This is a genomic window from Microbacterium sp. CFBP 13617 (genome assembly GCF_014839445.1).
GTDB lineage: Bacteria > Actinomycetota > Actinomycetes > Actinomycetales > Microbacteriaceae > Microbacterium.
On record NZ_JACYNW010000002.1, the window covers coordinates 504243 to 560512 of the forward strand.

A 56270-nucleotide genomic window follows, 5' to 3' on the forward strand; every position below is an offset into this window, starting at 1 on the left:
GCGGGCGTCGACGTCGCCGTCATGCGCGAGATGGGCGCTCAGCTCTTCGACCGCGCCCGAGGCGAGAAGAAGCGCCCCGGCAGCGACAAAGACGTGCTGTACGACGCCGCGCGGGCACTCCGCGACCCCGACACGCACGACGACGTCGCCCTCGACATCGTCCGCGACCCCGCGATCGCCGCGCTGTTCCACGCCCGGCCTCTGATGGGCCTGGTCTCGGTCGGGCGCGACGCCGAACTGCTCGTCGAACGCACCCGCGCCGGTGTCGGCTCGTGGTACGAGTTCTTCCCCCGCTCCGAGGGCGCCACGCGCGCCGTGGACGGCAGCGTCGTCAGCGGAACCTTCCGCACCGCCGCCGAACGCCTCCCCGCCGTCGCCGCGATGGGCTTCGATGTGCTGTACCTGCCGCCGATCCATCCGATCGGTCAGACCAACCGCAAGGGCCCCAACAACACCCTCGTCACCCAGCCGGGCGACCCCGGTTCGCCGTGGGCCATCGGCGGGGCCGCGGGCGGGCACGACACCGTGCACCCCGACCTCGGCACCCTCGACGACTTCCGCGCCTTCGTCGCCGCGGCGCGCGAGAACGACATCGAGGTCGCCCTCGACCTCGCCCTCCAGGCCTCCCCCGACCACCCGTGGGTCACCGAGCACCCCGAGTGGTTCACCACGCTCCCCGACGGCTCCATCGCCTTCGCCGAGAACCCGCCGAAGAAGTACCAGGACATCTACCCGGTCAACTTCGACAACGACCCCGACGGCATCCGCGCCGAGGTACTGCGGATCGTGCGCCACTGGATCGCCCAGGGCGTGAAGATCTTCCGCGTCGACAACCCGCACACCAAGCCGTTGCAGTTCTGGGAGTGGCTCATCGCCACCGTCAGCGCCGAAGAGCCCGACGCGGTCTTCCTCGCCGAGGCGTTCACGCGCCCCGCTCCCCTGCAGGGCCTGGCGATGGCCGGGTTCCAGCAGAGCTACACCTACTTCACCTGGCGGAACACGAAGGAAGAACTCGAGGAGTTCCTCTCGGGCCTCGCGCACGAGACCGACGACTTCCTCCGTCCCAACCTCTTCGTGAACACTCCCGATATCCTCACCGAGTACCTGCAGTTCGGCGGTCGACCGGCGTACAAGATCCGCGCCGCGATCGCCGCTACGGCGGCCCCCACGTATGGCGTGTACGCCGGGTACGAGCTGTACGAGAACGTTGCGCGTCCCGGTGCCGAAGAGAACATCGACAACGAGAAGTTCGAGTACAAGTTCCGCGACTGGGCCGGTGCCGAGGCGGCGGGCGACTCGCTGGCCCCGTACCTGCGCATGCTCAACGAGGCCCGACGCGCGCACCCCGCCCTCGGCCAGCTGCGCAACCTCAGCGTGCACTGGAGCGACGACGACGCGATCCTGGTCTACTCCAAGCACCTCGACGCCGCCCTGTCACCCACCGGCGAGAGCGACACGATCATCGTGATCGCCAACGTCGATCCGCACTCGACCCGCGAGAGCACCGTCCATCTCGACACCACCGTCTGGGGTGTCGAACCGGGAACGTCGTACGACGTCGAAGATCTCGTGACGGGACAGGTCTGGACCTGGGCCGACCACAACTTCGTGCGTCTCGACGCCTTCACCGAGCCCGTGCACATCCTGCACGTCAAGGAGAACCGATGACCACTCTTCCTCCCGAGATCCTGGATGCCGTGGCGAACGGCGCGCACCACGACCCGCACAGCGTGCTCGGCGTGCACGAGAGCGCCGACGGCTGGGTCCTGCGCGCGCGGCGCCCTCTCGCGCGAGAGGTGGCTGCCGATCTCGCCACCGGTGACAGCGTCACCCTCGAGCACGTGCACGGCGGCGTGTGGGAAGTCGCTCTCGCCGAGAACCCCGGCCGGTACATGCTGCGCACGACCTACGACGACGGGGTCGAGAACGCCACCGACGACGGCTATCGGCACGCTCCCTCGATCGGCGAGCTCGACCTGCACCTCATCTCCGAGGGGCGTCACGAAGAACTCTGGCGGGTCCTGGGCGCCCACGTCCGCGAGATGGACGGCTCCGCCGGTACGGCCTTCACGGTGTGGGCGCCCGACGCCCGCGCCCTGCGCGTGATCGGCGACTTCAACGGCTGGGACGGCACGGGCAGCGCGATGCGCTCGATGGGCGGCAGCGGCGTCTGGGAGCTCTTCGTGCCCGGCATCGGCGCGGGCACCCGCTACAAGTTCGAGATCCTCACCCGCGGCGGCGCCTGGATCCAGAAGGCCGACCCGATGGCCCGCCTGGCCGAGGTCCCCCCGGCCACGGCCTCGGTCGTCACCGACTCCGAGTACGCCTGGTCGGATGACGCGTGGATCGAAGAACGCTCGACGACCGCTCCGCTGGACCGCCCGATGTCGATCTACGAGCTGCACCTCGCGTCGTGGAAGCCCGGGCTGTCGTACCGTGACGCCGCCGACGAGATCATCGACTACGTCGGGGCCCAGGGCTTCACGCACGTCGAGTTCCTCCCGCTCGCCGAGCACCCGTTCGGCGGTTCCTGGGGCTACCAGGTCTCGGGCTACTACGCGCCGACCAGCCGCTTCGGAGACCCCGACGACCTGCGCTACCTCATCGACCGGCTGCACCAGGCCGGCATCGGCGTGATCATGGATTGGGTCCCCGGCCACTTCCCCAAAGACGAGTTCGCGCTCGCGCGCTTCGACGGCGAGCCCCTGTACGAGCACCCCGACCCCCGGCGCGGCGAGCACAAGGACTGGGGCACGCTCATCTTCGACTACGGCCGCAACGAGGTGCGCAACTTCCTCGTCGCGAACGCGCTGTACTGGTTCGAGGAGTTCCACGTCGACGGTCTGCGCGTGGATGCCGTGGCATCCATGCTCTACCTCGATTACTCGCGCAACGACGGCGAGTGGGCCCCCAACCAGTTCGGCGGGCGCGAGAACCTGGAGGCCATCCGGTTCCTGCAGGAGGTCAACGCGACCTCGTACAAGCGTTATCCGGGCATCGCGATCATCGCCGAGGAGTCGACCAGCTTCCCCGGGGTGACCGCCCCCACCTCGCACGCCGGACTCGGTTTCGGGTTCAAGTGGAACATGGGCTGGATGAACGACTCGCTGCAGTACATCGGGCGCGATCCCATGTACCGCTCACACCACGAGGGCGAGCTGTCGTTCTCGTTCGTCTACTCGTTCAGCGAGAACTTCGTGCTCCCCATCAGCCACGACGAGGTCGTGCACGGCAAGGGCAGCCTCTTCGGCCGCATGCCGGGCGACCACTGGCAGAAACTCGCCAACATGCGCGCGTTCCTCGCCTACATGTGGGGCCACCCGGGCAAGCAGCTGCTCTTCATGGGCCAGGAGTTCGGCCAGATGTCGGAGTGGTCGGAGTCGCGCGGCCTCGACTGGTGGATGCTCGACCAGCCCTCGCACGCGCAGTTGCACGCCTTCGTCGCCGAGCTCAACCGCGTGTACCGCGACCAGGCCGCCCTGTGGTCGCGCGACCACGACGGCGCCGCGTTCTCGCGTCTGGGCGCTCCCGCGTGGAACCCCAACGTGCTGGCGTTCGCGCGCCGCGACCACCACGGCAACACCATCGCCGTGCTGTGCAACTTCTCGGGCGTCCCGCTCGGGGACTTCCCCATCGACCTGCCCGAAGCGGGAACGTGGACCGAGATCCTCAACAGCGATGCCGAGGCGTTCGGCGGCTCGGGTCAGGGCAACTTCGGTGCGGTGACGACCGATTCCCGCGGCAGCGCCGTCGTCACGCTCCCGCTCCTGGGCGTGCTGTGGCTGCACCACCGCGCCGGGAGCTGACCTCGGCGAACGACGAAGGCCCCACCCTCGATCGGGTGGGGCCTTCGTCGTCGGCTCAGAAGAGCAGGGATGCCAGACGGGTACGCGCACGGATGACGCGGGCGTCGTCGTCGCCGACGAGACCGAACAGCTCGAGGATGCGTTCGCGAACGGGCGCCCGATCGTCGGCCGGGAGCTCGGCAAATAGATCGAGAAGACGCGCGAAGGCGTCGTCGACGTGGCCGCCCACGAGGTCGAGGTCCGCGACCAGGAACTGCGCGTCGAAATCGGTCGGAGCTGCGGCCGCGGCCGCACGGGCGGCCTGGAGGTCGGCATCCTGCACACGGGCGAGCAGGCGCACCTGTCCGAGTCCGGCGCGGGCGTCGGCGTCACGGGGGTCTTCGACGAGCGCCTGCTCGTAGGCGGTGATCGCCCGGGCGTAGTCGCCCTCTTCGATCGCGGCGAACGCCTCGGCGTGCAGCGGGGGCAGAACCGGCTCTTCGGGCTCGGCGACCGCGTCGGCGGCTCCGTCGACGGGGATCGTGCCCGTGACGCCGTGCTGAGCCGCGAGCTGCAGCAGCTGCGCGAACACCTCCCGCACCTGCTCCTCGGGGACGGCGCCCGTGAACAACGGCACGGGCTGGCCGGCGACGAGCGCCAGCACCATCGGGATCGACTGCGCGCGGAAGCCCTGGGCGAGCTGGGGGTTGGCGTCGACGTCGACCTTGGCGAGCACGAGACGCCCCGCGAGCTCGGTCACGACCTTCTCGAGCACGGGACTCAGCTGCTTGCAGGGACCGCACCACTCCGCCCACAGGTCGATGACGACCGGAACGGTCCGCGACAGCTCGAGCACCTCGCCGAAGCTGGCGTCGGTGACGTCGAAGACGAGGGGCAGCGCTCCCGACGGCGGGGCCGCCGGGGCGGCCTCACCGGCGGCGGGCGGCTGCGGGCGGTTGCGCAGCGACGAGAGGTCGACGGCACCGCGCATGACGGAACCGGGGGCGGGAGTGCTCACGGGGACACCTTCGCTTCGAGGAGGCTGGATCGATAGCCGAGCAGGCGGATCTGGTCGTCCGACCCCTGGCTGGGGACGTAGAAGAAGACCTGGTCGGAGTAGGTGGTGGTGAAGCCCGTCGCCGACTGGTCGACGCCGGTCAGCGCCTTCACCGCCGGGTTGTTGTCGAGCTTGATCACGGCGTCGGCGTTCGTGGGCTTGGCCGTGTCGCTCTCGTACACGTTGACCGCGACGATCGCGCCGGTGTCGAGGGTGGCCAGAGCGATCGGCGAGGCGGGACCGGCCGAGGCGGCGAAGCTGATCTCGGCCGTGCCTTGACCCGTCTGATTCAGCTCGTCGGTGCGCTTGGTCTTGTTGTCCTGGATGGCGGTCAGCAGCAGGTCGTTCGCCGTGTCGAAGAGGCCGTACGAGGCGCTGTTCTGCCCGTTGTTGATGATGTCGGAGTAGGCCTCCGCGACCTTCTGCGGCTCCATGACCAGGAACGACGAGTCCGGGGGAACCTGCGTGGCGCCCACGTACGGGGCGGCCAGCTCGGGCAGGTTGGTCGAGGCCTCGAGGTTTCCGACGTACGCGGCCTTGTACTCGGCCCAGGGCGTCTCTTGCGTCATCATCATGATCGTCGTGGTCGGAGTCGCCGCGTCAGCGGACTCCACGACCGTCATGAGCGTGCGCGGCCACGCGCCGGTGGTCTGCGGCAGGATGATCTGCACCGGTTCGGCCGGGATGGCGGGGAGGGCCGGACGGTCGGTGATCGCCGCACGCAGCGTGTAGTTGGTCTCGCGCTCCGCGAGCGCCGGTCCCGTCAGGCGGGTGGCGGCGGCGGTCTTGTCGAGGGACGCGTCGGCCTGCGTCACCGCCGTCGACACGCGCGAGACGATGCGCGTCGCCTGCGCCTCGGTGACGGCCGGCGGGAACTGGCCCTCGGGCACGATGACGGTCGGGGACGCACTCGGCGTCTCGGTGGCGGCCAGCTGCGGCCACGCATCGGCGGAGCAGCCGGCGAGCAGGGTGAGCGAGACACCCAGCGCGGGGACCGCGATGAGGGCACGTCGTCCGCCACCCAGGGCTCCGCGTACCCGACCCCGACGGGCCGGCGACTCGCTCACGACACCCGTGCCCGCGGTCCGGGACTCGCCGATCGAGATGGGCTCGGTCACGGGCAGCGGGAGGCCCTTGCGGCGGGGGCGGCGCGAACGACGCACGTGCCGGATGCCGAGGAGGTACAGCACGAGACCGGCGAGAAGCGCGATGCCGCCGCCCACGATCAGCGGGCCCGCCCAGGGCGTGCTGTCGTCGATCGGCCACGTCACGCTGATGTCGGAGGGGGCGGGAGCGGTGCCGTCCGAAGCCACCAGGACGCTCATGTCGGCGGGCAGCTGCAGAGTGGTCGACAGCGAACCGGTCTGCTCGAACTCGTCGAGCCACAGGTCGGAATCGACTGGGCTGCGCCCGGCCACCTGGCCCGTCGCGGTCGCGGTGGGCTCGACGACCGAGGTCTGGAGGCTGCCCTCGCCGCCGGGGACCACCGAGGTGTACCGCGTGTCCGATAGCCACGCCTGCATGTCGGAGGTGCGCCCGTACGAGACGAACACGGCTCCGTCACCCGCGACGCGCAGCGTCTGCGCACCCGGCGTGCTGGTGAGAACCGACCCGTCGATGAGCGTGTAGGGCGTGGTGCCCTCGGTCTGCACGGCCGCGGTGGTCTCGGACGGACCCTGGAATACGGTCCGCTGAGCGATGCCCGCACCGATCATGGCGGCGGCGATGACGAACGCCACCACGGCCCAGACAAATCTCACTCTTCACACCATCCCCACCGGCGGCCCTGGCACCACCGAAGAATCGACGTTTCAGACTAGCCGAGGACGCCTGAAAGTTCGCGGCGAGGCCCGTCGCGCACGTTCGAGGGCGCGGCGTCAGTATCCTGACGACAACGGGCGCCGTCGCACCCGTCCGAGGCGGGAGTCGTCGTCATGAAGATCCACAATCCTTTCCAGGTGGCGCTGCTGGCGACGCTCGGCGTCGGCGTCGGGCTGCTGCTGATCGGCAGCGTCGAGAACCTGTCCACGATCCTGCTGTACGTGGGAACGGCCCTCTTCCTCTCGCTGGGCCTCGACCCCGTCGTCTCGTTCCTCGAGAAGCGCGGTCTCCCCCGGTGGGCGGCGGTCCTCGTGACGATCCTCGGGGTGCTGGGGATCTTCGCCGGCATCATCGTGATGGTCGTGCCGATCATCGTCGGGCAGATCACCCAGCTCGTGGTGCAGATCGAGCAGCTCCTGCAGCCGACCCGGTGGAACGAGATCGTCACGCAGGTGCAGACCTGGGTCGAGCAGACCCTCCCCTGGTTGCGCCTCGACGAAGTGTGGGCCGGTGTGCAGCAGTGGGTCACCACGCTCGACGTGGGTTCCATCTCGACGATGGTGGGCAACAGCCTCCTCACGATCGGCGGTGCGGTGGCGGCCGGCGTCGGCGGCGCGTTCATCGTGCTCATCCTCACGATCTACTTCACGGCATCCACCCCGTCACTCAAGTCGGCGGTCTACCAGTTGGTCCCCGCGTCGAAGCGCGCGCGGTTCATCGAGCTGGCCGAGAAGATCACCGACTCCGTCGGCTACTACGTCATGGGTCAGGTGAGCCTGGGCGTGATCAACGGCGTGCTGAGCGCGATCTTCCTGTCGATCATCAACGCGCCGTTCCCGGCCGTGCTCGCCGTGATCGCCTTCTTCTTCTCGTTGATCCCGCTCGTGGGCACGCTCACCGGGTCGACGATCATCGTGCTGACGTGCCTCCTGCCCGGGCTCGGATCTCCCACGACGGCGCTCATCGCGCTGGTCTACTACCTCGTCTACATGCAGATCGAGGCGTACGTCATCTCGCCGCGCATCATGAACCGCGCCGTCTCGGTACCCGGTGCCGTCGTCGTGATCTCGGCCCTCGCCGGCGGTGCGCTGCTCAACCTGCTCGGCGCCCTCATCGCCATCCCCGTGGCCGCGAGCATCCTCATCATCTACCGCGAGGTGATCATCCCGCGGCAGAACGAGCGGTGATCGAGAGTCGGCGCTCCGTCACCCCGCGAGACCGGCCGAGCCGTTCGCCTCGCGTGGGAGACCGTCGTCAGCCGTCGAGGTCGCCGTCCCACTCCACGGGGAGCGGCAGCGCGTCGGGGTTCACGGCGGCGACGATCTCGGTGAGCACCCGACGGGTCTGGGTCTCGCCCACCCACAGGTGCTTCCCGCCCTCGACGGCGATCAGGGTGGCATCCGGAACGGACGCGAATCGCTCCCGCGCCGCATCAGGTCGCAGGTAGTCGTCGAATTCGGGAACCAGCACGACCATACGACGCGCGTCGCCGGCCCACGCGGCGACCTCGTCGGCCGTCGCACGGTGCAACGGCGGCGAGAGCAGGATGACGCCCTCGACGTCGTGATCGCGACCGTACTTCAGCGCCAGCTCGGTGCCGAACGACCAGCCGACCAACCACGGTCGGGGAAGACCCCGCTCGCGCGCGAAGTCCACGGCTGCGGCGACGTCGAAGACCTCGCTCGCTCCGCCGTCGAAGGTGCCCTCGCTCGTCCCGCGGGGTGACGTGGTGCCGCGGGTGTTGAAGCGCAGCACCGCGAGGTCGGCCAGGGCCGGCAGTCGCCCCGCGGCCTTGCGCAGGATGTGCGAGTCCATGAATCCGCCCGCCGTCGGCAGCGGATGCAGGGTCACCAGCGTCGCGACGGGTTCCCGCTCCAGCGGAAGAGCGAGTTCGCCGACGAGGGTGAGTTCGTCGACCGTCCGCAGCTCGATGTCTTCGCGACGGGCGGGGAGCAGAACGGGTCCGCGTATCTCCATCAGGCGATCCTCCAACAGTGCGTGTGCCAATGGCGTCGGGCGGCGAGGTCGGCGGCGTCGCCGAGCACGCCGTCGGCCCGCCAGACGACGAGGTGGGCGGTTCCGGCCACGACCGGGCGACCGCAGCCGGGGCAGACGTAGTCCTTCAGCGCTTGCGGTGCCGAGATGGGCTGCACGGTCCAGTCGATCCCGCGTTTGACCTCGGTGCGCTTCCACCCGGCGATCAGGCGATCGAGGGAATCCTCGCCGCGGCCGGGTTCCGGGCGACGTTTACGGGAGCGGGGCATGACCGCCGCTCACCACCAGTGGTTGCTGGTCCAGAACGCGTAGGCGCCCGCCCAGCTGCCGTACCGGCCCGTGGCGTACCCGGTGGCCCAGCGCAGGTTGTCGACCGGGTCGTAGCCGTTTCCGGGCACCTTGCTGCACGGCAGCGCCTGCACGAGACCGCACGCGCCCGAGGAGCGGTTGGTCGCGTTCGGGTTCCAGCCGCTCTCACGGCTGACGATGTAGTCGACGTAGCCCATGTCCGCGTCGGAGATGCCCGCCGCCGCCATCCACTCGCCCGGGGCACCGCCGCCGGAGTAGAACAGCGGTCCGGCGTCGCCCGCCGACGATCCCGACCCGCTCGACGGCGTGGGGGTCGGTGTCGGGGTCGGCTTCGGCTTGACGTAGACGTTGTAGCTCGAGCGATCGAGCACGGGGACCTGCTTCTCGCCCGAGGTCGACACGGCCTGCGTGTCGGCGAGGCCCTCGGCGTAGAGCGTGACCGTGCGGGGTTCGTCAGCCTGGGCCGGCATCAGCGCCGCACCCATCGGGCCGACGTACGCGGCGGCGAAGAGCACCGCGGCGCACGAGGCGAAGACACCGACCACCCCGCGTCGGCGAGACCAGCGCGGCGCCGAACGACCCGGAAGCGCGGGCGGCACGACGTCGACGGACACCACGCCCCGGCGGGCGGCGCGGGACGAGGAGGCACGCGAGAGGTCTGAACCGGCAGTCACAGTGTGCTCGAGTCTACCGACGCCCGCGGGCGCGTGCCACGTGAACGGGTCATCCGACGGCGAGCATGACCTCGACGACGGCATCGAGCACGGCGTCGACCTGCGCCTCGCGGTATCCGCCGCGCTGCATGCGGAAGGCGACGGCGCGCACCTGCTCGGGCGTGACGGGGTGGCCCGCCGCCAGATACCCCGCGACACGGTCGGCGACGACGTCGACCTCGTCGACCCGGTAGCCGTAACGGAGCAGGCCGACGCGATCGAAGCGTTCGCCGCGCGGGCGGCCCAGACGATCGAGCACGACCTGGGCCGTGTCGCGCGTCTCGGCGACCCACGCCCGGGCGCCCAGGCGCGACAGGGCGAACTCCCGCTCGCGGGCGGCGAAGGCGTCCTCGACGCGTCCGAGCGCCGCGTCGACGGCGGCGACCGCGTAGCCGCCGCGCACGAGAGGGAAGGCGGCAGCGCGGATCTCCGACGAGCGCAGCGCTCCCTCGGCATCCGCTTCGAACGCCTCGCGCGCTTGCGCGAGGAAGGCGTCGACGGCCCGCTTCTCGTAGCCCTTGGAGCGCCCGGAGGCCTCGGGGAACGGCGTCGCGCTCACTCGATCGTGGATCGGGGTCTCGGTCATGACACTCCCAGCGGGGCGAGCAGGTAGAACATCACCAGTGCGGCGGTGGCCGACGGCAGGATCGAGTCGAGGCGGTCGAGCACTCCCCCGTGGCCGGGGATCCAGGAGCTCATGTCCTTGATGCCGAGGTCGCGCTTGAGCATCGACTCACCCAGGTCGCCGACCGTCGCCGTCGCCAGCACGACGGCGCCGAAGATGAGACCCGCCCACCACGGCACCTGCAGCATGAAGACGGCCAGCAGCGCCCCGGCGACGAGGGCGGCGACGCAGGCCCCGGCGAAGCCCTCCCAGGTCTTCTTCGGGCTGATGCGGGGGGCCATCGGATGCCGCCCGCCCCGCCCGAACGTCAAGCCCGACACGTACGCGCCGGTGTCGGCGGCGACGGCCAGGATGAGGAACGCCAGCACCCACCATTCGCCGCGCGGCTGCGCGAGCAGGATCAGCGCGACGCTGGTGAGGAAGGGGACGTAGAGCTGCACGAAGCCGCCGACCAGAACGTCGCCGATCACCTCGATGGGCGCGCGACCGTCGTCCGAGAACAGCTGCGCGGTGAGGCGCCACACGATGACCACGACGACCGCGACCAGGGTGGCGACCCAGTGCACCCACGCGCCGAGGAAGAACCCGCTGAGCACGAGCAGGAAGCCCATGACGAGCTGGGGCACCACATCGACGCGCCGCCCGGCCACCTGGAGCGCGCGCGAGAACTCGAGCACGCCCAGCACCATGGCCGCCGCGGCGAACAGCACGAAGAGCCACTTGACGAAGACCAGCGACGCGATCACGATCACGCCGATGCCGACACCGATCAGGGTGGCGACGATGAGGTCGCGGCCCGTGCGCTGCTTGAGACGCTCGTTGGCCTGGTCGAACTCCGCGCGGGCATGCGCGATGTGCTGCTCGGCGTCGGTGCGCATCGCCCGCAACTGTGACTCGATGGCGGTCACGCCCTCGCCCGTGATCGGCGAACGGCGCACCGGATCGGCCCGGCGAGCACCGGTCGGATCGACCGGATCGGTGTCGCCGGTCTCGGGCAGGTCGGTCATGACTCAGACCTCGAGGAGTTCGGCCTCTTTGCGCTTGAGAGCCTCGTCGATCTTGTCGACGTGCGTGCGCGTGAGGCCATCGAGGTCCTTCTCGGCGCGGACGAGCTCGTCTTCGCCGACATCGCTCTTCAGCGCGTCGAGGTCGTCCTTGGCCTTGCGGCGGAGGTTGCGCACCTGCACCTTGGCGTCTTCGCCCTTGCCGCGCACGATCTTGACGTACTCCTTGCGGCGATCCTGGGTGAGCTCCGGCATGGTGATGCGCACGATCGTGCCGTCGTTCGTCGGGTTGACCCCGAGGTTCGGCATGTCGCGGATCGCCTGCTCGATCGCCTTGAGCGCCGACTTGTCGTAGGGGTTCACCACGAGCGTGCGGGCCTCGGGGTTGTTCAGCGAGGCGAGCTGGCCGAGAGGGGTGGGCGAACCGTAGTAGTCGACCAGCACCTTCTGGAACATCTGGGGGTTCGCGCGTCCGGTACGGACGGTCGCGAAGTCCTCCTTGGCGGCCTCCACGGCACGATCCATGCGCGCTCCGGCATCGGCGAGGACATCGGCGATCACGGTGACTCCATTCGTTGGGACTGACTTCTCAGTCTAGCCGCGTGCGGACCCGGCTCCCCGGGCCCGCACGGCGCGTCATGTGGTGACCAGGGTGCCCATCGTCTCGCCGAGCAGCGCACGGGTGACGTTGCCGGCCGGCTCCATGCCGAACACGCGCATGTCGATCCCGTTGTCCATGCACAGGCTGAACGCCGTCGAGTCGACGACCTTGAGGCCCTTCTGCAGGGCGTCGCGGTAGGTGAGGTGATCGAGTTTGACGGCGTCGGCGTCGGTGCGCGGGTCGGCGGTGTAGACGCCGTCGACGCCGTTCTTGGCGACCAGCACCTCGATGGCGCCGATCTCGAGCGCGCGCTGGGCGGCGACGGTGTCGGTGGAGAAGTACGGCAGCCCCGCTCCCGCGCCGAAGATGACCACGCGGCCCTTCTCGAGGTGGCGCACGGCGCGACGCGGAATGTAGGGCTCGGCGACCTGCGTCATCGAGATGGCGGACTGCACGCGGGTGGCCGCTCCCGCCTGCTCGAGGAAGTCCTGCAGGGCGAGTGCGTTCATCACGGTGCCCAGCATGCCCATGTAGTCGGCGCGCCCGCGGTCCATGCCGCGCTGGCTCAGCTCGGCTCCGCGGAAGAAGTTGCCACCGCCGACCACGATCGCGATCTCGACCCGGTCGACCGCCTCGGCGATCTCGCGGGCGATCTGGCTCACGACGTCGGGATTCACGCCCAGTTGGCCCCCGCCGAATGCCTCCCCCGACAGCTTCAGCAGTACACGGCGGCGCTTGGTGGCTTCATCGATCACGTGTGGTGTCCTCTCGTCTTGAACAAACTAGCTCCCCGCCCGCGTCGACCGAAACGACCCCCGGGCAGGGAAAAGGCCCGGGATGCCATGGCATCCCGGGCCTCGTCATGCGTGGATTACGCGCCGACCTTGAAGCGGGCGAAGTCGGTCAGGGTGAGACCGGCGTCGGACGCGACCTTGGCGACGGACAGCTTGTTGTCCTTCGCGTAGTCCTGGTCGAGCAGCGAGACCTGCTTGAAGAACGCGTTGACACGGCCCTCGACGATCTTCGGAAGGGCCGCCTCGGGCTTGCCCTCGTTGCGGGAGATCTCGGTGACGATCTCGCGCTCCTTCTCGACGTCGGCCTCGGGCACGGCGTCGCGCGTGAGGTACGAGGGGTTCGCGAACGAGATGTGCTGCGCGATGGAGCGAGCGGTCTCGGCGTCGTCACCCGTGTAGGCCAGGACCACGCCGACCTGCGGGGGCAGGTCCTTGCTGGTCTTGTGCAGGTAGACCTCGAACTTGTCGCCCGAGATGGTGCGCACGCGACGGAGCTCGACCTTCTCGCCGATGATCGCGGCCTCGTCCGAGATGAGCTGCTCGACGGTCTTGCCGTCGGCGTCGGCGGCCAGGGCAGCCTCGACCGAGTCGGCGCCGGCGGCGGATGCCGCGTCGACGACCTTGTCGGCCAGAGCGATGAAGCGCTCGTTCTTGGCGACGAAGTCGGTCTCGCAGGCGAGCTCGAGCAGCGTGACGGTGCCGTTGACCTCGCGCGCGGCGACGAGGCCCTCGCTGGTCGAACGGTCGGCGCGCTTGGCGTTGCCCTTGGCGCCCTTGAGGCGCAGGATCTCGACGGCCTTCTCGACGTCGCCGTCAGCCTCTTCGAGCGCCTTCTTGGTGTCGACCATGCCCGTGCCGAGCTGCTCGCGCAGCGCCTTGATGTCGGCGATCGTGAAGTTTGCCATGGTGTGGCGGTCTCCTTGTCGTTTGCGTTCTAGATGTGAGCCCGGCGGGGCCGTGTCACCACCCTCGCGAAGAGGGGGCGGTCACGACCCCGCCGGATCGTAGCCTGTGCGGGTGACGCCCCGGCCACCCGAGGGTGATCGGGGGTCGCGCGGCTTACTTGCTGTCGGTGGCCTCGGCGTCGGCGACCTCGGTCGCGGTCTCGCCCGACGCGTCGGCGACGGCCTCGTCGTGAGCCTCGGCGCCCGCGGCGTCGTCAGCCGACTCGGTGGCGGCCTCGGTCGTCTCGGCGTCGGTCTCGGCCGCAGCCTCGTCGGAGGTGCCCGAGGTGAGCAGCTCGCGCTCCCACTCGGCGAGCGGCTCGGCGGCCTCGGCCTCGGCCTCTCCGGCGGGCTGGTGGCGCTGGATCAGGCCCTCGGCGGCGGCGTCGGCGATGATGCGCGTGAGCAGGCTCACCGAGCGGATCGCGTCGTCGTTACCGGGGATCGGGTACTGGAACTCGTCGGGGTCGGCGTTCGTGTCGAGGATGCCGATGACGGGGATGCCGAGCTTCTTGGCCTCGTCGACCGCGAGGTGCTCGCGCTTGGCGTCGACCACCCAGATGGCCGAGGGGGTCTTCTGCAGGTTGCGGATACCACCGAGCGACTTGTGCAGCTTGTCGAGCTCGCGCTTCTTGAGCAGGAGCTCCTTCTTGGTGAAGCCGCTTTCGGCCGGGTTCTCGTAGTCGAGCTCTTCGAGCTCCTTCATACGGGCGAGACGCTTCGAGACCGTCTGGAAGTTGGTGAGGAGGCCACCGAGCCAGCGCTGGTTGACGTAGGGCTGGCCCACGCGCGTCGCCTGCTCGGCGAGGACTTCCTGCGCCTGCTTCTTGGTGCCGACGAAGAGGATGGTGCCGCCGTGCGCGACGGTCTCTTTGACGAACTCGTACGCCTTGTCGATGTACCCGAGCGACTGCTGCAGGTCGATGATGTGGATGCCGGAGCGCTCGGTCAGGATGAAGCGCTTGACCTTCGGGTTCCACCGGCGGGTCTGGTGTCCGAAGTGAACGCCGCTGTCGAGCAGCTGGCGGATGGTGACGACGGCCATGGTCGTACTCCTGTTTCTGGGCGCTTTCGCGCCGTGGTTGTGGTTGTTCGCGTCGGACGATGCGTTCGACGAGCCTGGTGCCCGGCGCACACCCGCCATCCGCCGGAGCGGAGGACCATGGGGTGTGGATGCCGCGCGATGCGCTGCCCCGAGGGGCGGCGCGCTGCGCTGAGGGCACGCGGAGTCATCCCGACAAGCGAGATGCGTCCTCCAGCATACAGGACGCCTCCTCCCCACCGCGTGCAGGAGCGGGACCGTCACCGTTGCACCCGATTCGCCCGCGAGGCCGCGGAACGGAGCGGGAGACTTCGGCCATGCGATCCCGGTTCCTCGTCCTGCGCGCGCTCCGGTTCGCGATGATCCTCGCCCTGCTGCTCGCGGTGAACCCGACGGCCGACGGCGATCCGCTCGCCGATCGGGGGTGGGTGTGGCCGGTACAGACGGTGCAGCTCCTCCGCCCCTTCGAGGCCCCCGCCCACCGCTACGCTCCGGGCCACCGCGGGATCGACCTCGCGGCAGCCGAGTCGGTGCGCTCCCCCGCCGACGGTCGCATCGCCTTCGCCGGGGCGGTGGCCGGACGCCTCGTCGTCACCATCGACCACGGAGACGGTCTGGTCACGACCCTCGAGCCCGTGGCGACCGGCCTGGTCGCCGGCGACCGCGTCGCCCGCGGAGCCGTCGTGGGCACCGTCACCCCCGAAGGTCACACCCGCCCGCACACGCTGCACTTCGGCGTGCGGCTGGACGGCGAGTACATCAACCCGCTGCGGCTGCTGGGCGGCGTTCCCCGGGCGGTTCTGCTGCCCTGCTGCTGACGAAGGCGCCGGGCGGCGCGCTTCCGCGACCTCACCTACTCGCGGGCGGCCGGGCATCAGCCGATCTGGTTGCCGCGCCCCTCGATGGTGCTCTGGCCGACTCCCCCGCCGGCGCGGACGATGTTGTCCTGCCCGCGCACCGTGACCGACGAGACGGCACCACCGGCGTCGACGGTCGTGCGGTCGCCGCTGAGGTCGATGCTGCCGATGGCGCCGCCCGACGAGACCGCCGCGTCGTTGCCCTGCACGACGAGCGCATCGATCGCCGACGCCGACACCCGGACGCGATCGCCCGAGACGCGCAGGGATCGGATCGTCGCGCCCGCGGCATCCACCGTCAGCGCGGACCCCGAGACGGTGAGCTCGGCGCAGGTGCCGACGACGCGGACCGTCTGTTCGGCGCCGGAGACGTTCTGCGAGCCTCCGTCGCCGCACGAGAGGGCGTCGGGGTCCGACGCCGGCGTCGAGGGATCGGGCACGGGTGCGACCGTCGGTGCCGTGGTCGGGGGCAGGGTGACGACCGTCGGCGAGGGCGCGGCAGCCGTCGGAGGCGCGGAGGTGACGACCGCTCCCGGGGGAAGGCGCGTCTCGACGGGCGTCGGCTGCAGCGCGCACCCGGCGAGCGAGAGGACGAGCACGACGGCACCCGCCGCGGCGGAGACGGATCGGCGATTCACCCGGCTCACGCTACGTCCGCCGACGGGGCGAGCGCCAGCGGCTGGCCGCGCAGGACGTGCATCGGGGCGAGGTCTCGGGCCGTGACGCGGGGTCGGGCATGCTCGGGCCCACGCCGGATTGAGCCCGTGCACGCTCGAGCTCGCGCGGACCGCGCCTCCTCGGCCCCGTACCTGCTCGGGTGCGCTGATGCTTAGGCGATGGGATGCCCGGCGCGCGGAGGTCAGACGCCCCGACTCCAAGCCCTCGGCGGCTCAGGCCCGCGAATGCTCAAGCCCGCCAGTGCTCAGGCCCGCGGATACTCAGGCCCGCGGATGCGCGAGCTTGTACGCCTCCCGCAGCCGTTCGCCCGAGACGTGGGTGTAGATCTGCGTGGTTCCGAGGCTGGCGTGTCCGAGGATCTCCTGCACCGCGCGCAGGTCGGCGCCCCCGTCGAGCATGTGCGTCGCTGCGGAGTGGCGCAGCGCGTGGGGTCCCAGGGTCTCAGCGCCGACGACGTGGGCCACGGTGCGCGAGACGACGGAGTGCACGGCCCGTGGGCCCAGGCGCCGGCCTCGCGCGCCGAGGAACACCGCGCGTCCCGCGCCCCCCTCACCACGCGCCGAGAGGATCGGGCGCGCGCGGACCAGGTAGGCGTCGAGGGAGCGGCCGGCGGGAACGCCGTAGGGCACGACGCGCTCCTTGTCGCCCTTCCCGCGCAGACGCAGGGTGCGACGCTCGGGGTCGATGTCGTCGAGGTCGAGACCGCAGATCTCCGACACGCGGGCGCCCGAGCCGTAGAGCATCTCGAGCAGGGCGTGGTCGCGTAGCGCCAGCGGGTCACCCTCGCGCGAGTTCTCGGCCGCCGTCGAGAGGACGCCCTCGAGTGCCTGGGCAGTGGCGACGGCCGGCAGCGTGCGACCGCGTTTGGGGGCGACGAGGCGCTGCGCCGGGTCGCCGTCGATCAGCCCCGCATCCTTCGCCCAGGCGAGGAACCCCCGCACCGCCGACGTCCGTCGCGCAGCAGTGGCTTTCGACAGCCCGGATCTGGACGCCTCCCACTGCCACTCGCGGAGGTCCTCGACGCCGAGCGCCGCGACCTCCGGATCGCCGGTCGCTCCCGTGAGGTCGGCCAGGTCGGCCCGATACGCGCGCACCGTCGCCGACGAGAGCCGGCGCACGTCGGCGAGGTGGGTGAGATACCCCTCGACGGCTTCGGAAACACGCACGGCTCCACCCTGCCCGCCACGCACGACGAAGCCCGACACGACGCGCAGTCCGACCGCGATCGCATCGAACGGACGACCGAAGGCGCTCACGCGGCCACGCGCCGAGCATCGGGCACCCCGCCGCCCTCCCTCTCATCGCGCGCCGTGCCCCAGGAGCCAGTCCCCCTCGCTGTCGCGCATCGCCCGCCCCTCGAGCTCGGCGAAGCCCAGGAGCGCGACGGCGTGCGAGGGCGCCAGCCCACTCCGCCGCGCGACCTCGTCGGTCGGTCGCGCCGACCGCGCGGAGAGGGCATCCATGATCCGGGTGCTCTCGTCGGTACGCCCGTCGTCGACCGACGTGCCCGCTCCCGCGCCGCCGAGCATCTCGCGCACGTCGGCAGCCGAGGTCACGCACACCCCGTCGTACTCGCGCAGGATGCGGTGGCAGCCGGCCGAGGCCGCACTCGTCACCGGCCCGGGCACCGCCCCCAAGGCGCGACCGAGCGTTGCCGCGTGTGCAGCCGTGTTGAGCGAGCCGCTGCGCCACCCGGCCTCGACGATGACCACGGCATCGGCGAACCCCGCGATCAGCCTGTTCCTCGCGAGAAACCTCCATTTCGTCGGTGCGGCTCCGCACGGTGTCTCGCTCCACACCCCACCCGAGGCGGCGATCGTCGTCAGCAGGGCTTCGTGCCCGCGCGGATACGAACGGTCGACGCCTCCGGCGAGGAAGGCGCTCGTCGTTCCCGCGGTGCTCAACGCGGCGCGGTGGGCCGCGCCGTCGATGCCGTACGCCGCTCCCGACACCACCGTGACACCGTCCGCAGCGAGCTCGGCGGCGAGGTCGGCGGCGATCCCCTCGCCGTAGGCCGTCGATGCGCGCGCCCCGACGAGGGCGACCACGGGCCCGGCGGGTACCGCGGATCGGCCCCGCCGCCACAGGGCCACCGGGGCATGGGCACCGAGGTCGTCGAGCTTCACCGGCCAGTCTTCGTCGCCCGGCACGACGAGGTCGACCGCCGCCCGACGGGCCGACTCCAGCACGGCGGTGATCGACCCGGGCTGCAAGCGCGGCAGCCACCGTGCGCGCGCTTCCGCGAGTTCCGCCCGCTCTCCGCGCGAGACGAGACGGAGCGCGTCGACCGGCCCGTGCGCCGCGATCAGGGTCCCGGCCACCCCGTCGCCGGGCTCGAGCAGAACGCTCCAGATCGCGCGGGCGTAGGCCGAGCCCTCGTCGCCCTCGGTGCGCCGGAGCCCGCGGAGGGCGCGGCGCGCGGCCGGTGCCTCGAGATCGGGGAGGTTCACGCGCTCATCCCCCGTCGCAGATACAGCGCCCGGCCCACGTCGTCGGGCTGCAACAGCTCGTGACCGGCGATGTCGGCGACGGTCCACGCCACCCGCAGCAGCCGGTCGTAGCCGCGCAGGGTCAGCGCCCCACGCCGCAGTGCCGCGTCGAGCGGACTCAGCACGGCGGGTGACGGGGCCGCGGGGCCGCGCAACCAGGTCCCCGGCACGTCGGCGTTTCGACGCCACGGGGTCGCGGCCCACCGGACCGCCGCATGTTCTCGCGCCCGCGCGACGGTCTCGCGCGCCTGCGCGGTGGTCACCGTCCGCGTGTCGCTCTCGCGTCGCGCGGCCGATACGCGCTGGAGGCGCAGGTCGATGTCGATCCGGTCGAGGAGGGGACCCGACAGTCGACGCGTGTACCGCCGGATCGCCTGCGGGGCGCACTCGCACCTTCCCCCGGCCACCCCGTACTGACCGCACGGGCAGGGGTTCGTCGCGACCACGAGTTGGAAACGCGCGGGATACGTGGCGGCCAACCCCGATCGGTGCACCTGGATGACGCCGCTCTCGAGCGGTTGGCGCAGGGCGTCGAGGACCGCCGCCGGGAACTCACCACCCTCGTCGAGGAACAGCACCCCGTCGCTGGCGCGGGCGATGGCGCCCGGGCGGACCACGCCCGACCCTCCCCCGATCAGGGCGGCGGCCGTCGCGCCGTGGTGAGGGCTCTCGAACGGCGGTGTCCGCGACAACCGGGTCACCGTCTCGCCCGACAGGGAGCGCACCGACGCCACCGACAGGGCGGCGTCGTCGTCGAGCGGGGGCAGGATGCCGGGGAGCCGACGCGCCAGCATGGTCTTGCCCGCGCCCGGGGGCCCGCTCATCAGCATGTGGTGGCCGCCGGCCGCCGCCACGACGAGCGCGTCGACGGCATCGGCCTGCCCGACGACGTCGGCGAGTTCGTGGCTCTCATCGGAGGAGTCGTCGACCGTCGGAGCCGTGACGGGGTCCAGCTCCACGGCGTCGGTCGCCCCTCCGTGCCAGCGCACGACCTCGGCGAGGCAGGTGGCGGCGAACACCTCGACCCCCTCGACGAGGGCGGCTTCGGCCGCATTCGCCGCGGGGACCACGACCCGTGCGTGACCCGCCCGGCGGGCCGCGACCACCGCGGGCAGAATGCCCGGCACCGGGCGCAGCCGGCCGTCGAGTCCCAGCTCGCCGATGTGCACGGTGGCGGCGACGCGGGCGGCATCCATGCGCGTGGTCGTCGCCAGTGCGGCCACGGCGATGGCCACGTCGAACCCCGACCCGCGTTTGGGAAGACTCGCCGGGGAGAGGTTCACGGTGATCCGCCGCTTCGGCAGGTCGAGACCACGATTGGCGCAGGCGTTGCGCACCCGGCGTCCTGCTTCGCCGAGGGACTTGTCGGGGAGTCCGATGATGGCGAACTCCGGCGTCTGCGACGACACGTCGGCCTCGACCTCGACGGGGTCTCCGCGCAAGCCCGTCAGTGCCACCGCCCACGTGCGTGCCACGCTCACAGGGCGTCCTCGAGGTGCTCGAGGCGGGCCGTCGCCGGATCGTCCCCCACGAGGGCGATCGCGTCGATGCGCAGATGGCGGCCGCGTGCCGCGTCGGGGTGAGCGGCGATCCACGCCATGGCCAACCGCCACAGGCGAGCCGCCTTGCGCGCGTCGATCGCCTCGAACGGGTGACCGAAGTCCTCGCTCCGGCGGGTCTTCACCTCGACCACGACGAGAGTGCGCCCGTGCTCGGCGACGATGTCGAGCTCGCCCTGTGCGCACCGCCAGTTCCGCGCCAGTATCCGGTAACCGTCGCCCGTCAAGAAGGCGACGGCGCGTTCTTCCCCGGCTCGGCCGAGGTCGTCTTTCGCTGCCATGCCCGAGAGCGTGGCATCCGGCTCACCGCGTCCGCGGCGTCGAAACCGTCATCGGTGGAGAACCCGAGAGATCAGGCCGCTGTGGAGGAGCCTCAGTTGTCGAGCGACAGCTCGTCGGGCAGCTGGAAGTCGTGGCGAGAGAGCTCTTCGACGTTGACGTCCTTGAAGGTCAGCACCCGCACCGACTTCACGAAGCGGTCGGCGCGGTAGATGTCCCACACCCACACATCGGTCATCGAGATCTCGAAGTAGAAGTCGTGCTCGGTGTCGCGGCGCACGACGTTGACGTCGTTGGCCAGGTAGAACCGTCGCTCGGTCTCGATCACGTAGGTGAACTGGCGCACGACATCGCGGTACTCGCGGTAAAGGGCCAGTTCGAGTTCGCGGTCGTAGTCCTCGAAGACGTCGTCATCCATGGTTCTCCCATCCTAGGCGGGCGTCGGGCGCCGAGCCGCACGCGGGTGCGCTCCCGGGCGCGTCCCTCGGCGTCGTCGGATCGGCGTCGTCAGAACAGCGTGGGCGCCGCGGCGATCGCCCACGAATGCCGGTGGTGCTCGCTCATGCCGTGCGCGGCGATGGCGTCGCGGTGATCCAGGCTCGCGTAGCCCTTGTTGCGCGCCCATCCGTAGGCGGGCAGGTCGTCGTGCAGACCGACCATCAGGGTGTCACGGGCGACCTTGGCGATGACGGATGCCGCGGCCGCACTCGCGCAGTCGCGGTCGGCCTTGATGATCGGGCGCACCGTCAGTCCGGACTCGCCCGCCGGGGTGATGTAGTCGTGGTTGCCGTCGAGGATCACGAGCGCTTCCTCGGGCACGACGCCGTGGGCGCGCAGGTCGGCGATCGCCCGGACCGCCGCGAGTCCGAGGGCACGGATGATGCCGATCTCGTCGACCTCGACGGAGCTCGCCCATCCGACGGCGCTGTGCTGCACGAACGCCGCCGCCCGCGCGGCGACCTCGGGGCGACGGGCCTCGGGTACAAGCTTGGAGTCGCGCAGCCCCATCGGCACGCGCTTGCGTGAGCGGGCCGGGTCGACCACCGCCGCGCCGACCGCCACCGGTCCCGCCAGCGCCCCGCGACCCACTTCGTCGCAGGCGATGACGATCGCGTGCTCCTTGAGCAGGCGACGCTCCAGCGTGAGGGTGGGCTCGATCACGGCGATCCCGGCGCGGGAACCCCCGCGAACACCTCGTGGTGGAAGTCGACGAGGCCGAACCGGTCGAGCGGCCACGTCTTGAGGAAGGCGCGCCCCACGACGTTGTCGACGGGAACGAAGCCCAGCCCCGGCTGATCCTGGTTGAACCGCGAATCGCGCGAGCTGTTGCGGTTGTCGCCGAGCACCCAGAGCGAGCCGTCGGGCACCGTGATGTCGTAGGGAACCGGCTCGGGAGCCGTGGCGCCGGGCGCGAGGCGCACGTAGCTCTCGTCGAGCGGCACGCCGTTCACGGTGGTCTGCCCGAGCGCGTTGCAGCAGACGACGTGGTCGCCCGCGGTGCCGATCACGCGCTTGATCAGGTGGTCGTCGCTGTCGGGAGCAGACAGCCCGAACAGCGACAGCGCCCAGTCGACGCCCTCGACGAGCGGCGACCGAGGAGCGGCCGGTGTGGTGTCGAGCCAACCGCCCGGGTCGCGGAACACGACGACGTCGCCCCGCGAGTACTCGCCGAAACGGGGGGTCAGCTCATCGACCAGGATGCGGTCGTTGATCATCAGCGTGTTCTCCATCGACGCCGACGGGATGTAGAACGACCGAACCACGAACGTCTTCACCAGGAACGACACGACCAGCGCGATGAGCACGATGACCACGAGGTCGCGGAAGAACAGCCCCCACCCGCGGCGACGCCGACCGTCGGAACGGGATGCCATGGCATCCGGGGTCGAGGCGGTCTGGTCGTTCATGTGTTCCTTCACCGGGTCCACCGCACACCGGAGAACCGCACGGACAAGGGTCGCACATCGAGGCCCCGACGGATGACCGACGCCGCCGCGAAAACGCCGAACGCCCCGTGGGTGAAATCCACGGGGCGTTCGAGGGGAGCGGACTCAGCGGTCGCGCTTCTCCTTGATCTTGGCCTTCTTGCCACGGAGGCTGCGCAGGTAGTAGAGCTTGGCGCGACGGACGTCACCGCGGGTGACGACCTCGATGTGGTCGATCACCGGGCTGTGGACGGGGAACGTGCGCTCCACGCCGACCTGGAAGCTGACCTTGCGGACGCAGAACGTCTCGCGGACGCCATCGCCCGAGCGGCCGATGACGACGCCCTGGAAGACCTGGACACGCGAGCGCGTGCCTTCGGTGATGTTGACGTGCACCTTGACGGTGTCGCCGGGGGCGAAGACGGGGATGTCGGACCGCAGCGAGGCTGCGTCGACGGAGTCGAGGATCTGCATGATCTTCACTTCCTGCGACCGCCACAGGTCGATCGCACGATAAAAGGGGAAAAGGTGAGGCGTGCCCGAAGCCGCGGATGCGGCGGACTCCCCTGAGGCAGAGCCGGTCAGGGCACAAACGCTTATTCTGCCACGGACACCGAGCGCGGCAAAACCGGCTCAGTCGGGGCGGCGCGTTTCGGAGACGATGATCACGTCGCCCGCGGGCTGGGCAGCCGGGCGTTCCTGCGCCGGCGGGATGTAGGCCGTGCCGTCGGTGGCGTGCAGCACGGTGACCGCACCCCGTGCTTCGTTCCACAACTGCGCCAGCGACGACCAGAACAGCAGCAGCGCACCGACGACCGACAGCACCAGCAGCGGGAAGAACACGCGCGAGTCGAACAAGCCCAGCGCGACGATCACCACGTGCCACAGCCCCAGGCCCGCCACATCGCGCCACGACACCGCGCGCGACTCGCGCACGCTCGCCCGTCCGCGGATGAGCAGTGACAGCAGCACCTGCGAGACGAAGACGGCCGGAAGAGCGACGAACAGCCACAGCAGGGCCCACCCGCTTCCGCCCGAGAAGACGATCCATCCCACGAACAGCCAGAGCGGCAAGACGAAGGCGGCCGGGAACAACCAGCCGAGGAAGAGTCTGCGCAGCGCCATGGACCGATGCTACGGCGCGGGAATGTGCGCTGCCTATGAGAACCCTCTGCCCGTCTCGGCGCGAGGGCGCCGCGTCGGGGAGAATGGACGTTCCACGAGAGGAACACCATGATCGAACTTCGCACCCCGGCCGAGATCGAAGCGATGCGTCCGGCGGGCCGCTTCGTCGCGGAGGTGCTCGCGACCCTGCGCGACGAGACCAAGGTGGGCACGAACCTGCTGCACCTGGATCGCCGCGCCCACGACATGATCCGCGCCGCCGGTGCCGAGTCCTGCTACATCGACTACCACCCCTCGTTCGGCGCGAGCCCGTTCGGCAAGGTGCTGTGCACCTCGATCAACGACGCCGTTCTGCACGGCCTCCCCCACGACTACGTCCTGCGCGACGGCGACCTCGTCTCGCTGGACTTCGCGGCGTCGGTCGACGGCTGGGTCGCCGACTCGGCCGTGTCGTTCGTGGTCGGCACGGCCCGCGACGAGGACCTGGCGCTCATCGACACGTCGGAGCGCGCTCTGGCCGCCGCGATCGACGCCGCCACCGTCGGCCACAAGATCGGCGACATCTCGGCGGCCATCGCCGCGGTCGCCCACGCCGAGGGCCTGAGCATCAACACCGACTTCGGCGGTCACGGCGTCGGACGCACGATGCACGGCGATCCGCACGTCGCCAACGACGGCAAGGCAGGACGCGGCTACCCGCTGCGTGCGGGCCTCGTCGTGGCGCTCGAGCCGTGGTTCCTGCACACGACCGACGAGCTGGTCACCGACCCCGACGGCTGGACGCTGCGCAGCGCCGACGGCTCGCGCGGGTCGCACTCCGAGCACACGGTCGCGATCACCGCCGACGGCCCGATCGTGCTCACGGACCGTTCGTTCCTCGGCGTCGACTGACACGCGATCGACGGATGCCGCGGCCTCGGGGTCGCGGCATCCGTCGTCCACCGCGCAGACCGGTGCTCAGCGCGGAGCACACCCGAAGCGGACTCCCCCTCCGGCCGAGGCCGCGAGGCGGACGACCGGGCGGCGGGGTCAGTCGGCGAGGAGGTCGGGCCGGCGCTGTCGCGTGCGCTCGAGCTGCTGCTCGCGTCGCCATGAGGCCACCGCACCGTGGTTGCCGCTGAGCAGCACCGGGGGCACCTCGCGCTCCCGCCACACGGCGGGCTTGGTGAACGACGGATACTCGAGCAGCCCGTCTTCGTGGGACTCCTCGACGAGGCTCTCGGGATTGCCGACCACGCCGGGCACGAGGCGGCCGATGGCTTCGACCATCGCCATCACGGCGACCTCTCCCCCGTTGAGCACGTAGTCGCCCAGGCTGATGAGACGCACCTCGCCCAGCTCGGCGGCGTAGTCGAACACGCGCTCGTCGATGCCCTCGTAGCGACCGCATCCGAAGACGAGGTGCGGGGCGGTCGACAGCTCGCGCGCGGTGGCCTGCGAGAACCGCTCGCCGGCGGGCGACGGGAAGACGATCACGGGCCGCTCGGGGGCATCGCGGGTGACGTCGTCGAGCGCCTCGCCCCAGGGCTCGGGCTTCATGACCATGCCGGCGCCGCCCCCGTAGGGCGTGTCGTCGACCGTGCGGTGACGGTCGTGCGTGTAGTCGCGCAGATCGTGCACGCGCACGTCGAGCAGTCCGCTCTGACGGGCCTTGCCCAGCAGCGACACCTCGAGCGCGTCGAAGATCGTCGGGAAGATCGACACGATGTCGATGCGCACGTCAGTCCTCGCGTGCGTCGGTGGCCTCGTCGGCGTCGGGCGTCTCGTCGACGTGCGCCTCGAGGTCGGCGGCATCGGGCTCGGGCTCATCGCCCTCGACCGACGGAAGCTCTTCGAAGAGACCGGCCGGGGGCGTGACGACCACGCGACCGCCGGCGATGTCGACCTCGGGCACGATCGCGCTCACGAACGGAACGAGGACCTCGTGCTCGTCGCCGCTCAGGCGGACGATGAGCAGGTCCTGCGCGGGGAAGTGATCGACCCGCACGACACGACCGATGATGTCGCCGTCACGCACCACGTCGAGACCGACCAGCTGGTGGTCGTACCAGGCGTCGTCTTCGGTGGGGGCGGTCTCGGAGTCCTGATCGATCCACAGGATGGCCTTGACCAGCGCCTCGGCGGCGCTGCGGTCGTCGACACCCTCGAAGAAGGCGACGGGGTGCGAGTTCATCCACCGGAACTCGCGAACGGTCAGCTCGCGGCCGTGCCACGGCGACGACTCGGGCACCTGCAGAGTGAAGGTGCTGCCCGGGACGAAGCGCCCGTCGGGGTCATCGGTGTAGAGCTCCAGCTTGAAGGCGCCTTTGAGGCCGTGGGCCTTGACCAGGCGCCCGACGCGGAGCTGGGTCTTGGCGGGCTGGGAGCCCGCGGTGTCGCCGGCCGCCATCAGTCGTCGGCGACGTCGACGCGAACGCGACGCCCGTCGGCGAGGGCGGACACGACGGTGCGCAATGCTTTGGCGGTGCGTCCGCCGCGCCCGATCACGCGACCCCGGTCATCGGGGTGCACGTGAACCTCCAGCACATCGCCGCGGGGCGAGGTGCTGGAACGGATGGTCACGGCGTCCGGGTGATCGACGATCCCCTTGACGACGTGTTCGAGCGCGGCAGACAGCACGGGAATTACTCGGCCGAGGTCTCGGCGGCGTCGGCGGACGCCTCGGCGGGGGCCTCGGCAGCCTTCTTCTCGGCCTTCGGCTTGACGACCGACTTCTTGGCGGCGTCGGGCTGGAAGGGCGCCTTGGGCTCGCGCACCTTGACGGTGGACACGGCGTTGGCGTCGCCCTTGAACTTGCCCCAGTCGCCCGTGAGCTTGAGGATGGCGGCGACCTGCTCGGTGGGCTGGGCGCCGACCGACAGCCAGTACTGCGCGCGCTCCGAGTCGACCTCGATGAACGAGGGCTCCTCGGTCGGGTGGTACTTGCCGATCTCTTCGATGACACGACCGTCGCGCTTGGTGCGCGAGTCGGCGACGACGATGCGGTAGTAGGGCGCGCGGATCTTTCCGAGGCGCTTGAGACGGATCTTGACAGCCACGATGACTCCTGATGATGGAAAACGAACGAACCGAACGCCTGGAGCGTGGGGTGCACACCCGGCGGAAGCTCAAAAGGGCGGACCGACACTGGATAGAGGGTCGAGTGGTGGGTCCGACCCTCTATTCTGCCAGATCCGTCGCCCCACCCGCGACAGCGACGTCGAATGACACGCCGCGACGCGCCGGAGTCGGCGTAACACGGCGTTTCCACCGGCGCGATCCACCGCATGCCGCATGCGAGACTGAGCCGCATGAGGCTGCCGTTCGCTGCATCGACGCGCTCGTCCGTGGGGCTGGAGTGGGAGCTCATGCTCGCCGACCGCGAGACGGGCGACCTGGTCCCCCGTGCCCCCGAGATCCTCGAACGCCTCGAGGACCGCACCGCGCTCGAGCGCTTCACCGTCACGGGTGAGCTGCTGACGAACACCGTCGAGGTCACCAGCGGCGTGGGCGACACCGTCGCCGGAGCCGTCGACGACATCGCCGACGCCATCGGCGCTCTGCGCGAAGAGACCGAGCCGCTCGGCGTCGAGCTGCTGTGCGCCGGGAGCCACCCCTTCGCGCAGTGGTTCGATCAGCAGGTCAGCGACAAGACGCGCTACCACTCGCTCATCGAGCGCACGCAGTGGTGGGGCCGCAACATGATGATCTGGGGCGTGCACGTGCACATCGGCGTCGACGACGTCGAGAAGGTCCTGCCGATCGTCAACGCCCTCACCGTCTACCTCCCGCACCTGCAGGCCCTCTCGGCATCCAGCCCGTTCTGGGCGGGCGAGCGCACGGGGTACGCCTCGAATCGCGCCCTGGTGTTCCAGCAGCTGCCCACCGCGGGCCTGCCCTGGCAGCTCGAGACCTGGGACGACTTCGAGCGCTACCTCGACGACATGGTGCGCACCGGGGTCATGGCGGATGCCAGTGAGGTGCGCTGGGACATCCGTCCGGCGCCCAAGTGGGGCACCGTCGAGATCCGCGCGTGCGACGGGATGTCGACCCTGCCCGAGCTCGCCGCGGTCGCCGCCCTCGCGCAGACGCTCGTGGAGCACTTCTCGCGCCTGATCGACGAGGGACGCGAGCTTCCCGGCATCCCGCCCTGGTACGCCCGCGAGAACAAGTGGCGCGCAGCCCGCTACGGTCTGGAGGCGCGGGTCATCGTGGACCGCGACGGCACGCAGCTGCCGGTGGTCGACCACCTGCGTTCGACGATGCAGGAGCTCGCCGGGGTCGCCGCCGAGCTGCACTGCGCGCGCGAGTTCGCCGGGCTCGAGACGATCCTCGCCACCGGCGGCAGCTCCGCTCGCCAGGTCGCGGTGGCCGAGGCCGCCGACGGCGATCTGCGCGAGGTCGTGCACCACCTGATCCGCGAGTTCCGCGCGGGACCCACCCTGCGCGAACACCTCGCCTCACTGCGGGTGTGAGCGGGCTCGGCGCCCCTTCATAGGGTCGCCCTCATAGGATCGCTCCATGATGCGCGGGCGTTCTCTGGTGGTCACGACGGCGATCGCCGTGGGCCTGGGCGTGCTCCTCACCGCCTGCGCCGCCGAGACGTCGACCGCTCGGCCCGAGCCGACGTTCGCCGATCCGGTGCTGCGCCCCTCCCCCACACCGATCCCCTCGTCGACGCCCGCGCCCCTGCGCGTGGTGACGGTGGGCGACTCCCTCATGTCGGGGTTCGGGCTGGAACCGGAGCAGGCGTGGCCGGTGCTGCTCGGCACGCGCGCGCACCTGAACCTCACGAACCTCGCCTGCGCGGGAGCGGGCTTCGTCGTCACGGGCGACTGCGGGGCGCCCTTCTCGGGGCTCGCGCCCGCCGTCGCCGCCCTGCAACCACAGCTGATCGTCGTGGAATCGTCGAGCAACGACTTCTGGGAGGACGGCGACGAGATCCGCGACGACACCGCCGACACCATCGAGCTGCTGCGCGAGGCGGCACCCGACGCGCGCATCGTCGGACTCAGCACCATCTGGAACGACGAAGCCGACGTCCCCGACGACACCGCCGTCACCTCGCAGGCCCTGAGAGACGCCATCGACGACGCCGGGGGGACCTTCGTCGACGTCGGGCAGCCGTTGGTCGGGCACCCCGAATGGATGCAGCCCGACGACGTGCACCCGACGCCGCGGGGTCAGCGCGCGATCGAGCAGACGGTCATGTCGGCATTGCAAGACGCCGACGTGCTGCCCTGACCCGACGCCCTGGGCGCGGCGTCAGCCGCGACCGCGCAGCTCTCGTCGCGGGGTCAGCCGCGACCGCGCAGCTCTCGTCGCGGGGTCAGCCGCGACCGAGCAGCTTTCGTCGCGGCGTCAGCCGCGACCGAGCATCTTCTGCAGCTCGGCGAGGTCGGCCTCGCTCGGCGCGGCCTGGCCGCCCAGACCGAAGCCCGAACCGGTCGGAGCGTTCGCCTCGGCGACACCGGCGTTCTCGGCCGCGCGCTTTGCGGGGTTGCCCGAGCGCGAGCCCTTCGCCTTCTGCTGCTTGCCGCGCTTCGACGAGGCGCCGGGCTTTCCGCCGACGGGACCCATGCCGGGGATGTTGGGCACACCGCCCCGTGCGACGGTCTTCATCATCTTGGCGGCCTGGTCGAAGCGCTGCACGAGCTGGTTGACGTCGGTCACCGTCATGCCCGAACCGCGCGCGATGCGCAGGCGACGCGAGCCGTTGAGGATCTTGGGGTTGCGACGCTCGCCGAGCGTCATCGAGCGGATGATGGCCTCGGTGCGATCGATCTCGCGCTCGTCGAAATCCTCGAGCTGTTGCTTCATGTTGCCCATGCCCGGGAGCATCCCGAGCATCTTCTTCATGGAGCCCATCTTCTTCATCTGCTGCATCTGCTGCAGGAAGTCTTCGAGCGTGAACGTCTCGGTCGCGAGCTTCTCGGCGACCGCCATCGCCTCGGCCTCGTCGAACGCGGACTGCGCCTGCTCGATCAGGGTGAGGATGTCACCGAGGTCGAGGATGCGCGACGCCATGCGGTCGGGGTGGAACGGCTCGACGTCGTCGAGACCCTCACCCGTCGACGCGAAGATGATCGGCCGACCCGTGATCGAGGCCACCGACAGGGCCGCACCACCGCGGGCGTCGCCGTCGAGCTTGGACAGCACGACGCCGGTGAAGTCGACGCCGTCCTGGAACGCCTTGGCCGTGTTGACGGCATCCTGGCCGATCATGGCGTCGATGACGAAGAGCACCTCGTCGGGCTGGGTCGCCGTGCGGATGTCGGCGGCCTGCTTCATCAGCTCGGCGTCGACGCCCAGGCGGCCGGCGGTGTCGATGATGACGATGTCGTGCTGCTGGCGGGTGGCGTAGGCGACGCCGTCGCGGGCGACCTTCACGGGGTCGCCGACGCCGTTGCCCGGCTCGGGGGCGTAGATGGCGGCACCGGCGCGCTCGGCGACGACCTGCAGCTGGTTGACGGCGTTCGGGCGCTGGAGGTCGCAGGCGACCAGCAGCGGGGTGTGCCCGTCTTTCTCGAGCATCTTGGCGAGCTTGCCGGCGAAGGTCGTCTTACCGGAGCCCTGGAGGCCCGCGAGCATGATGACGGTCGGGGGGTTCTTCGCGAACTGCAGTCGTCGCTGCTGACCGCCCAGGATGCCGACGAGCTCGTCGTTCACGATCTGCACGACCTGCTGCGCGGGGTTCAGCGCGCGGTTGACCTCGTCGCCGAGGGCGCGTTCGCGCACCGCCGCCGTGAACTCCTTGACCACGGGCAGCGCCACGTCGGCGTCGAGCAGGGCCCGGCGGATCTCGCGCACGGTCCCGTCGACGTCGGCGGGTGTGAGCTGGCCCTTCTTCCGGAGGTTGCGGAAGGTCTCTGTGAGCCGGTCGGAGAGGGTGCCGAAAGTCGCCATGATGAGACGAGTTTACGCGGGTGGCGCGAAAGGCGCTGTCGACCCGCGTGGCCCGTGGCCCCGGCGCCGCCGGGCTCAGGCGAGAGCGAGGGCCGCCGTGAGCATGTCACGGAGCGCCGGCCCGGTTGCGGTGCGGTCCGCCCACGCCCAGACAGCAGCCAGAACCGCCGCCGAGAGGGCTCCCCCGCGCACCTCGGCCGAGAGCTCCGGCATCCCGTCCCGCACGAATCGCGCCGCGAGATCCCGCTGCAGCCGGAACTGTCGGATGGCGCGATCGCGGTCGAGCTCGGTGGCGATGCCCATGGCGTCGGCGTTCGTGATCGCCAGGGCGAGGGCGTCGGGAGCGAACCCCTCTCCGATGCGGATCAGGGTCTCATCGATCGCCGACCCCGCGCGCAGGTGCCGCTGGGCGGCATCCACCCGCTCATCGAACCCCGACCACAGCACGTCGCTCTTCGCGGCGAAGTAGTTGAAGAAGCTGGAACGACTGACGCCGACCCGGCGGGTGATGTCGGACACCGAGGTGGCGTCGTAGCCGCGCTCGAGGAACAGCTCGCACGCGGCTTCGGCCAGCACCTCTCGCGACGAGGCGCGGGGGCGTCCGCTGCGGGGCTCGGGGGTCACCGCTTCAGCCTAGGCGGCTCGTCGCATGTATTCTTGGACGCAATCCAACATTGGGAGCGGTCGATGATCGACATCCACCACGCGGGGCTCTCCCCGCACTACGTGCCCTATCTCGACGGCTGGGCCCACCAGCGGGCGATCCACGCGGACGTGGTCGCCGGCAGCCGGCCCGACACCCTGCTGCTCCTCGAGCACGAGGCCGTCTACACGGCCGGCAAGCGCACCGAGGCCCACGAGCGGCCCGACGACGGCACCCCGGTCGTCGACGTCGATCGCGGGGGAAAGATCACCTGGCACGGACCGGGCCAACTGGTGGGCTACCCCATCGTGCGTCTGCCCGAGCCGATCGACGTGGTCGCCCACGTGCGGCGACTGGAAGCACTGCTCATCTCGGCTCTCACCGAGCACGGGGTCGACGGCTTCCGCATCGAGGGACGCAGCGGCGTCTGGGTCCGACGCCCCCTCGGCGTCGACAAGGTCGCGGCGATCGGAGTCCGCGTCGAAAGAGGTGCGACCATGCACGGCTTCGCCGTCAACTGCGACAACTCCCTCGCCGGCTTCCGGCGCATCGTCCCGTGCGGGATCTCGGATGCCGGGGTCACGACCGTGAGCGAGGTGATCGGCCGCGACGTCTCTCCCGCCGATCTCGCCCCGGCGATCGAGCGCGTGTTCCGTGCCGAGTACGCGGCGGTGGCCGCGTGAGCGCCTGCGGAACCGGAGCGACCGGGGCTCCGGCATCCACCGCTCCGAACGGGCGCAAGCTCCTGCGTCTCGAGGTGCGCAACGCCGAGACCCCGATCGAGCGCAAGCCCGAGTGGATCAAGACCAAGGCCCGGATGGGGCCCGAGTACACGGCCCTGCAGAACCTCGTGAAGACCGAGGAACTGCACACGGTGTGTCAGGAGGCCGGCTGCCCCAACATCTTCGAGTGCTGGGAGGACCGCGAGGCGACCTTCCTCATCGGCGGTTCCCAGTGCACGCGGCGCTGCGACTTCTGCCAGATCGACACGGGCAAGCCCGCCGACTACGACACCGACGAACCGCGCCGTGTCGCCGAGAGCGTGACGCGGATGCAGCTGCGCTACGCCACCGTGACGGGCGTCGCGCGCGACGACCTGCCCGACGAGGGCGCGTGGCTACACGCCGAGACCGTGCGGCGCATCCACGCCGAGAACCCGGGCACGGGCGTCGAGATCCTGGCCACCGACTTCTCGGGCAACATCTCGCACCTCGACGAGGTCTTCTCGTCGCGTCCGGAGGTGTTCGCGCACAACGTCGAGACGGTGCCCCGCATCTTCAAGCGCATCCGTCCCGCGTTCCGGTACGAGCGCTCGCTCGGCGTGCTGACCGCCGCGCGCGAGGCCGGCCTCATCACCAAGTCGAACCTCATCCTCGGGATGGGCGAGGAGCCCGCGGAGGTCGTGCAGGCGCTCGAAGACCTGCGCGCGGCCGGCACCGACATCATCACCATCACGCAGTACCTGCGCCCCACGCCCCGGCACCTTCCCGTGCAGCGCTGGGTGAAGCCCGCCGAGTTCGTGGAGTTCAAGCAAGAGGCCGAGCGCATCGGCTTCCTGGGCGTGCTCGCCGGGCCCCTGGTGCGCTCGTCGTACCGCGCGGGGCGCCTGTGGGCGCAGTCGATGGTGTCGATGGGCCGCGAGATCCCGCCGCACCTCGCCCACCTCGCGAAGGACATGGCCGCCGCCGACGCCGGTTTCGCGCAGGCCGTCTGACGCGGTTCGTCGGCGGCGACGGCCGTCTCGTCGCCACGGCGGCAGACGGCATCCGTCGTTCTCGCACGTCCGCGCGGGCACCCACCCGCGTCGTGATCCCGGCCGTCTCGGGCTCGGGCCTCAGTCGGCGCTGGTGACCGACTGCACCTGACCGTCGGAGCCCAGGTTCACCAGCAGGGCATCGTCGGTGGCGTCGGGATCGAGGGCGTACTCGAGCACCGCGAACGGGTCGGCTCCCCCGTGCTCGTCGGCGAGGATCGTCATGCTCATCAGCTGCAGCGCCTTGATGACGTCGATGTGCGTGTCGCCGGTCACGTCGGTGAGGAAGTCCTCGAGCTCGTCACCCAGGGTGGCCTGCTGCTGCAGGATGTACTCCGTCACCTCGCTCGTGCGGGTGTCGAGCTCGTTCACCATGGCATTGCGCGCCACGAGGTCGATCGCCTCGAGCGTGGAGATGAGCGAGGCCGCGACGTCGAGCGCGTCGACCGAGACGTCGTCCTGATCGGGGGCGGTCAGGTCGACCGTGACGCTCTGATCGCCGAACTCCACGTTCTCCGACCAGAAGATCGAACCGTCGGGACCCGACTCGAGGAGTCCGAAGAAATCGTGCTCGATGGCCATGAGTCCATGTAAGCAGTCAGCCCCGACTTCGGGAAGGCGACCCGCCTGGGGCGCGGACTGCGATAAGGGTCTCGCGGTCAGTCGACGAGCGAGGCCGCGAACACGTGCGGGGTGAAACCGGTCAGGTCGTTGATGCCCTCGCCCTGGCCGAGCAGCTTGACGGGGATGCCGGTGAGTTCCTGCACGGCGAGCACGAAGCCGCCCTTCGCCGACCCGTCGAGCTTGGTCAGCACGAGGCCGGTCACCCCGGCACTGTCGAGGAAGGCCTGCGCCTGCATCAGTCCGTTCTGGCCGGTCGTGGCATCCAGCACCAGGAGGACCTCGCTGATGGGCGCCTGCTTCTCGACGACGCGCTTGATCTTGCCGAGCTCGTCCATGAGCCCACCCTTGGTGTGCAGGCGCCCCGCGGTGTCGATGAGCACGATCTCGGTGCCGGTCTCTTTCGCGTGGGCGACGGTCTGGAAGGCGACGGATGCCGGGTCCTGACCCTCGTGCTGCGGGCGCACGATCGTCGCACCGCCGCGCTCGGCCCAGGTGGCCAGCTGGTCGACGGCTGCCGCGCGGAACGTGTCGGCGGCACCCACCACGACCGTCCGGCCGTAGCGCTGCAGGAACTTCGCGAACTTGCCGATCGTGGTCGTCTTGCCCACGCCGTTCACCCCGACCACGAGCACCACGGCCGGCCGCTCGGTGAGTCGCAGGGTGGTGTCGAACTTCGCGAAGTGCTCCTCGAGCGTCTCGCGCAGCATGCGCTGCAGATCGCGCGGGTCGGTCGTGCGGAAGCGCTCGACCTTCTCGCGCAGTTCGTCGATGAGGCGCTCGGTCACATCGGGGCCGAAGTCGGCGGTCAACAGCGCCGTCTCGAGGTCGTCCCACGTCGTCTCGTCGATCGTGGGTTTGACGAAGAGTCCGCGCAGTGCGCGACCCAGCGACCAGGAGTTCTCAGCCATTGCTTCAGCTTACGGGGGCGGCTTCGCCCCGCGCCGCGGCGCGATCGCCCACGCGCTGTCCGACCACGGCCGACACGCCGTCCTGACGCATCGAGACCCCGTAGAGGGCATCGGCGATCTCCATCGTGCGCTTCTGGTGGGTGATGACGATGAGCTGGCTGCTCGCGCGGAGCTTCTCGAACACCCCCAGCAGGCGGCCGAGGTTGGCGTCGTCGAGCGCCGCCTCGACCTCGTCGAGGATGTAGAAGGGGCTGGGGCGCGCGGTGAAGATCGAGGTCAGGAACGCCACGGCCGCCAGCGACCGCTCCCCGCCCGACAGCAGCGACAGTCGCTCGATCTTCTTGCCGACCGGGCGCACCGACACCTCGATGCCGGTGGTGAGCGGATTGTCGGGGTCGGTCAGCGAGATGCTCCCCGCCCCGCCCGGGAACAGGATGGGGAAGATCTCGGTGAAGGCGACCCGCGTGTCCTCGAAGGCCGCGACGAAGATCGTCTGCATGCGGTCGTCGAGCTCGGCGATGATCGTCTGCAGGTCGGCGCGCGTCTGCTGCAGGTCGGCGAGCTGCTCGGTCAGGAACGCGTGCCGCTGCTCGAGGGCCGCGAACTCCTCGAGGGCGAGGGGGTTCACCCGTCCCAGCTGACCGAGCTTGCGTTCGGCTTCCTGAAGGCGCTTCTTCTGCGCCGCGCGGTCGAAGGCCACGCCGTCACCGTCACTCTCGCCGGGAACGAGCTGGTCGGGACCGTATTCCGAAACGAGAATGCTCTCGTCGAGCGCGAGCTCCGAGTGCACGCGTTCGAGAAGGCTGGTGATGTGCAGCTTCTGCTCGTGCATCTGCAGCTCGAGACCGTGGACGCTCTCGGTGAGACGTGCCAGGCGCTCGCGCACCCCGCTCTCCTCGGCGCGCGCTCGGCTCAACTGCTCGGTCACGGCCGTTCGGGCCGACTCCGCGGCGGCGAGCTCGACGCGCGCCTCGCTCACCGATCGATCGACGGAGTCGAGCACCGCCGGGAGGTGCCCTGCGACCTCGGCGGCGATCTCGCGCTGCGCGCGACGGATGACGGTGCGTCGCGCCGCCTCGTCGGCCGCCGCGCGCTCTCGCTCCCGCTGCTGCTCGAGCTGCACGATGCGGGCCTCGCCCGCGCGCACCCGCTCGCGGAGCGTCTCGATGTCGAGTCGCGCCCGCATCTCCCCCTCGCGCGCCGCCTCGACCTCGGCGAGGAATCCGTCGCGCGCCGACACGTCGAGGATGGGCCGGGGCGTCTCCTGGGCACGGCGCAGCGCCTCCTCGGCGACGCGGGCGGTGGCCTCGGCCTCGGCGACGGCGGCCTCGGTCTGCGCGAGTCCGGCCGCCAGGCGTTCGCACTCCGCCACGGCGGCCTCATGCCGCACCATCACGCGGTTCACCTTCTCGGCGTGCGCCGCCAGCGCGGCGTCGTGCGCGCGCAGGGTCGACAGCGCGTCCTTGGTGCGTTGACGCGCCTCGCTCTGGTGACGCTGCTCGTCGCCGAGCGCCTCGCGCAGCGAATCGGCGATCACGACGATCTCGTCGAGCCGCTCGCTCGCGGCGGCGCGTTCGGCCGCGAGCTCGAGGCGCGAACCGCCCGCTCCCGAACCGGCGCGCAGGGTGCGCGCGGTCAGCACCTCTCCGGCGCGGGTCACCAGGGTGATGTCGTGGGCGAGCGAGGGCAGAGCCGTCCGGGCGGTCGCCAGGTCGTCCACGACGACCACCCGCGACAGGATGGCGCTCACCCCCGACGAGGCCGTGACGACCTGCGCGGCGGGCACCCCGCCCTCCACCGTCGGCGGGGCGTCCGAGACGGCGGCATCGGCGATCGCGATCTCGACGAGCCCCAGATCGGAGTCGGCGGCCGTCCGGGCAGCGGCGAACGCCGCGTCGATGTCGTCGACGAGCAAACCCTCCGCGAGGGTGCCGAGGGCGGCGGCGATCGCCGCCTCGAAGCCGGCCGTCACCCGCACGTCGTCTCCGACGAGCCCCCGGATGCCGGTGCCCCCGGCCGCGATCAGTTCGGCCGCGGCGTTGCGCACGTCCAGCGCGCGTCCGAGAGCGGCCGTCTGCGCCGACAGCGCGTCGCGCTCGCGCTCGGCCGCGTGCAGGCGTTCCCGCAGCGCCGCCACCTGCGTCTCGCTGTCGTTCGCGTCGCGCTGGGCGCGCTCGTACGCCGTGGCGTGTTCGACGGTGGACGCTTCGGGCACGACGTCGGGATCGAGCGCCGCCCGCGCCTCTTCCGCCTCTGCGCGCCGGGCGAGCGCGGCCTCGAGCGCACGCTGCTGACGCTCCACGCCCGCGCGCACCGCTGTGAGGGCCGAGTGGGCGGCATCCGCGGCTCCACGCAGGGTGGTGAGGCGCATGTCGTGCTCGGACACCAGCGCGCTCTGCGCGGAGATCTCGGTGTCGAGGGCGTCGAGCTCGGCGCGCGCCCGCGCCACGGCGCGCGCGGCATCCGCGGCGGCGTCGTGCGCGTCTCCGAGACCGGCCGCGATGTCGTCGATCTCGGCGCGGACGTCGTCGATCATGGTCTGCGTCACCGTGGGGGCGAACCCCGCGCCGTCGGCGTCGTCGTCGGCGAGCAGCGTCAGACGCTGACCGGCCAGGCTGTAGAGCCCGCGCAGACGCTCCTGCGCCTGCTCGAGCGCGAAGGCGACGCTGCGCGCACGGTCGACCGCCTCGGAACGCTGGTCGTTCTCGAGCCGCTCCACCCGCTGACGCAGCCCATCGGCCTGCTCCTGCAAGCCCAGGCGTTCGGTGTGCCGCTCGCTCTCGGCGCGGGCGGCGTCGGCGAGCTGCCCGCGCAGGCGCACCAGTTCGTCGGCGTACAGCCGGGCTTTCGCATCGCGCACGACCGCCGCGATCGTCGCGGCCTCGCGTGCGACCTCGGCCTGCTTGCCGAGCGGCTTCAGTTGGCGTCGCAGCTCCCCCGCGAGGTCGCTGAGACGGGTGAGGTTGGTCTCCATGGCCTCGAGCTTGCGCGCGGTCTTCTCTTTGCGACGGCGGTGCTTGAGGATCCCCGCCGCCTCTTCGATGAACCCGCGCCGATCCTCGGCCGTCGCCTGCAGAACGGTGTCGAGGCGGCCCTGGCCGATGATGACGTGCATCTCGCGGCCCAGGCCCGAGTCGCTCAGCAGCTCCTGCACGTCGAGAAGGCGGCAGGTCTGTCCGTTGATGGCGTATTCGCTCGCGCCGGTGCGGAACAGCGTGCGGCTGATCGTCACTTCGCTGTAGTCGATGGGCAGGGCGCCGTCGCTGTTGTCGATCGTCAGGTGCACCTCGGCGCGCCCGAGGGGTCCACGCGTGGACGTTCCGGCGAAGATGACGTCTTCCATCTTGCCGCCGCGGAGCGTCTTCGCTCCCTGCTCGCCCATCACCCAGGCGAGGGCGTCGACGACGTTGGACTTCCCCGATCCGTTCGGCCCGACGATGCAGGTGACGCCGGGTTCGAGGGCGAAGGTCGTGGACGAGGCGAAGGACTTGAAGCCCTTGAGCGTCACGCTCTTGAGGTGCATGTCACCCCGCCTTCCCGCGATCGAGTACGGCCTCACGGTACCCGAGATCCCGCGGGATTCCGCGGCGCCAAGCCGCGCACCGTCGTCGCGACGCGCCCGGCGGGCACGCCAATCTGGACGAACGCTTGACATTCGCGCGCACACCTCGCTAGCGTCGGTGGTCGCAACCGACGACGAAAGGAGGTCCTCCCATGATTCGCACTCTCACCGGCTTCACCGCCACCGGCTTCATCGCCGTTCCCGTGCTCTCCGCACCGTTCACCGGAGTGACCACCGCCGTCGGAATGCCCTCCCGCCAGGGTTGACCCGCCCCACGGGGTTGTCGCCTCGCGTCGAGACGCCGTCCGTCTCCGCTTCCCGTGCCGCATCCCTCGGATGCCGTGCACCCGATCCTCTGGATCCTTCCCGTGCGAGCTCGGCTCGCGCGATTCTTTCCGCTCTTCTCTTCTCGGAGCCTCCGCATGAGCACTCTGCCCACGCGCGCGCCGCACTCTGTCTCGGCCGCGCCCGCCCCTCTCACCATTCCCGTCACCGACCACCCGGTCGGCCGCCTCGACCGACTGACCCTGCGTCTCGGCCTCTGGCTGCTGACACGTCACGCCGCCCGGATCCACGCGATCGAGCGGCGCGCCGCCGCCGTCCACCGGGCACGGCAGCGCGACGCCCAGCGCACCCAGCGCGAACGCGACTGGTATCGCGCCGCCGCGCTGCAGCGTCCGCCGGCCTGACCCGGCAGTGCCGTCCCCTCGGGGGCGGCACTGCCCGCCCCCCTCTCCCCCGCAAGAAAGACACACACGACATGACTTCCCTCCCCGCCGGCCTCGAGCTGCGCCCCCTGCACGTGCCGACCTCGATCGATGCCCCCGATGCCGCCGACTTCCGCGAGATGGCCCGGGTGCGAAACCTCGTCTACGCCGAGATCTCCGGACACGACGACAACTCCATGCCCGCCGACGAGCTGCTGCCGTCGTACCAGCCCGACCCCGCTCAGGTGCGTTACTGCTGGTTGGCCGTGCTCGACGGCGAGGTCGTGGGCCGTGCCTCACTCGACCTGCCGCAGGAAGAGGGGGCGCGCACCGGGTTCTGGCTCGTGGAGCTCCGACGCTCCGCCTGGAACCGCGGCATCGGCCGCGCCGCCTTCGCCCTGATCGAGCGCACCGCGCGCGAGCATCACCGCACCGTGCTGCAGGCCTGGGCCGAGCACCCCGAGACCGACGGACCGCGGCTGGCCGCACCGACCGGATTCGGCTCCGTCCCTCGCGACCACGCGGCGCGCTTCTTCCTGGCCTCGGGGAGCACCCTCGAGCAGGTCATGCGCGTCAGCAGCCTCGACCTCGCCGACGCCGCACCGCGGGTGCGGGACCTCCTCGACGAGGCCGAGCGCGCGGCCCGCGGCTATCGCGTCGTGCAGTGGGCGCTCCCGACCCCCGACGAGTTCGTCGAGTCCTTCGCCGCGATGAAGTCCCGCATGGTCACCGACGCCCCCTCGGCCGACCTCGAGTTCGACGAAGAGGTGTGGGATGCCGCGCGCGTCCGCCGCTTCGAAGCGACCTACCTCGACGCCGGTCGCCACATGCTCATCACCGCCGCGCAGCACGTGGACTCCGGGGAGCTGGCGGCCTTCACCGAACTCGTCATCGGCAAGGACCGCACGGCGATGTCGCATCAGGAGGACACCCTTGTCACGGCGCCCCACCGCGGCCACCGCCTGGGGATGCTGGTGAAGTGCGCCGCCCTGCAGGCCTGGCGCGAGATCGCCCCCGACTCTCCGCGGGTGATGACGTACAACGCCGAAGAGAACCGCCCGATGCTCTCGATCAACGAGCGCATCGGGTTCGTTCCGGTCGCCTACGAGGGCGTGTGGAAGAAGGTGCTCGACTGACATCCGCCCGACTGGGAGAGGTTCCCGCGCGTCCCGCGAACCGCGGCGCGCGGAAACCGGGCGCCGGCGGGTCGCTCACCGCACGCGCTGGCAGTGCGGACAGAAGTGGCTCGAGCGGTTCATGAACGACACGCGCACGATCGGGCGCCCGCATCGCGGGCACGGTTGCCCGGTGCGGCCGTAGGCGTTGAGCGAGTGCGCGAAGTACCCGGCCTGCCCGTTCACGTTGACGTACTGCGCGTCGAAGCTCGTGCCGCCCTCGGCGAGGGCCTTCTCGAGCACGGCCTGCACCTCGGCCAGCAGACGGTTCACGGCACGGGTCGACAGAGCCGACGCCGCGGTCTCGGGGTGGATGCGCGCGGCCCACAGGGACTCGTCGGCGTAGATGTTGCCGATGCCGCTGGCCACGGTCTGATCCAGCAGCACGCGCTTGATGCCCGATGCGGTGTGCGCCAGGCGCGCGCGGAAGCGATCGGCGCGGAAGGCGGGGTCGAGGGGATCGCGGGCGATGTGGGCCACCTGCGTCGGCACCCGGGCGAGGTCGGATCCACGCCCCGCCGCGGCGCCGTCGGCGGTGTCCACGAGGGTGTCGACCGCGAGCGATCCGAACGTGCGCTGATCGGCGAAGACCACCGACAACGGCCCGTGCACGGGGTGCTCGAGCTCGATGCGGATGCGCTCGTGGCGCTCTTCGGGTGCCCCGGGAACACGAAGCAGCATCTGACCGCTCATGCCCAGGTGGGTGACGATGGCCTCGGCGTCGGAGACCGGCATCCACAGGAATTTGCCCCGGCGCACCGCCGACGAGATGCGGCGACCTGTGAGCTCGGCTTCGAAGTGCGCGGCTCCCCCGGTGTGCCGGGTGAGGGCGCGCTCGTCGCGCACGTCGACCGACGCGATGACGGCGCCGGTGACCGCGGGTTCGAGTCCCGCGCGGACGACCTCGACCTCGGGGAGTTCAGGCACGCGCGTCGAGTTCGCGCCAGGCGGTGAGGGCGGCGGCCATCTCCGCCTGCTTCTTGCTCGACCCGGCACCCGTGGTCACGACCTCGCCGACGGTCACGGTGGCCGTGAAGCGACGGTCGTGGTCGGGCCCGGTCGCCTCGACGCCGTAGACGGGAGCCGGAAGCCCCAGCCGCGCAGCGATCTCTTGCAGACTCGTCTTCGGGTCCATCGCCGCGCCGTAGCGTTCGGGGTCGGCGAAGAGCGGTTCGACCAGGCGCAGCACCATGTCGGTGGCGGCATCCGGTCCCGCCGAGAGGAACGTCGCCCCGATCACGGCTTCCATGGTGTCGGCGAGGATCGAATCCTTGTCACGACCGCCGGTCAGGATCTCGCCCCGGCCGAGCCGCACGTGATCGCCGAGGCCGATGGTGCGCGCCACCTCGGCGAGGGCCACGGTCGACACGACGCTCGCGCGCCGCTTGGCGAGGCTTCCCTCGTCGAGATCCGGATGCCGGGTGAACAGCCGCACGGTCACGGCTTGGCCCAGCACCGAGTCGCCGAGGAATTCGAGACGTTCGTTGTGCGGGATGGCGCCGTTCTCGTAGGCGAACGAGCGGTGGGTCAGGGCAAGCGAAAGAAGCTCGGGGTCGATGTCGACCCCGAGCTTCTCGGTGAGCGCCTGGCGCTCGACGGTGTTTCGCGTCACGGTGTTTCGCGTCACAGTGTTTCGCGTCGCAGTGTCTCGTCGCGGGCGACGATCAGACGTCGGCGACCTTGCGGCCCTTGTACTCCATGAAGAGTTCGGTGCCCTGCGAGTCGGTGACGACCTTGGCCTGGTGGGGGCGGCTGTAGACGACCTTGCCGTTCTCGATGGTCTTCACCAGCGGGGTGGGTTCGGCCTTCCACTGCGCGCGGCGCGAGCGGGTGTTCGAGCGGGAGACTTTCCGCTTCGGGGGGTTACCTGCCATGGCTAGCTCTTCTCTGTCTTGGGGGCGGCGCGGAGCGCATCGCCGTCGTCTGGGGTGTACTGCTGGAGCGCAGCCCATCGAGGATCAACGGACGTCTGCTCCGTGTCGCCGGTGCTTTCCGTCAGCCTCTCGCCCGTGTTCGGGTCGAGCCCGGGGCAGTCCGGCTGACACACCGGCTGGAACGGAAGCGACAGGACAATCGTGTCCCGGACCAGATTTTCAAGATCCACGTGGTCGTCTTGAACGTCGAAGTCACTCGCTTCGTTCCCAGGATACGTGAAAAGTTCCTGGAACTCGACTTCGACAGGCTCCTCGATGTCGATGAGGCATCGGCCGCACACGCCGGTGGCGGTGGTGTCGACGGTGCCGGACACGAGGATGCCCTCGTGCACCGACTCCAGACGCACCTCGATCTCGAGGGGCTCGGCCTCGGGGATCGAGACGAGTCCTTCACCCCACTTCTCGGGCGCGGGGATGTCGAGGCTGTGCTCGCGCATCTCTCCCGCGTGGTGCTCGATGTCACGTACGGGGAGTTGGAAGGGACCGGGTCGGCGGGTTCTCACGGTCGTCCATGCTACCCGCGCGCCCCTGAACACGGGCCGGATGCCGCGTCGCGACCCGCCGCGGACCGGTGGGACCCGCGGTCAGAGCCCGCGTGCTCCGGTGTCGAGGAAACGGGCGACGGCCGGGGGGACGTACGGCGACACGTCGCCGCCGAGCCCCGCGACCTGTCGCACGAGCGAGCTCGACACGAGCGCGTGCGAGGGATCGGGCAGCAGGAACACCGTCTCGACGTGGGCGAGGTCGCGGTTGACGATCGCCATCGGGGTCTCGTAGGCCACGTCCACCTGCGAACGGATGCCCTTCACGAGAACGCGGGCGCCGACCTCGGTGGCGTAGTCGACCAGGAGCCCCATGCTCCAGGCCGCCACGATGACGTCGCCCTCGATCCCGGCCTCCGAGATCGACTGCTCCAGCAGCGACTGCCGCTGCGCGAGGGGCAGCATCGCCTCTTTGCCCGGATTGTGCACGACCAGGACGTGGAGCTGATCGAACAGCCCCGCCGCGCGGCGGATCACATCGAGGTGACCGAGGGTCGGCGGGTCGAACGAGCCGGGGACGACGGCGATCCGGGGGTTCATGCCGTCAGCCTACCGACGACGCCCCGCACCCGGCCCGCGCCGTCACGACTTCGCGAGCGCCGCCCGCTCCTCCACGCCGACGCGGCGCTCGAGCGCGGCCGCCAGACCGGGATGCCGCTCCAGCGTCGGATCGTCGGCCAGCAGCCGCTCCCCCTCGGCGCGGGCTTCGGTGATGAGATCGGCATCGGTCACCACGCGCAGCAGTCGCAGCGACGAGCGCACGCCCGACTGCGCCCCGCCGAGCACATCGCCCTCGCCCCGCAGCTCGAGATCGACCTCGGCCAGCGCGAAGCCGTCGAGCGTGCTCGCCACGGCCTCGACACGCGATCGCGACGACGAGCCCGGAGACGCCTCGGTGACCAGCAGACACAGGCCCGGCACCCCGCCGCGGCCCACGCGTCCGCGGAGCTGGTGGAGTTGCGAGACCCCGAAGCGATCGGCCTCGAGGATCACCATGGTCGAGGCGTTCGGCACGTCGACGCCCACCTCGATCACGGTTGTGGCCACGAGGACGTCGATGTCGCCGCGCGCGAAGGCCTGCATGACCGCGTCCTTCTCGTCGGCCGGCAGCTTGCCGTGCAGGATCTGCACGCGGATGTCCGCGAACGACGGCATGCGCGACAGCATCTCTTCGACCTGCACGACGCCCCACCGGGTGCGGCCGCTCTCGGCGGCGGCCGCCGCGGCCGGGGCGTCGGCGGGTTCGTCGGTCTTCTCGTCGGCGGCGAGCTGTTCGGCATCGATGGCCGCGCACACGACGAACGCCTGGCGTCCGAGACGCACCTCTTCGGCCACCCGGTCCCACACCCGCGTGAACCACCCGGGCTTCTCGGCCAGCGGAGCCACGAACGATTGGATGCCGGCACGCCCGGCCGGCATGGTGCGGATGGTCGAGACGTCGAGATCGCCGAACACCGTCATGGCGACGGTGCGCGGGATCGGCGTCGCCGTGAGCACGAGCGTGTGCGGCGATTCGCCCTTGGAGCGCAGTGCCTCGCGCTGCTCGACACCGAAGCGATGCTGTTCGTCGACGACGACGAAGCCCAGCTCGGCGAAGGTCGTGCGGGCGCTGAGCAACGCGTGGGTGCCCACGACGATGCGGGCCTGCCCCGAGGCCACCCGGAGGGCGGCCTTGCGGCGCTCGGCGGCGGGCAGCTGGCCGGTGAGCAGGGTCGGCATGAGCTCGGGCGCGAGCTCGGGGCCCAGCATGCGGGCGATGGAGCGCAGGTGCTGAGCGGCGAGCACTTCGGTGGGGGCGATGAGTGCCGACTGCCCGCCCGACTCGGCGACCTGTAGCATCGCGCGCAGGGCGACGAGCGTCTTGCCCGACCCCACCTCGCCCTGCACGAGCCGGTTCATCGGCCAGTCGCCGATCATGTCGGCGGCGATCCGGGCACCCACGCTCTGCTGGTCGGGGGTGAGCTCGAACGGCAGGATCGCGTCGAACCTCTCGAGCAGCCCGCCCGCGGCGGCGGGACGCTTCGTGGCCGACAGGGCCCGCACGAACTGCCGCTGCTGCAGCAGGGCGGTCTGCAGCACGAAGGCCTCGTGCATGCGCAGCGTCGCCACGGCCGGAGCGATGTCGTCGTCGTCTTCGGGCCGGTGGATGTGTTCGAGCGCCGTGCGGGCGTCGACGAGCCCTCGGCGCGCCCGCAGGTCGTCGGGCAGCGGATCGTCGATGTCGCCCACGGCGTCGAGCACGAGCGAGATGGTCTTCTGCACGAGGGGACTGGGGACCGAGCTGGTGGCCGGGTAGATCGGGATGGGGCGCTTGGCGGTGACCTCGGCCTCGGCCCGGGCTTCGGCGATGTCGTCGAACAGCTCGTAGTCGGGGTTGGTGAGCTGCGTCTGCCGCCGGTACTCGCCGACCTTGCCCGAGAAGATGCCCCGGCGACCCGGGGTGAGCTCTTTCAGGCGCCAGGGCTGATTGAAGAAGGTCAGCGACATGCGGCCGTCGCCGTCGCTGATCACGACCTCGAGAAGCGACCCGCGGCGGTTCTGCATACGCCGCTCGCTCGCGCTCACGACCTCGGCCACGATGGTCACGGGCTCACCGAGCGGCAGCGTCGCGATCGGCGTGAGCTCGCCGCGTCGGGCGTAGCGACGCGGGTAGTGCTCGAGGAGTTCGCCCACGGTCTTCATGCCGAACGCGCGATCGAACGCGGCCGCCGTCTTGCCGCCGATGACACCGTCGAGACGGGAGGCGAGCGTGAGAGCGGGCATGCTCCGAGTCTAGGGAGAGCCGCCGACACCGTCGTCCGGCCGCATCGGCCTGTGCACGCGCGCGCGGTGACCGGCCGCGCCGGAGCCTAGGCTGAGACCGTGACGCGCATCATCTCCGGCCGCGCCGGCGGCACCGTCCTCGACGTCCCCCCGAAGGGCACCCGCCCCACCAGCGACCGCGTTCGCGAGTCGCTGTTCGGTGCGTTGGAGTCGGCGGGGCTGCTCGACGACGCCCGTGTCGCCGACCTGTACGCCGGCTCCGGGGCCCTCGGGCTCGAGAGCCTCAGCCGCGGAGCCGCCTCCGCGGACCTCGTGGAGCTGTCGGCCCCGGCGGCCGCGCTGATCCGCACGAACGCGGATCGCCTGCGCTCGGCCGGAGTGACCGGCCCGGTGCGGGTGCACCGCGCGAACGTCACCACGTTCCTTTCGGCATCCACCGCCGAGTGGGACCTCGTCTTCCTCGACCCGCCCTACGACCTCGGCGACGACGAGCTGAGCCGGGCACTGGTCGCCTTGGCGCCCCGTCTGAGCGCGGATGCCACGGTCATCGTCGAGCGGGCCACGCGCTCGACCGCGCCCGACTGGGCGGCCGCCGGCCTCGAGGCCGAGCGCGATCGCTCCTACGGCGACACAACCATGTGGTGGGGCCGACCGACGCTCTGACGCCGGCGCTCCTGGGCTCGTGCGTGTCGTCACCGGCCCGCGCCGACGACGACACGGCCGACGGGCCCCGGACGGCGTCGGTGATCAGCCGCGACCGGCATCCCAATCGCGGTAGGGATCCCAGCCGGCGCGCCCCGTCCACGCGCGGCCGTCCACCGTGACGGCGTCGGCGCCGCGCGGCACGACGGTTCCGACGCGATGACCGAGCGGCTCGGCATCCGGGGCGAAGGTGACGAGGAAGCCGTGGTCCTCCCCGCCCGCGAGCGCGAGGGCCGGGTTCTCGCCCAGGGTGGCGGAGTCGAAGGCCACCGTCACGCCGGAGGCGTCGGCCAGGCGGGTGGCGTCGAGAGCGAGGCCGTCCGACACGTCCATCATCGCCGTCGCCCCCGCGTCGGCCGCGCGCAGAGCCTCGGCGAGGGGCGGTCGCGGAGCGAGCTGTCGCGACAGGGCCAGGGCGTCGACGGCGCTGAGCGCCGCGCGCGTGTCGTCGGTGACGGGCAGCGGCGCGCCCTGGGCGTCGGTGAACCGCCCGAACAGCACCTCGAGACCTCGCGCCGCGAGCCCGAGCTCGCCGATGACGTAGACACCGTCGCCCGCCCGCGCGCCCGATCGGCGCACCGGCTCCCGACCGTCGAGGCTGCCGAGCGCGGTCACCGCGATGGTCAGCGTGTCCGAGACCGTGAGGTCGCCGCCCTCGACCGCGCAGCCGGGGGCGAGTTCCGCGCACGCGGCCGCGAGCCCGTCGGCGAATCCGCGCACGAACGAGACCGGCGTCGACTCGGGCATGGCCAAGGCGACGAGCAGGGCGATCGGTCGTGCCCCCATCGCGGCCACGTCGGCGAGGTTCACGGCCGCAGACTTGAACCCCAGGTCGAAGGGCGACGACCACGCCAGCCGGAAGTCGGGGCCGTGCACCAGGGTGTCGGTGGTCGCGACCACGCGCCCGTCGGGCACCGCGAGCACGGCCGCGTCGTCGCCCGGACCCACCGGCGCCGTCGAGGGCGGAAGGCGGTCGAGGATGCCCCGCAGGATCTGCCCCTCGGACAGCTCTCCCACGGTGGTCTCACGGGTGGTCTCGGCGTCGGTCACCCCTCCACGCTATTAGCCTGGAGGGGTGCCCCGCTCAACTCGGACCCTCGCGCTCCTCGCCGCCGTCGCCCTGATCCCGGGGCTCGCGGCGTGCAGCACGACCGTGCCGATGCAGCCCGCGAAGCTCGCCAACGACGCCGCGTGCGCCGAGGTCGTCTCGCGTCTGCCGGCCTCGATCTCGGGGCAGGACCGCCGCTGGACCGATGCGCAGGCGACCGGCGCCTGGGGCGACCCGGCCGCGATCCTCATGACCTGCGGCCTCGAAGCCCCCGGCCCCTCGACGCTGCCGTGCCGCTCGTTCGACGGCGTGGACTGGATCGTCGACGAGTCGCAGGCCGACCAGAACCGGTACACCCTGACGACGTTCGGGCGTCAGCCCGCCGTTCAGGTCTTCCTCGACTACGACATCGCGAGCAGTGGCGACGTCGCCCAGGCGCTGGGCCCGCTCATCCGCCAGTACCTGCCCGCCACCGGTTCGGTGTGCACCTCGGTCTCGGACGCGACACCCGCGCCGACCCCGACGCCCTGACCGGCGCGACCGCACGCCGCCCGCGGCACCGCTGTCGGCGACGCTCCGGCCGGCGCCCGTCGACGCGCGTCAGACCCGCTCGAGCGCCGCGTCGAGAAGGTCGCTGATCAGGTCGGGATAGGTGAGACCCGAGGCGATCCAACAGGTGGGGAACATCGAGATCGGGGTGAAGCCCGGCATCGTGTTCACCTCGTTCACGTAGAACTCGGTACCGGTGTAGAAGAAGTCGACGCGCGCGAGGCCCTGCCCGCCGATCGCCTCGAAGGCCTGAGCGGCGATGCGCTGCATCTCGGCGAGCTCGCCGTCGCCGAGCTCCGCGGGGCACACGAGATCGACGCCGGGGGCATCGAGGTACTTGGCCTCGAAGTCGTAGAACTCGCGCCCCGTGACCACGATCTCTCCGGCGACGCTCACGCGCACCGCTCCCCCGTCTCGCCCGGGCAGCACGCCGCACTCGAGCTCACGCCCGACGATGGTCTGCTCGACGAGCGCGAGGACGTCCTCGGCGAAGGCGGTCTCGAGCGCCGCATCGAGGTCTTCCCAGCGCGACACCTTCGTGACGCCGACGCTCGAGCCGGCCTGGTTCGGCTTCACGAACACCGGAAGGTCGAGGGCCCGCATGCGGCGCTCCCACAGCGCCCGGTCGCGGGCGAGGTCGGCGCGCGTGACCGCGACCCACGGCACGACCGGGACGTTCGCCGAGCGCAGCACGCGCTTGGTGACGTTCTTGTTCATCCCGATCGCCGACATGAGCACCCCGGCGCCGGCGTAGGGGATGCCGAGCAGCTCGAGAAGGCCCTGCACCGTTCCGTCTTCGCCGAAGCGGCCGTGGAGGATGGGCAGCACCACGTCGACGTCGCCGAGGGAGCGGATGCCATCGGCATCCGTCACCGTCCACTCCCGTGAGAGCGTCGAGTCGGGCATCCGTACGCGGGTGCCGTTGTCGACCACCTGGGGCAGGGCCTCGGGGCGCAGGGCGAACTTGTCGGGGTCATCGTCTTCGAGCACGAAGGCGCCGTCGCGGGTGATCCCGACGGGGATCACCTCGAAACGCTCACGGTCGATCGACCGCAGAACCCCGCCCGCCGTGGCGGAACTGATCGAATGCTCGCTGGAGCGCCCGCCGAAGAGCACCACCACCACCGGTTTGGTCATTCTGCGTCCTCTCGCCCTGCGGCTGATCGTCGTCTGTCGTGAGGTGCGGCGCGATGTCGCGCGGGTCCATGGTGCCGTCGAGCACCATCTTCACCTGCTGCACGATGGGCATGTCGACACCGACCTGCTTCGCCAGCTGCAGCACCGGGGCGACGGAGGCCAGCCCCTCGGCGGTCTGCTGCATCTGCGCGACCACCTCTTTATAGCCGTATCCCTGTCCGAGCAGCCGCCCCGCGGTGTTGTTCCGGCTGAGCGGCGACTGGCACGTCGCGATCAGATCACCGAGCCCCGCGAGCCCCTGGAGCGTCTCGGGTTGCGCGCCCTGGGCGACCGCGAAGTCGGTCATCTCGACGAGGCCGCGCGTGATGATCGACGCCTTCGTGTTCTCGCCATAGCCGACGCCGTCGACGATGCCGATGGCGACGGCGATGAGGTTCTTCAGCACTCCGCCGAACTCGGTGCCGATGACGTCGGTGTTGACGAAGGAGCGGAAATACCGGTTGCGCGCACGACGGGCCACCGCTTCGGCGGTCTCGGGGCTGAGCGAGCTGATGACCGCCGCGGTCGGTTGCTCGCGCGCGATCTCTAGGGCGAGGTTCGGGCCGGATGCCACCGCGATCCGCGCCGGGTCGCACTCGAGCACCTGTGCGATGACCTGGCTCATGCGCAGCCCGGTCGTCTTCTCGACGCCCTTCATGAGAGAGACGATGGGCACGTCGGTGTGCTGCACGAGCGGCTTGATGGCGGCGAGGTTCTCGCGCAGCGATTGGCTGGGAACCGAGAGGTAGATCTGCTCGGCGCCGGTGAGCGCCTCGGCGAGGTCGGTGGTCGCCGTCATGGTGCGCGGCAGGTTGATCCCGGCGAGATAGCGGCTGTTGCGCTTCGATTCGGTGATCTCGGCCGCGAGCTCGGCGCGTCGGGCCCACATGACCACCGAGGCTCCCCCGTCGGCCAGGATCTTGCCGAAGGTTGTCCCCCAGCTCCCGGCGCCGACGACGGCGACCTTGGGGCCGGCGAGGGGCGGCGCATTCCTACGGCTCAAGGCGCCCCGTCTCGTTCTGCCCGTGCTGCGACGGGTTCCACCGCTCGGCGGGGGCGGGAAGACCCCGGATGCCGGAGAGCAGGGCCGTGATCCGATTCATCATCGCGTCGGTCGCGCGGGTGAGCGTCGCCGGGTGCGTCGGGGTCGCCCGGTATTCGCTCATGTCCATGGCCGGACCGAACTCCACGATGACGTGCGAACGCCGGGGGAAGCGCAGCTTGCCGTAGCGGGGCAGGATCTGCTGCACGCCCCACTGCGCCATCGGGATGAGCGGCAGGTCGGCGGCGAGGGCCAGGCGCACCGCGCCGGTCTTGCCCCGCATCGGCCACAGGTCGGGGTCGCGCGTGAGCGTGCCCTCGGCGTACACGATGACGCCGCGGCCGTCGCGCGCGATCTGTTCGGCGGCCTTCATCGACTGGTTCGCGCTGGTCGACGCGCGGGGCACGGGCACCATGCCCGTGGCCTTCAGCGCGGCACCCAGCACGGGGACCTTGAAGAGGCTCTCTTTGGCCAGGAACCGCGGAGCCCGACCCAGCCGCCAGACGGCGACCGCGACGATCACGGGATCGAACTCGGAGTTGTGGTTGGGAGCGATCACGTACGCACCCTCACGAGGGAGGTTCTCGGCCCCGCGGATCTCGATCCGCGCGAACAGACCCGTGATCGGGACGATGATCGCCGCGAGCGGCCAGAAGGCGCTCGGGCGGCTCTTCTCGGAGGAAGCGGCCACGCCCGTCACCCCACGACGCGGAAGTCGGCGTCGAGAGCGGTGAGCTTCTCGAGGAACTTCTCGTAGCCGCGGCGGATGATGCCGATGTTGCGCACCGTCGACTCGCCCTCGGCCGCCAGCGCGGCGATGACGTAGCTGTAGCCGCCGCGCAGGTCGGGAACCTCGACGTCGGCCCCGTGCAGGGGCGTCGGGCCGTTGATGACGGCCGCCTGCTCGAGATCGCGACGCGGGACGCGCCGGTCGGCGCTCGAGAGCCCCTTGGGGTGCACGACGATGTCGGCGCCCATCTTGTTGAGCGCCTCGGTGAAACCGAGTCGGTTCTCGTAGACGGTCTCGTGCACGGTGGAGGTTCCGGACGCCTGGGTGAGCGCCACGATGAGCGGCTGCTGCCAGTCGGTCATGAAGCCCGGGTGCACGTCGGTCTCGACCATGACGGGCTTGAGCGATTCGCCACGACGGAACAGGATGCCGTCCTCGCGGACGTCGAACCATCCGCCGGCCTTGCGGAAGACGTTGAGGAAGGTCAGCATGTCCTGCTGGCGGGCGCCCTTGGCGAAGATCTCGCCGTCGGTCGCCAGTGCCGCGCACGCCCAGGATGCGGCTTCGTTGCGGTCGAAGATCGCGCGGTGGTCGTAGCCGTCGAGCTTGTCGACGCCCTCGATGAAGATGACGCGGTTGGGCTCGTACGAGATGATCGCGCCCATCTTCTGCAGCACCGCGATGAGATCCATGATCTCGGGCTCGATGGCGGCGTTGCGCAGCTCCGTCACGCCCTTGGCGCGGACCGCGGTGAGCAGCACCTGCTCGGTCGCCCCGACGCTCGGGTACGGCAGCGTGATGTTCGCTCCGTGCAGGCCGTTCGGGGCCGTGATGCGGATGCCCTCGTAGCTCTTGTCGACGACCGCACCGAAGGCGCGGAGCGCGTCCATGTGGAAGTTGATCGGACGGTCGCCGATGCGGCATCCACCGAGGTCGGGAATGAGCGCCTCGCCGAGAAGGTGCAGCAGCGGTCCGCAGAACAGGATCGGGATGCGCGAGGCGCCCGCGTGCGCGTCGATCTCTTCGAAGTGCGCGGCGACCGCGCCCGAGGGATCGAGGTGCAGCGTGCCCTCTTCGTCGCCCTCGGTCACGGTCACGCCGTGCACCTCGAGGAGCGAACGCACGACCTTCACGTCGCTGATCATGGGCACGTCGCGCAGCGTGCTGGTGGTGCCGCCGAGAAGGGCTGCGACCATCGCCTTGGTGACGAGGTTCTTGGCCCCCTTGACCTCGACGGTGCCGCGCAGCGGGCGACCGCCGCGGATCGTGAGGGTCTCGGCCGCTTCCCAGTCGGGCTGTCCGGGGTTCTGATCTGCGGAATCGGTGACGAGTGTGCTCATAGGGGGGTGGACCTCACTTCGTGGACGAGGGGCGGCGAATCGAACCGATCGGGTCGATCGGATTCAGCGGACCGGGAGGGTCCGTGGCCGCCATGCCTCGCGGCGCGCCTCGAACTGCGTGATCTTGTCTTCGTCACGCAGCGTGAGCCCGATGTCGTCGAGCCCTTCGAGAAGCCGCCACCTAGTGTAATCGTCGATCTCGAACGAGACCTGGAGGTCGCCGACCGTGGCGGTCTTGGCCTGCAGATCGACGGTCATCTCGATACCGGGCTGCGCCTCGATGGCGGCCCAGATGCGCTCGACCTCGTTCTCGGTGATCACGCCCGTGACCAGGCCCTGCTTGCCCGAGTTGCCGCGGAAGATGTCGGCGAACTTGGGGCTCAGCACCACCTTGAACCCGTAGTCGCGCAGCGCCCACACGGCGTGTTCGCGGCTCGAGCCGGTGCCGAAGTCGGGACCGGCGACGAGTACGGATGCCGAACGGTAGGCGTCCTGGTTGAGGAGGAACTCGGGATCCTGGCGCCAGTTGGCGAACAGGGCGTCTTCGAAGCCCGTCTTGGTGACGCGCTTGAGGTAGACCGCCGGGATGATCTGGTCGGTGTCGACGGCCGAGCGCTTCAGCGGGGCGGCGACACCGGTGTGGGTGCTGAACTTCTCCATGTCAGGCCTCCGCCCCGGTCGAAACGGTCTCATCGGTGCGGGCGGCACCGCCGGTGATCAGGGTGCCGTCGCTCGCGATCGCGTCGAGGTCGGCGGGGCTCGAGAGCGTGCCACGCACGGCGGTGGCCGCGGCGACGAGCGGCGACACCAGGTGCGTGCGGCCGCCCTTGCCCTGGCGTCCCTCGAAGTTGCGGTTCGAGGTCGAGGCGCAGCGCTCGCCCGGCGCCAGCTGGTCGGGGTTCATGCCGAGGCACATCGAGCACCCGGCGAAGCGCCACTCGGCGCCGAAGTCGATGAAGACCTTGTCGAGGCCCTCGGCCTCGGCCTCGAGGCGCACGCGCGCGGAGCCCGGCACGACCATCACGCGCACGTTCTCGGCCTTGGTGCGGCCCTGGATCACCGAGGCGAAGGCGCGCAGGTCTTCGATGCGGCTGTTGGTGCACGAGCCCATGAACACGGCATCCACGGGGATGTCCTTCATGGGGGTGCCCGCCGCCAGGTCCATGTACTCCAGCGCCCGTTCGGCGGCCGCGCGCTCGTTCGGGTCGGTGATGTCGGAGGGGGTCGGCACGACGTCCGACAGCGACACGCCCTGACCGGGGTTCGTGCCCCAGGTGACGAAGGGCTCGAGGTCGGCGGCGTCGAGGAAGACCTCGGCGTCGTACACCGCACCCTCGTCGCTCGGGAGCGTGCGCCAGTACGCGACAGCCTCGTCCCAGTCCGCGCCCTGCGGCGCGTGCGGCTTGTCCTTGACGTAGGCGAAGGTCGTCTCGTCGGGCGCGATCATGCCGGCGCGGGCGCCGGCCTCGATCGACATGTTGCACATCGTCATGCGCCCCTCCATCGAGAGGGACCGGATCGCGCTGCCGCGGAACTCGAGCACATAGCCCTGGCCGCCGTTGGCGCCGATCTTGGCGATGATCGCGAGGATGATGTCTTTCGCCGTGACGCCCGGGCGCAGGTCGCCCTCGACGGTGATGCCCATCGTCTTGAAGGGCTTGAGCGGAAGGGTCTGCGTGGCGAGCACGTGCTCGACCTCGCTGGTGCCGATGCCGAACGCCATCGCCCCGAACGCCCCGTGGGTGGAGGTGTGGGAGTCACCGCAGACGACGGTGACACCGGGCATGGTGAGGCCGAGCTGCGGGCCCACGACGTGCACGATGCCCTGCTCCTTGTCGCCCAGGGAGTGCAGGCGCACGCCGAACTCGGCCGCGTTGCGACGCAGCGTGTCGATCTGCGTGCGGCTGGTGAGGTCGGCGATCGGCTTGTCGATGTCGAGGGTGGGGGTGTTGTGGTCCTCGGTCGCGATCGTCAGATCGAGCCGGCGCACCGGCCGGCCCTCGGCGCGCAGGCCGTCGAAGGCCTGGGGGCTGGTGACCTCGTGCACGAGGTGCAGGTCGATGTAGATGAGGTCGGGCTGGCCGTTCTCGCCCTTGACGACGAGGTGGTCGTCCCAGACCTTCTCGGCCAGGGTGCGAGGACGATCCGGAATGCGGATGCCGTCGATCGATGCGCTGCTCATGGTTTGCGTTTCTCCTCGGGAGGGGTGTGAGGCCCGCGACGAACTCCGCGACGAGAAAGGCCTAGAACAAGGTCTCGTCGCGGCCGCTAAGGAGGAGGCCGGCGATCCGCACCTCGCCACGATACCACCGGCGACACCGGCACAGCCGTCGCCGCCGGCGTCGATCGCGAGGCCGTCGGCGGCGCGGGAGCGAGAGCGCGCGGCGTCGACGACGTAACACGGCGCCGCACGTTTGGGCGCTCCCCGGCCCCGCGTGAAAGCCTGTCGACACGCCGCAGGAAGGAGCGTGCCGCATGGCCGCGAACGCAGAACCGGGATTCTCGACCCGACAGGTGCACGTGGGCGCCTCGACCGTGTCCGCGTCGCCGCGCGCGCTCCCGATCTACCTGACGGCCGGCTTCACGTTCACCGATCTCGACGAGTCCGCCGAGCACTTCGGCACGGGCGCCGGCTTCGGCTACACCCGCACGGGCAACCCCACCGTCCAGGCGGTCGAGGAGCGTCTCGCCTCTCTCGAGGGCGGCGACCAGGCCGTGCTCGTCTCGAGCGGACAGGCCGCCGTCACCGTCGCCCTGCTCGCGCTCGCGGGCGCCGGCGATCACGTCGTCGTGTCGGAGCACATCTACGAGGGCACCCGCGGGCTCCTGCTCGACAACCTCGCCCGCCTGGGGATCGAGACGACCTTCGTCGACGCCTCCGACCTCGACGCGTGGCGGGATGCCATCACCCCGCGCACCCGCGCCTTCTTCGCCGAGACGCTCTCCAACGCCCGTAACGACGTGCTCGACATCGCCGCGGTCTCGACGATCGGGCGGCAGCACGGCATCCCCCTCGTCGTGGACAGCACGTTCACCACCCCGTACCTCCTGCGGCCCCTCGAGCACGGCGCGGCCGTGGTCGTGCACTCGGCGAGCAAGTTCCTCGCCGGTCAGGGGGCCGTGCTCGGTGGCGTCATCGTCGACGACGGACGCTTCGACGCGGCGGCCTCGGGACACCGGTTCCCCCACCTCGTGCAGACCGACCGCCTGGGCGGGGCGAGCTACGCCGAGAAGCACGGCGGACGCGCGCGCGGGGCCTACATCCGCGAGAGCGTCGCCCCGCGGTTCGGTCCCTCGCCGTCGCCGCTCAACGCCTTCCTGATCGGCCAGGGCATCGAGACCCTCAGCCTGCGCGTCGAGCGGCAGTCGCAGAACGCCCTCGCCGTGGCGCGGTGGCTCGAGGAGCGCCCCGAGGTCGAGCGCGTCGACCACGTGGGCCTGGCATCGCACCCGCACCACGAGCTCGGTGCGCGCTACCTGCGCCGCGGCAGCGGCTCGGTGTTCACCGTGACCCTCCGCGGCGGTCTCGAAGCGGCCCGCCACGTCGTGCAATCGGTCGAGGTGATCACGCACATGACCCACCTGGGCGATGTGCGCTCGCTCGTGCTGCACCCGCAGAGCACCTCGCACGCCGCGCGCACGGTCGCCGAGCGCGAGCGCGCGGGGGTCTTCCCGGGCACGCTGCGCTTCTCGATCGGCATCGAAGACATCGACGACCTGCTCGCCGACCTCGCTCAGGCGCTCGACGGTCTCGCCGGGCTCTCGTCGGACGTCGAGCGAGAGGTGGTCGTGCTGTGAGCCGTCTGCAGCACTTCGGCTGGTTCCTCGCCCGCGGCTTCGGCCCCCACGGGTGGGGCCACCCCTACCTGCGGTGGAACCACCGGTGGACGGAGCCCGGGCTCTACCAGGACTCCGCCCGCACCCTGGAGCAGGCGGGCTTCGATCTGCTGATCATCGAAGACGCCCCCTCGCTGGGCAGTGCCGAGACCATCGACCTCCGCGTGCGCCACGCATTCGGCGGCCCCAAGCACGATCCGCTGCTGCTCGCCCCCTACCTCTTCGCCGCCACGCGGCACCTCGGCGTCGTGCCCACGGTCAACCCGGCGGCGTACCTGCCGTACACGGCCGCCCGGCAGTTCGCGACCCTTCAGCACCTGAGCGGGCACCGCCTCGGGCTGAACGTGGTGACCGACACCGGCAGCGCCCGGCACTTCTCCCCCGCCCCGCAGCTCGGACACGATGCGGCCTACGACCGCGCCGAGGAGTGGCTCAGCGGCATCCGGGACCTCTGGCGCAGCTGGGGTGAGGGCGCGCTCGTCGAGGACGAGGGCAGCGGCGTCTACGCCGACGGAACGAAACTGCATGCCACGCGCCACCGCGGCGAGCACTTCGGCTTCGACGGTCCGCTGAACGCCGTTCCCTTCACCGACGGCGAGCCGGCGATCGTGTCACCCGGCGGCTCCGGGCGGGGCCTGTCGTTCGCCGGGCACAACTCCGATGTGCAACTGGCGCTCGCCCCCCTCGACGAGGCGAGCATCCGCGCCTACCGCGGACGCATCCACGCTGCGGCGGAAGCCGCGGGGCG

At 70.8% G+C, this 56270-nt stretch carries 58 protein-coding genes (2 of these 58 cut by a window edge); 15 read left to right on the plus strand and 43 right to left on the minus strand.

Features of this window, described 5'->3' with window-relative positions; all coding sequences use genetic code 11:
* On the plus strand, positions 1–1668 hold the 3' portion of the coding sequence (locus tag IFU40_RS07055) for an alpha-1,4-glucan--maltose-1-phosphate maltosyltransferase (protein ID WP_342343495.1). 417 nt of this gene lie to the left of the window's left edge; only the last 1668 of its 2085 coding nucleotides appear in the window; its start codon lies off the left edge, out of view; its stop codon occupies positions 1666–1668.
* Positions 1665–3806: a 1,4-alpha-glucan branching protein GlgB gene (gene glgB, locus IFU40_RS07060; protein WP_191925870.1), complete on the plus strand. Its 2142-nt coding sequence runs from the start codon at positions 1665–1667 to the stop codon at positions 3804–3806. The genes IFU40_RS07055 and glgB overlap by 4 nt, the downstream gene beginning before the upstream one ends.
* Positions 3807–3861: 55 nt before the next feature.
* Here the strand turns inward: glgB and IFU40_RS07065 are convergent, their stop codons facing one another.
* Positions 3862–4803 carry a tetratricopeptide repeat protein gene (locus tag IFU40_RS07065; RefSeq protein WP_191914967.1) on the minus strand — a complete coding sequence of 314 codons (942 nt, stop codon included), beginning with the start codon at positions 4801–4803 and terminating at the stop codon, positions 3862–3864.
* Positions 4800–6602 carry a glycosyl transferase gene (locus IFU40_RS07070; RefSeq protein WP_191925871.1) on the minus strand — a complete coding sequence of 601 codons (1803 nt, stop codon included), beginning with the start codon at positions 6600–6602 and terminating at the stop codon, positions 4800–4802. The genes IFU40_RS07065 and IFU40_RS07070 overlap by 4 nt, the downstream gene beginning before the upstream one ends.
* Positions 6603–6776: 174 nt before the next feature.
* Here IFU40_RS07070 and IFU40_RS07075 point away from each other — a divergent pair, with 174 nt between their 5' ends.
* Positions 6777–7850, plus strand: coding sequence for an AI-2E family transporter (locus IFU40_RS07075; protein WP_055836721.1), 1074 nt, complete (start codon positions 6777–6779; stop codon positions 7848–7850).
* Between the two features lie 67 nt (positions 7851–7917).
* On the opposite strand, the gene IFU40_RS07080 is transcribed toward IFU40_RS07075, so the two are convergent.
* The 9 genes from IFU40_RS07080 to rpsB form a co-directional block, all read right to left on the minus strand.
* The gene (locus IFU40_RS07080; RefSeq protein ID WP_191925872.1) at positions 7918–8640 is read right to left on the minus strand and encodes an alpha/beta hydrolase; all 723 of its coding nucleotides are present in this window, start codon (positions 8638–8640) and stop codon (positions 7918–7920) included.
* Positions 8640–8927 (minus strand): hypothetical protein, encoded by a 288-nt coding sequence (locus tag IFU40_RS07085; protein ID WP_191925873.1) that lies wholly within the window; start codon positions 8925–8927, stop codon positions 8640–8642. Before IFU40_RS07085 ends, IFU40_RS07080 begins: the two co-directional genes overlap by 1 nt.
* A gap of 9 nt (positions 8928–8936) precedes the next feature.
* Positions 8937–9641: an aggregation-promoting factor C-terminal-like domain-containing protein gene (locus IFU40_RS07090; protein WP_249404104.1), complete on the minus strand. Its 705-nt coding sequence runs from the start codon at positions 9639–9641 to the stop codon at positions 8937–8939.
* Between the two features lie 49 nt (positions 9642–9690).
* The gene (locus IFU40_RS07095; protein WP_055836710.1) at positions 9691–10266 is read right to left on the minus strand and encodes a DivIVA domain-containing protein; all 576 of its coding nucleotides are present in this window, start codon (positions 10264–10266) and stop codon (positions 9691–9693) included.
* On the minus strand, positions 10263–11312 hold the full coding sequence (locus tag IFU40_RS07100; RefSeq protein ID WP_070407864.1) for a phosphatidate cytidylyltransferase: 1050 nt from the start codon (positions 11310–11312) through the stop codon (positions 10263–10265). The genes IFU40_RS07095 and IFU40_RS07100 overlap by 4 nt, the downstream gene beginning before the upstream one ends.
* A 3-nt stretch (positions 11313–11315) precedes the next feature.
* Entirely contained in the window at positions 11316–11870 is a 555-nt protein-coding gene (frr, locus tag IFU40_RS07105; RefSeq protein WP_055836704.1) for a ribosome recycling factor, read from the minus strand.
* 75 nt (positions 11871–11945) lie between these two features.
* The gene (pyrH, locus tag IFU40_RS07110; RefSeq protein WP_055836701.1) at positions 11946–12665 is read right to left on the minus strand and encodes a UMP kinase; all 720 of its coding nucleotides are present in this window, start codon (positions 12663–12665) and stop codon (positions 11946–11948) included.
* A 116-nt stretch (positions 12666–12781) separates the two neighbouring features.
* Positions 12782–13609, minus strand: coding sequence for a translation elongation factor Ts (gene tsf, locus IFU40_RS07115; protein WP_191914964.1), 828 nt, complete (start codon positions 13607–13609; stop codon positions 12782–12784).
* 154 nt (positions 13610–13763) lie between these two features.
* The gene (gene rpsB, locus IFU40_RS07120; RefSeq protein ID WP_055836696.1) at positions 13764–14693 is read right to left on the minus strand and encodes a 30S ribosomal protein S2; all 930 of its coding nucleotides are present in this window, start codon (positions 14691–14693) and stop codon (positions 13764–13766) included.
* A gap of 314 nt (positions 14694–15007) precedes the next feature.
* Here rpsB and IFU40_RS07125 point away from each other — a divergent pair, with 314 nt between their 5' ends.
* Entirely contained in the window at positions 15008–15508 is a 501-nt protein-coding gene (locus IFU40_RS07125; protein WP_191925874.1) for a murein hydrolase activator EnvC family protein, read from the plus strand.
* Between the two features lie 56 nt (positions 15509–15564).
* On the opposite strand, the gene IFU40_RS07130 is transcribed toward IFU40_RS07125, so the two are convergent.
* The 10 genes from IFU40_RS07130 to IFU40_RS07175 form a co-directional block, all read right to left on the minus strand.
* Complete coding sequence (locus IFU40_RS07130; protein ID WP_191925875.1) at positions 15565–16185, minus strand: DUF3060 domain-containing protein; 621 nt, start codon at positions 16183–16185, stop codon at positions 15565–15567.
* A gap of 300 nt (positions 16186–16485) precedes the next feature.
* Positions 16486–17391 carry a tyrosine-type recombinase/integrase gene (locus IFU40_RS07135; protein WP_191926048.1) on the minus strand — a complete coding sequence of 302 codons (906 nt, stop codon included), beginning with the start codon at positions 17389–17391 and terminating at the stop codon, positions 16486–16488.
* Positions 17392–17523: 132 nt separating this feature from the next.
* Entirely contained in the window at positions 17524–18675 is a 1152-nt protein-coding gene (dprA, locus tag IFU40_RS07140) for a DNA-processing protein DprA (protein ID WP_191925876.1), read from the minus strand.
* Positions 18672–20195 (minus strand): YifB family Mg chelatase-like AAA ATPase, encoded by a 1524-nt coding sequence (locus IFU40_RS07145; RefSeq protein ID WP_191925877.1) that lies wholly within the window; start codon positions 20193–20195, stop codon positions 18672–18674. Before IFU40_RS07145 ends, dprA begins: the two co-directional genes overlap by 4 nt.
* Positions 20192–20554 (minus strand): YraN family protein, encoded by a 363-nt coding sequence (locus tag IFU40_RS07150; protein ID WP_055836677.1) that lies wholly within the window; start codon positions 20552–20554, stop codon positions 20192–20194. Before IFU40_RS07150 ends, IFU40_RS07145 begins: the two co-directional genes overlap by 4 nt.
* Before the next feature lie 92 nt (positions 20555–20646).
* The gene (locus tag IFU40_RS07155; protein WP_055836674.1) at positions 20647–20970 is read right to left on the minus strand and encodes a DUF2469 family protein; all 324 of its coding nucleotides are present in this window, start codon (positions 20968–20970) and stop codon (positions 20647–20649) included.
* An 89-nt stretch (positions 20971–21059) separates the two neighbouring features.
* On the minus strand, positions 21060–21719 hold the full coding sequence (locus tag IFU40_RS07160) for a ribonuclease HII (protein WP_191926049.1): 660 nt from the start codon (positions 21717–21719) through the stop codon (positions 21060–21062).
* Positions 21710–22459: a signal peptidase I gene (gene lepB, locus IFU40_RS07165; protein WP_191925878.1), complete on the minus strand. Its 750-nt coding sequence runs from the start codon at positions 22457–22459 to the stop codon at positions 21710–21712. The genes IFU40_RS07160 and lepB overlap by 10 nt, the downstream gene beginning before the upstream one ends.
* Positions 22460–22603: 144 nt before the next feature.
* The gene (gene rplS, locus IFU40_RS07170) at positions 22604–22951 is read right to left on the minus strand and encodes a 50S ribosomal protein L19 (RefSeq protein ID WP_055837868.1); all 348 of its coding nucleotides are present in this window, start codon (positions 22949–22951) and stop codon (positions 22604–22606) included.
* A 159-nt stretch (positions 22952–23110) separates the two neighbouring features.
* Positions 23111–23602 (minus strand): MFS transporter permease, encoded by a 492-nt coding sequence (locus tag IFU40_RS07175; protein WP_191925879.1) that lies wholly within the window; start codon positions 23600–23602, stop codon positions 23111–23113.
* A 108-nt stretch (positions 23603–23710) separates the two neighbouring features.
* On the opposite strand from IFU40_RS07175, the gene map reads away from it, so the two are divergent.
* Entirely contained in the window at positions 23711–24493 is a 783-nt protein-coding gene (map, locus tag IFU40_RS07180; protein ID WP_191914955.1) for a type I methionyl aminopeptidase, read from the plus strand.
* Between the two features lie 138 nt (positions 24494–24631).
* Here map and trmD read toward each other — a convergent pair whose 3' ends face one another.
* From trmD to rpsP, 4 genes are read right to left on the minus strand one after another with little or no spacing between them, the layout of a single operon-like run.
* On the minus strand, positions 24632–25321 hold the full coding sequence (gene trmD / locus IFU40_RS07185; protein WP_191925880.1) for a tRNA (guanosine(37)-N1)-methyltransferase TrmD: 690 nt from the start codon (positions 25319–25321) through the stop codon (positions 24632–24634).
* Position 25322: 1 nt separating this feature from the next.
* Positions 25323–25991 (minus strand): ribosome maturation factor RimM, encoded by a 669-nt coding sequence (gene rimM, locus IFU40_RS07190; protein WP_191925881.1) that lies wholly within the window; start codon positions 25989–25991, stop codon positions 25323–25325.
* Positions 25991–26221 (minus strand): RNA-binding protein, encoded by a 231-nt coding sequence (locus tag IFU40_RS07195; protein WP_055939831.1) that lies wholly within the window; start codon positions 26219–26221, stop codon positions 25991–25993. The genes rimM and IFU40_RS07195 overlap by 1 nt, the downstream gene beginning before the upstream one ends.
* 5 nt (positions 26222–26226) lie before the next feature.
* Positions 26227–26640 carry a 30S ribosomal protein S16 gene (gene rpsP, locus IFU40_RS07200; RefSeq protein ID WP_055836651.1) on the minus strand — a complete coding sequence of 138 codons (414 nt, stop codon included), beginning with the start codon at positions 26638–26640 and terminating at the stop codon, positions 26227–26229.
* Between the two features lie 252 nt (positions 26641–26892).
* Here rpsP and IFU40_RS07205 point away from each other — a divergent pair, with 252 nt between their 5' ends.
* Both IFU40_RS07205 and IFU40_RS07210 read left to right on the plus strand, forming a co-directional pair.
* Positions 26893–28056 (plus strand): glutamate--cysteine ligase, encoded by a 1164-nt coding sequence (locus tag IFU40_RS07205; protein WP_191925882.1) that lies wholly within the window; start codon positions 26893–26895, stop codon positions 28054–28056.
* Between the two features lie 46 nt (positions 28057–28102).
* Positions 28103–28825, plus strand: a complete 723-nt coding sequence (locus IFU40_RS07210; RefSeq protein WP_191925883.1) for an SGNH/GDSL hydrolase family protein — start codon at positions 28103–28105, stop codon at positions 28823–28825.
* A gap of 117 nt (positions 28826–28942) precedes the next feature.
* On the opposite strand, the gene ffh is transcribed toward IFU40_RS07210, so the two are convergent.
* Both ffh and IFU40_RS07220 read right to left on the minus strand, forming a co-directional pair.
* The gene (gene ffh / locus IFU40_RS07215) at positions 28943–30487 is read right to left on the minus strand and encodes a signal recognition particle protein (RefSeq protein WP_191925884.1); all 1545 of its coding nucleotides are present in this window, start codon (positions 30485–30487) and stop codon (positions 28943–28945) included.
* A gap of 75 nt (positions 30488–30562) precedes the next feature.
* The gene (locus IFU40_RS07220; protein ID WP_191925885.1) at positions 30563–31111 is read right to left on the minus strand and encodes a TetR family transcriptional regulator; all 549 of its coding nucleotides are present in this window, start codon (positions 31109–31111) and stop codon (positions 30563–30565) included.
* A 63-nt stretch (positions 31112–31174) separates the two neighbouring features.
* On the opposite strand from IFU40_RS07220, the gene lipB reads away from it, so the two are divergent.
* Both lipB and lipA read left to right on the plus strand, forming a co-directional pair.
* On the plus strand, positions 31175–31813 hold the full coding sequence (gene lipB, locus IFU40_RS07225) for a lipoyl(octanoyl) transferase LipB (protein ID WP_191925886.1): 639 nt from the start codon (positions 31175–31177) through the stop codon (positions 31811–31813).
* Positions 31810–32844 carry a lipoyl synthase gene (gene lipA, locus IFU40_RS07230; RefSeq protein WP_191925887.1) on the plus strand — a complete coding sequence of 345 codons (1035 nt, stop codon included), beginning with the start codon at positions 31810–31812 and terminating at the stop codon, positions 32842–32844. Before lipB ends, lipA begins: the two co-directional genes overlap by 4 nt.
* Positions 32845–32964: 120 nt before the next feature.
* On the opposite strand, the gene IFU40_RS07235 is transcribed toward lipA, so the two are convergent.
* The 3 genes from IFU40_RS07235 to smc form a co-directional block, all read right to left on the minus strand.
* The gene (locus IFU40_RS07235; protein WP_055939821.1) at positions 32965–33465 is read right to left on the minus strand and encodes a DUF2004 domain-containing protein; all 501 of its coding nucleotides are present in this window, start codon (positions 33463–33465) and stop codon (positions 32965–32967) included.
* A gap of 77 nt (positions 33466–33542) precedes the next feature.
* Positions 33543–34415, minus strand: coding sequence for a signal recognition particle-docking protein FtsY (gene ftsY, locus IFU40_RS07240; protein WP_055836633.1), 873 nt, complete (start codon positions 34413–34415; stop codon positions 33543–33545).
* A 4-nt stretch (positions 34416–34419) separates the two neighbouring features.
* The gene (gene smc / locus IFU40_RS07245) at positions 34420–37938 is read right to left on the minus strand and encodes a chromosome segregation protein SMC (RefSeq protein ID WP_191925888.1); all 3519 of its coding nucleotides are present in this window, start codon (positions 37936–37938) and stop codon (positions 34420–34422) included.
* A gap of 461 nt (positions 37939–38399) precedes the next feature.
* Between smc and IFU40_RS07250 the strand changes: the two genes are divergently transcribed.
* Together IFU40_RS07250 and IFU40_RS07255 are read left to right on the plus strand one after the other, a co-directional pair.
* Positions 38400–38666, plus strand: coding sequence for a hypothetical protein (locus IFU40_RS07250; protein WP_156458858.1), 267 nt, complete (start codon positions 38400–38402; stop codon positions 38664–38666).
* A gap of 71 nt (positions 38667–38737) precedes the next feature.
* Positions 38738–39820: a GNAT family N-acetyltransferase gene (locus IFU40_RS07255; RefSeq protein WP_191925889.1), complete on the plus strand. Its 1083-nt coding sequence runs from the start codon at positions 38738–38740 to the stop codon at positions 39818–39820.
* 75 nt (positions 39821–39895) lie between these two features.
* Here the strand turns inward: IFU40_RS07255 and mutM are convergent, their stop codons facing one another.
* The 6 genes from mutM to IFU40_RS07285 all read right to left on the minus strand — a co-directional run bounded on the left by mutM (position 39896) and on the right by IFU40_RS07285 (position 45098).
* Positions 39896–40786, minus strand: coding sequence for a bifunctional DNA-formamidopyrimidine glycosylase/DNA-(apurinic or apyrimidinic site) lyase (mutM, locus tag IFU40_RS07260; protein WP_191925890.1), 891 nt, complete (start codon positions 40784–40786; stop codon positions 39896–39898).
* Complete coding sequence (gene rnc, locus IFU40_RS07265; protein ID WP_055939808.1) at positions 40779–41471, minus strand: ribonuclease III; 693 nt, start codon at positions 41469–41471, stop codon at positions 40779–40781. The genes mutM and rnc overlap by 8 nt, the downstream gene beginning before the upstream one ends.
* Before the next feature lie 52 nt (positions 41472–41523).
* Positions 41524–41733 (minus strand): 50S ribosomal protein L32, encoded by a 210-nt coding sequence (gene rpmF, locus IFU40_RS07270; protein WP_055836618.1) that lies wholly within the window; start codon positions 41731–41733, stop codon positions 41524–41526.
* 2 nt (positions 41734–41735) lie between these two features.
* The gene (locus IFU40_RS07275) at positions 41736–42230 is read right to left on the minus strand and encodes a YceD family protein (RefSeq protein WP_055836614.1); all 495 of its coding nucleotides are present in this window, start codon (positions 42228–42230) and stop codon (positions 41736–41738) included.
* 147 nt (positions 42231–42377) lie between these two features.
* Positions 42378–42875, minus strand: a complete 498-nt coding sequence (coaD, locus tag IFU40_RS07280) for a pantetheine-phosphate adenylyltransferase (RefSeq protein ID WP_055836612.1) — start codon at positions 42873–42875, stop codon at positions 42378–42380.
* A 42-nt stretch (positions 42876–42917) separates the two neighbouring features.
* Entirely contained in the window at positions 42918–45098 is a 2181-nt protein-coding gene (locus tag IFU40_RS07285) for an ATP-dependent DNA helicase RecG (protein WP_191925891.1), read from the minus strand.
* A gap of 99 nt (positions 45099–45197) precedes the next feature.
* Here IFU40_RS07285 and IFU40_RS07290 point away from each other — a divergent pair, with 99 nt between their 5' ends.
* Entirely contained in the window at positions 45198–45761 is a 564-nt protein-coding gene (locus tag IFU40_RS07290) for an RsmD family RNA methyltransferase (protein ID WP_191925892.1), read from the plus strand.
* 84 nt (positions 45762–45845) lie between these two features.
* Here IFU40_RS07290 and thiL read toward each other — a convergent pair whose 3' ends face one another.
* Entirely contained in the window at positions 45846–46850 is a 1005-nt protein-coding gene (gene thiL, locus IFU40_RS07295; protein ID WP_191925893.1) for a thiamine-phosphate kinase, read from the minus strand.
* A gap of 25 nt (positions 46851–46875) precedes the next feature.
* Between thiL and IFU40_RS07300 the strand changes: the two genes are divergently transcribed.
* Complete coding sequence (locus IFU40_RS07300) at positions 46876–47379, plus strand: DUF3515 family protein (protein WP_055836600.1); 504 nt, start codon at positions 46876–46878, stop codon at positions 47377–47379.
* A 69-nt stretch (positions 47380–47448) separates the two neighbouring features.
* Here IFU40_RS07300 and IFU40_RS07305 read toward each other — a convergent pair whose 3' ends face one another.
* From IFU40_RS07305 to leuC, 6 genes are all read right to left on the minus strand, one after another.
* The gene (locus tag IFU40_RS07305; protein ID WP_191925894.1) at positions 47449–48534 is read right to left on the minus strand and encodes a D-alanine--D-alanine ligase family protein; all 1086 of its coding nucleotides are present in this window, start codon (positions 48532–48534) and stop codon (positions 47449–47451) included.
* Positions 48434–49576, minus strand: coding sequence for an NAD(P)H-dependent glycerol-3-phosphate dehydrogenase (locus IFU40_RS07310; RefSeq protein WP_055836593.1), 1143 nt, complete (start codon positions 49574–49576; stop codon positions 48434–48436). Before IFU40_RS07310 ends, IFU40_RS07305 begins: the two co-directional genes overlap by 101 nt.
* Complete coding sequence (locus tag IFU40_RS07315; protein ID WP_082509674.1) at positions 49566–50306, minus strand: lysophospholipid acyltransferase family protein; 741 nt, start codon at positions 50304–50306, stop codon at positions 49566–49568. The genes IFU40_RS07310 and IFU40_RS07315 overlap by 11 nt, the downstream gene beginning before the upstream one ends.
* A 5-nt stretch (positions 50307–50311) precedes the next feature.
* A complete protein-coding gene (gene murA / locus IFU40_RS07320; protein ID WP_055836587.1) occupies positions 50312–51685 on the minus strand; it encodes a UDP-N-acetylglucosamine 1-carboxyvinyltransferase in 1374 nt (457 codons plus the stop codon).
* 63 nt (positions 51686–51748) lie between these two features.
* Complete coding sequence (leuD, locus tag IFU40_RS07325; RefSeq protein ID WP_055836584.1) at positions 51749–52345, minus strand: 3-isopropylmalate dehydratase small subunit; 597 nt, start codon at positions 52343–52345, stop codon at positions 51749–51751.
* A 1-nt stretch (position 52346) separates the two neighbouring features.
* Positions 52347–53867, minus strand: a complete 1521-nt coding sequence (gene leuC / locus IFU40_RS07330) for a 3-isopropylmalate dehydratase large subunit (protein ID WP_249404106.1) — start codon at positions 53865–53867, stop codon at positions 52347–52349.
* 293 nt (positions 53868–54160) lie between these two features.
* Here leuC and IFU40_RS07335 point away from each other — a divergent pair, with 293 nt between their 5' ends.
* Positions 54161–55483 (plus strand): O-acetylhomoserine aminocarboxypropyltransferase/cysteine synthase family protein, encoded by a 1323-nt coding sequence (locus tag IFU40_RS07335; protein ID WP_191925895.1) that lies wholly within the window; start codon positions 54161–54163, stop codon positions 55481–55483.
* Positions 55480–56270, plus strand: the 5' portion of a protein-coding gene (locus IFU40_RS07340; protein WP_191925896.1) for an LLM class flavin-dependent oxidoreductase. Its footprint extends 523 nt past the window's final position; the window shows 791 of its 1314 coding nt (coding positions 1–791); its start codon is at positions 55480–55482; its stop codon lies off the right edge, out of view. The genes IFU40_RS07335 and IFU40_RS07340 overlap by 4 nt, the downstream gene beginning before the upstream one ends.

Excerpts from the sequence above, each read along its gene's own strand:
- IFU40_RS07210 (WP_191925883.1), top strand. The coding sequence starts at position 28,103 with ATGATGCGCGGGCGTTCTCTGGTGGTCACGACGGCGATCGCCGTGGGC.
- IFU40_RS07235 (WP_055939821.1), bottom strand. The coding sequence starts at position 33,465 with ATGGCCATCGAGCACGATTTCTTCGGACTCCTCGAGTCGGGTCCCGAC.
- IFU40_RS07155 (WP_055836674.1), bottom strand. The coding sequence starts at position 20,970 with ATGGATGACGACGTCTTCGAGGACTACGACCGCGAACTCGAACTGGCC.
- IFU40_RS07125 (WP_191925874.1), top strand. The coding sequence starts at position 15,008 with ATGCGATCCCGGTTCCTCGTCCTGCGCGCGCTCCGGTTCGCGATGATC.
- rimM (WP_191925881.1), bottom strand. The coding sequence starts at position 25,991 with ATGGCGGCCGGCGACACCGCGGGCTCCCAGCCCGCCAAGACCCAGCTC.
- leuD (WP_055836584.1), bottom strand. The coding sequence starts at position 52,345 with ATGGAGAAGTTCAGCACCCACACCGGTGTCGCCGCCCCGCTGAAGCGC.
- IFU40_RS07335 (WP_191925895.1), top strand. The coding sequence starts at position 54,161 with ATGGCCGCGAACGCAGAACCGGGATTCTCGACCCGACAGGTGCACGTG.
- IFU40_RS07250 (WP_156458858.1), top strand. The coding sequence starts at position 38,400 with ATGAGCACTCTGCCCACGCGCGCGCCGCACTCTGTCTCGGCCGCGCCC.
- smc (WP_191925888.1), bottom strand. The coding sequence starts at position 37,938 with ATGCACCTCAAGAGCGTGACGCTCAAGGGCTTCAAGTCCTTCGCCTCG.
- glgB (WP_191925870.1), top strand. The coding sequence starts at position 1,665 with ATGACCACTCTTCCTCCCGAGATCCTGGATGCCGTGGCGAACGGCGCG.
- ftsY (WP_055836633.1), bottom strand. The coding sequence starts at position 34,415 with ATGGCTGAGAACTCCTGGTCGCTGGGTCGCGCACTGCGCGGACTCTTC.
- murA (WP_055836587.1), bottom strand. The coding sequence starts at position 51,685 with ATGAGCACACTCGTCACCGATTCCGCAGATCAGAACCCCGGACAGCCC.
- IFU40_RS07095 (WP_055836710.1), bottom strand. The coding sequence starts at position 10,266 with ATGACCGAGACCCCGATCCACGATCGAGTGAGCGCGACGCCGTTCCCC.
- lipB (WP_191925886.1), top strand. The coding sequence starts at position 31,175 with ATGATCGACATCCACCACGCGGGGCTCTCCCCGCACTACGTGCCCTAT.
- leuC (WP_249404106.1), bottom strand. The coding sequence starts at position 53,867 with ATGAGCAGCGCATCGATCGACGGCATCCGCATTCCGGATCGTCCTCGC.
- IFU40_RS07305 (WP_191925894.1), bottom strand. The coding sequence starts at position 48,534 with ATGACCAAACCGGTGGTGGTGGTGCTCTTCGGCGGGCGCTCCAGCGAG.
- IFU40_RS07150 (WP_055836677.1), bottom strand. The coding sequence starts at position 20,554 with ATGGCAGCGAAAGACGACCTCGGCCGAGCCGGGGAAGAACGCGCCGTC.
- map (WP_191914955.1), top strand. The coding sequence starts at position 23,711 with ATGATCGAACTTCGCACCCCGGCCGAGATCGAAGCGATGCGTCCGGCG.
- rpsB (WP_055836696.1), bottom strand. The coding sequence starts at position 14,693 with ATGGCCGTCGTCACCATCCGCCAGCTGCTCGACAGCGGCGTTCACTTC.
- lepB (WP_191925878.1), bottom strand. The coding sequence starts at position 22,459 with ATGAACGACCAGACCGCCTCGACCCCGGATGCCATGGCATCCCGTTCC.
- tsf (WP_191914964.1), bottom strand. The coding sequence starts at position 13,609 with ATGGCAAACTTCACGATCGCCGACATCAAGGCGCTGCGCGAGCAGCTC.
- IFU40_RS07100 (WP_070407864.1), bottom strand. The coding sequence starts at position 11,312 with ATGACCGACCTGCCCGAGACCGGCGACACCGATCCGGTCGATCCGACC.
- rplS (WP_055837868.1), bottom strand. The coding sequence starts at position 22,951 with ATGCAGATCCTCGACTCCGTCGACGCAGCCTCGCTGCGGTCCGACATC.
- IFU40_RS07255 (WP_191925889.1), top strand. The coding sequence starts at position 38,738 with ATGACTTCCCTCCCCGCCGGCCTCGAGCTGCGCCCCCTGCACGTGCCG.
- coaD (WP_055836612.1), bottom strand. The coding sequence starts at position 42,875 with ATGAACCCCCGGATCGCCGTCGTCCCCGGCTCGTTCGACCCGCCGACC.
- IFU40_RS07085 (WP_191925873.1), bottom strand. The coding sequence starts at position 8,927 with ATGCCCCGCTCCCGTAAACGTCGCCCGGAACCCGGCCGCGGCGAGGAT.
- IFU40_RS07175 (WP_191925879.1), bottom strand. The coding sequence starts at position 23,602 with ATGGCGCTGCGCAGACTCTTCCTCGGCTGGTTGTTCCCGGCCGCCTTC.
- IFU40_RS07275 (WP_055836614.1), bottom strand. The coding sequence starts at position 42,230 with ATGCGCGAGCACAGCCTCGACATCCCCGCGCCCGAGAAGTGGGGTGAA.
- rpmF (WP_055836618.1), bottom strand. The coding sequence starts at position 41,733 with ATGGCAGGTAACCCCCCGAAGCGGAAAGTCTCCCGCTCGAACACCCGC.
- IFU40_RS07205 (WP_191925882.1), top strand. The coding sequence starts at position 26,893 with ATGAGGCTGCCGTTCGCTGCATCGACGCGCTCGTCCGTGGGGCTGGAG.
- IFU40_RS07080 (WP_191925872.1), bottom strand. The coding sequence starts at position 8,640 with ATGGAGATACGCGGACCCGTTCTGCTCCCCGCCCGTCGCGAAGACATC.
- IFU40_RS07075 (WP_055836721.1), top strand. The coding sequence starts at position 6,777 with ATGAAGATCCACAATCCTTTCCAGGTGGCGCTGCTGGCGACGCTCGGC.
- IFU40_RS07285 (WP_191925891.1), bottom strand. The coding sequence starts at position 45,098 with ATGCCCGCTCTCACGCTCGCCTCCCGTCTCGACGGTGTCATCGGCGGC.
- ffh (WP_191925884.1), bottom strand. The coding sequence starts at position 30,487 with ATGGCGACTTTCGGCACCCTCTCCGACCGGCTCACAGAGACCTTCCGC.